The 57,671-nt window shown below is 68.9% G+C and carries 44 protein-coding genes, 2 tRNA genes and 1 pseudogene (1 of these 47 running past the window's edge); 21 read left to right on the top strand and 26 right to left on the bottom strand.

The window, feature by feature from the left end:
* Window positions 1-602, top strand: the 3' portion of a protein-coding gene (locus ABGB18_RS35915) for a hypothetical protein (protein ID WP_347700116.1). 250 nt of this gene lie to the left of the window's left edge; the window shows 602 of its 852 coding nt (coding positions 251-852); its start codon lies off the left edge, out of view; the stop codon is at window positions 600-602.
* On the opposite strand, the gene ABGB18_RS35910 is transcribed toward ABGB18_RS35915, so the two are convergent.
* The 7 genes and pseudogenes from ABGB18_RS35910 to ABGB18_RS35880 all read right to left on the bottom strand — a co-directional run bounded on the left by ABGB18_RS35910 (window position 561) and on the right by ABGB18_RS35880 (window position 9,562).
* Window positions 561-1,997, bottom strand: coding sequence for a peptidase S10 (locus tag ABGB18_RS35910; protein ID WP_347700115.1), 1,437 nt, complete (start codon window positions 1,995-1,997; stop codon window positions 561-563). The genes ABGB18_RS35915 and ABGB18_RS35910 overlap by 42 nt on opposite strands.
* A 64-nt stretch (window positions 1,998-2,061) precedes the next feature.
* On the bottom strand, window positions 2,062-2,592 hold the full coding sequence (locus ABGB18_RS35905; protein ID WP_347700114.1) for a DUF305 domain-containing protein: 531 nt from the start codon (window positions 2,590-2,592) through the stop codon (window positions 2,062-2,064).
* Between the two features lie 268 nt (window positions 2,593-2,860).
* A pseudogene (locus ABGB18_RS35900) lies at window positions 2,861-3,088 on the bottom strand (MerR family transcriptional regulator); the annotation flags it as partial.
* Window positions 3,089-3,121: 33 nt separating this feature from the next.
* A complete protein-coding gene (locus tag ABGB18_RS35895) occupies window positions 3,122-3,676 on the bottom strand; it encodes a class I SAM-dependent methyltransferase (RefSeq protein ID WP_347700113.1) in 555 nt (184 codons plus the stop codon).
* Between the two features lie 205 nt (window positions 3,677-3,881).
* Entirely contained in the window at window positions 3,882-5,075 is a 1,194-nt protein-coding gene (locus tag ABGB18_RS35890) for a cytochrome P450 (RefSeq protein ID WP_347700112.1), read from the bottom strand.
* A 181-nt stretch (window positions 5,076-5,256) separates the two neighbouring features.
* Window positions 5,257-8,409 carry a BTAD domain-containing putative transcriptional regulator gene (locus tag ABGB18_RS35885; protein WP_347700111.1) on the bottom strand — a complete coding sequence of 1,051 codons (3,153 nt, stop codon included), beginning with the start codon at window positions 8,407-8,409 and terminating at the stop codon, window positions 5,257-5,259.
* 646 nt (window positions 8,410-9,055) lie between these two features.
* Window positions 9,056-9,562 (bottom strand): DUF4188 domain-containing protein, encoded by a 507-nt coding sequence (locus ABGB18_RS35880; RefSeq protein WP_347700110.1) that lies wholly within the window; start codon window positions 9,560-9,562, stop codon window positions 9,056-9,058.
* Window positions 9,563-10,182: 620 nt separating this feature from the next.
* On the opposite strand from ABGB18_RS35880, the gene ABGB18_RS35875 reads away from it, so the two are divergent.
* The 3 genes from ABGB18_RS35875 (at window position 10,183) to ABGB18_RS35865 (ending at window position 12,664) form a co-directional block, all read left to right on the top strand.
* Window positions 10,183-10,974 carry an alpha/beta hydrolase gene (locus ABGB18_RS35875; RefSeq protein ID WP_347700109.1) on the top strand — a complete coding sequence of 264 codons (792 nt, stop codon included), beginning with the start codon at window positions 10,183-10,185 and terminating at the stop codon, window positions 10,972-10,974.
* A gap of 153 nt (window positions 10,975-11,127) precedes the next feature.
* Entirely contained in the window at window positions 11,128-12,429 is a 1,302-nt protein-coding gene (locus ABGB18_RS35870; RefSeq protein ID WP_347700108.1) for an MFS transporter, read from the top strand.
* Window positions 12,407-12,664 carry a hypothetical protein gene (locus ABGB18_RS35865; RefSeq protein WP_347700107.1) on the top strand — a complete coding sequence of 86 codons (258 nt, stop codon included), beginning with the start codon at window positions 12,407-12,409 and terminating at the stop codon, window positions 12,662-12,664. The genes ABGB18_RS35870 and ABGB18_RS35865 overlap by 23 nt, the downstream gene beginning before the upstream one ends.
* Window positions 12,665-12,764: 100 nt before the next feature.
* Here ABGB18_RS35865 and ABGB18_RS35860 read toward each other — a convergent pair whose 3' ends face one another.
* From ABGB18_RS35860 to ABGB18_RS35850, 3 genes are all read right to left on the bottom strand, one after another.
* Entirely contained in the window at window positions 12,765-15,926 is a 3,162-nt protein-coding gene (locus tag ABGB18_RS35860; protein ID WP_347700106.1) for a BTAD domain-containing putative transcriptional regulator, read from the bottom strand.
* Window positions 15,927-15,944: 18 nt separating this feature from the next.
* Window positions 15,945-16,604 (bottom strand): ATP-binding protein, encoded by a 660-nt coding sequence (locus ABGB18_RS35855; protein ID WP_347700105.1) that lies wholly within the window; start codon window positions 16,602-16,604, stop codon window positions 15,945-15,947.
* Window positions 16,605-16,747: 143 nt separating this feature from the next.
* Window positions 16,748-19,516, bottom strand: coding sequence for an AAA family ATPase (locus tag ABGB18_RS35850; RefSeq protein ID WP_347700104.1), 2,769 nt, complete (start codon window positions 19,514-19,516; stop codon window positions 16,748-16,750).
* A 495-nt stretch (window positions 19,517-20,011) separates the two neighbouring features.
* Here ABGB18_RS35850 and ABGB18_RS35845 point away from each other — a divergent pair, with 495 nt between their 5' ends.
* Window positions 20,012-20,227 (top strand): hypothetical protein, encoded by a 216-nt coding sequence (locus ABGB18_RS35845; RefSeq protein WP_347700103.1) that lies wholly within the window; start codon window positions 20,012-20,014, stop codon window positions 20,225-20,227.
* Window positions 20,228-20,335: 108 nt separating this feature from the next.
* On the opposite strand, the gene ABGB18_RS35840 is transcribed toward ABGB18_RS35845, so the two are convergent.
* The 4 genes from ABGB18_RS35840 to ABGB18_RS35825 form a co-directional block, all read right to left on the bottom strand.
* A tRNA-Thr gene (locus tag ABGB18_RS35840) sits at window positions 20,336-20,409 on the bottom strand.
* Window positions 20,410-20,516: 107 nt separating this feature from the next.
* Window positions 20,517-21,377, bottom strand: coding sequence for a regulatory iron-sulfur-containing complex subunit RicT (gene ricT / locus ABGB18_RS35835; protein ID WP_347700203.1), 861 nt, complete (start codon window positions 21,375-21,377; stop codon window positions 20,517-20,519).
* A 108-nt stretch (window positions 21,378-21,485) separates the two neighbouring features.
* Complete coding sequence (locus ABGB18_RS35830) at window positions 21,486-22,403, bottom strand: permease-like cell division protein FtsX (RefSeq protein ID WP_347700102.1); 918 nt, start codon at window positions 22,401-22,403, stop codon at window positions 21,486-21,488.
* A gap of 122 nt (window positions 22,404-22,525) precedes the next feature.
* Window positions 22,526-23,053: a SigE family RNA polymerase sigma factor gene (locus tag ABGB18_RS35825; protein WP_347700101.1), complete on the bottom strand. Its 528-nt coding sequence runs from the start codon at window positions 23,051-23,053 to the stop codon at window positions 22,526-22,528.
* A 1,332-nt stretch (window positions 23,054-24,385) separates the two neighbouring features.
* On the opposite strand from ABGB18_RS35825, the gene ABGB18_RS35820 reads away from it, so the two are divergent.
* Together ABGB18_RS35820 and ABGB18_RS35815 are read left to right on the top strand one after the other, a co-directional pair.
* Window positions 24,386-25,039, top strand: coding sequence for a YeeE/YedE thiosulfate transporter family protein (locus ABGB18_RS35820; RefSeq protein ID WP_347700100.1), 654 nt, complete (start codon window positions 24,386-24,388; stop codon window positions 25,037-25,039).
* A 23-nt stretch (window positions 25,040-25,062) separates the two neighbouring features.
* Window positions 25,063-25,455 (top strand): YeeE/YedE thiosulfate transporter family protein, encoded by a 393-nt coding sequence (locus ABGB18_RS35815; protein WP_347700099.1) that lies wholly within the window; start codon window positions 25,063-25,065, stop codon window positions 25,453-25,455.
* A gap of 528 nt (window positions 25,456-25,983) precedes the next feature.
* On the opposite strand, the gene ABGB18_RS35810 is transcribed toward ABGB18_RS35815, so the two are convergent.
* The 5 genes from ABGB18_RS35810 to topA all read right to left on the bottom strand — a co-directional run bounded on the left by ABGB18_RS35810 (window position 25,984) and on the right by topA (window position 34,207).
* Window positions 25,984-27,156: a DNA polymerase III subunit delta' gene (locus ABGB18_RS35810; protein WP_347700098.1), complete on the bottom strand. Its 1,173-nt coding sequence runs from the start codon at window positions 27,154-27,156 to the stop codon at window positions 25,984-25,986.
* A 234-nt stretch (window positions 27,157-27,390) separates the two neighbouring features.
* On the bottom strand, window positions 27,391-29,436 hold the full coding sequence (tmk, locus tag ABGB18_RS35805) for a dTMP kinase (RefSeq protein WP_347700097.1): 2,046 nt from the start codon (window positions 29,434-29,436) through the stop codon (window positions 27,391-27,393).
* Between the two features lie 141 nt (window positions 29,437-29,577).
* Entirely contained in the window at window positions 29,578-30,135 is a 558-nt protein-coding gene (locus ABGB18_RS35800) for a helix-turn-helix transcriptional regulator (protein WP_347700096.1), read from the bottom strand.
* A gap of 73 nt (window positions 30,136-30,208) precedes the next feature.
* On the bottom strand, window positions 30,209-31,459 hold the full coding sequence (locus ABGB18_RS35795; protein WP_347700095.1) for a metallophosphoesterase: 1,251 nt from the start codon (window positions 31,457-31,459) through the stop codon (window positions 30,209-30,211).
* Window positions 31,460-31,522: 63 nt separating this feature from the next.
* Window positions 31,523-34,207, bottom strand: a complete 2,685-nt coding sequence (gene topA / locus ABGB18_RS35790) for a type I DNA topoisomerase (RefSeq protein WP_347700094.1) — start codon at window positions 34,205-34,207, stop codon at window positions 31,523-31,525.
* Window positions 34,208-34,396: 189 nt separating this feature from the next.
* Between topA and ABGB18_RS35785 the strand changes: the two genes are divergently transcribed.
* Window positions 34,397-34,582, top strand: coding sequence for a DUF5703 family protein (locus ABGB18_RS35785; protein ID WP_080044299.1), 186 nt, complete (start codon window positions 34,397-34,399; stop codon window positions 34,580-34,582).
* 145 nt (window positions 34,583-34,727) lie between these two features.
* Here the strand turns inward: ABGB18_RS35785 and ABGB18_RS35780 are convergent, their stop codons facing one another.
* Both ABGB18_RS35780 and ABGB18_RS35775 read right to left on the bottom strand, forming a co-directional pair.
* The gene (locus tag ABGB18_RS35780; RefSeq protein ID WP_347700093.1) at window positions 34,728-36,899 is read right to left on the bottom strand and encodes a chaplin family protein; all 2,172 of its coding nucleotides are present in this window, start codon (window positions 36,897-36,899) and stop codon (window positions 34,728-34,730) included.
* A 225-nt stretch (window positions 36,900-37,124) separates the two neighbouring features.
* Complete coding sequence (locus ABGB18_RS35775; RefSeq protein ID WP_347700092.1) at window positions 37,125-37,760, bottom strand: hypothetical protein; 636 nt, start codon at window positions 37,758-37,760, stop codon at window positions 37,125-37,127.
* Window positions 37,761-38,063: 303 nt separating this feature from the next.
* Between ABGB18_RS35775 and ABGB18_RS35770 the strand changes: the two genes are divergently transcribed.
* Window positions 38,064-38,149, top strand: a tRNA-Leu gene (locus tag ABGB18_RS35770).
* A 264-nt stretch (window positions 38,150-38,413) separates the two neighbouring features.
* The gene (locus tag ABGB18_RS35765) at window positions 38,414-39,634 is read left to right on the top strand and encodes a hypothetical protein (protein ID WP_347700091.1); all 1,221 of its coding nucleotides are present in this window, start codon (window positions 38,414-38,416) and stop codon (window positions 39,632-39,634) included.
* Between the two features lie 378 nt (window positions 39,635-40,012).
* On the opposite strand, the gene ABGB18_RS35760 is transcribed toward ABGB18_RS35765, so the two are convergent.
* Window positions 40,013-41,023 carry a site-specific DNA-methyltransferase gene (locus ABGB18_RS35760; protein ID WP_347700090.1) on the bottom strand — a complete coding sequence of 337 codons (1,011 nt, stop codon included), beginning with the start codon at window positions 41,021-41,023 and terminating at the stop codon, window positions 40,013-40,015.
* On the bottom strand, window positions 41,020-41,505 hold the full coding sequence (locus tag ABGB18_RS35755) for an XF1762 family protein (protein WP_347700089.1): 486 nt from the start codon (window positions 41,503-41,505) through the stop codon (window positions 41,020-41,022). Before ABGB18_RS35755 ends, ABGB18_RS35760 begins: the two co-directional genes overlap by 4 nt.
* 276 nt (window positions 41,506-41,781) lie before the next feature.
* On the opposite strand from ABGB18_RS35755, the gene ABGB18_RS35750 reads away from it, so the two are divergent.
* The 7 genes from ABGB18_RS35750 (at window position 41,782) to ABGB18_RS35720 (ending at window position 51,216) form a co-directional block, all read left to right on the top strand.
* On the top strand, window positions 41,782-43,011 hold the full coding sequence (locus tag ABGB18_RS35750) for a pilin (protein ID WP_347700088.1): 1,230 nt from the start codon (window positions 41,782-41,784) through the stop codon (window positions 43,009-43,011).
* Between the two features lie 203 nt (window positions 43,012-43,214).
* A complete protein-coding gene (locus ABGB18_RS35745; RefSeq protein ID WP_347700087.1) occupies window positions 43,215-44,723 on the top strand; it encodes a conjugal transfer protein TrbL family protein in 1,509 nt (502 codons plus the stop codon).
* Window positions 44,720-45,646, top strand: a complete 927-nt coding sequence (locus ABGB18_RS35740) for a PrgI family protein (protein ID WP_347700086.1) — start codon at window positions 44,720-44,722, stop codon at window positions 45,644-45,646. The genes ABGB18_RS35745 and ABGB18_RS35740 overlap by 4 nt, the downstream gene beginning before the upstream one ends.
* Window positions 45,643-47,379, top strand: coding sequence for an ATP-binding protein (locus ABGB18_RS35735; RefSeq protein ID WP_347700085.1), 1,737 nt, complete (start codon window positions 45,643-45,645; stop codon window positions 47,377-47,379). The genes ABGB18_RS35740 and ABGB18_RS35735 overlap by 4 nt, the downstream gene beginning before the upstream one ends.
* Window positions 47,376-49,730, top strand: a complete 2,355-nt coding sequence (locus ABGB18_RS35730) for a TraM recognition domain-containing protein (protein ID WP_347700084.1) — start codon at window positions 47,376-47,378, stop codon at window positions 49,728-49,730. Before ABGB18_RS35735 ends, ABGB18_RS35730 begins: the two co-directional genes overlap by 4 nt.
* Window positions 49,727-50,560 (top strand): replication-relaxation family protein, encoded by an 834-nt coding sequence (locus tag ABGB18_RS35725; RefSeq protein ID WP_347700083.1) that lies wholly within the window; start codon window positions 49,727-49,729, stop codon window positions 50,558-50,560. The genes ABGB18_RS35730 and ABGB18_RS35725 overlap by 4 nt, the downstream gene beginning before the upstream one ends.
* 47 nt (window positions 50,561-50,607) lie before the next feature.
* Window positions 50,608-51,216 (top strand): NlpC/P60 family protein, encoded by a 609-nt coding sequence (locus tag ABGB18_RS35720; protein ID WP_347700082.1) that lies wholly within the window; start codon window positions 50,608-50,610, stop codon window positions 51,214-51,216.
* 263 nt (window positions 51,217-51,479) lie between these two features.
* On the opposite strand, the gene ABGB18_RS35715 is transcribed toward ABGB18_RS35720, so the two are convergent.
* Window positions 51,480-51,965, bottom strand: coding sequence for a hypothetical protein (locus ABGB18_RS35715; RefSeq protein ID WP_347700081.1), 486 nt, complete (start codon window positions 51,963-51,965; stop codon window positions 51,480-51,482).
* A gap of 304 nt (window positions 51,966-52,269) precedes the next feature.
* Here ABGB18_RS35715 and ABGB18_RS35710 point away from each other — a divergent pair, with 304 nt between their 5' ends.
* From ABGB18_RS35710 to ABGB18_RS35695, 4 genes are all read left to right on the top strand, one after another.
* Window positions 52,270-52,692, top strand: coding sequence for a hypothetical protein (locus ABGB18_RS35710; RefSeq protein WP_347700080.1), 423 nt, complete (start codon window positions 52,270-52,272; stop codon window positions 52,690-52,692).
* A 114-nt stretch (window positions 52,693-52,806) separates the two neighbouring features.
* Entirely contained in the window at window positions 52,807-53,331 is a 525-nt protein-coding gene (locus ABGB18_RS35705) for a PadR family transcriptional regulator (RefSeq protein WP_347700079.1), read from the top strand.
* Window positions 53,324-53,989, top strand: coding sequence for an ABC transporter ATP-binding protein (locus tag ABGB18_RS35700; RefSeq protein WP_347700078.1), 666 nt, complete (start codon window positions 53,324-53,326; stop codon window positions 53,987-53,989). The genes ABGB18_RS35705 and ABGB18_RS35700 overlap by 8 nt, the downstream gene beginning before the upstream one ends.
* The gene (locus ABGB18_RS35695; protein ID WP_347700077.1) at window positions 53,986-55,308 is read left to right on the top strand and encodes a hypothetical protein; all 1,323 of its coding nucleotides are present in this window, start codon (window positions 53,986-53,988) and stop codon (window positions 55,306-55,308) included. The genes ABGB18_RS35700 and ABGB18_RS35695 overlap by 4 nt, the downstream gene beginning before the upstream one ends.
* 374 nt (window positions 55,309-55,682) lie before the next feature.
* On the opposite strand, the gene ABGB18_RS35690 is transcribed toward ABGB18_RS35695, so the two are convergent.
* Both ABGB18_RS35690 and ABGB18_RS35685 read right to left on the bottom strand, forming a co-directional pair.
* Window positions 55,683-56,024: a hypothetical protein gene (locus tag ABGB18_RS35690; protein WP_347700076.1), complete on the bottom strand. Its 342-nt coding sequence runs from the start codon at window positions 56,022-56,024 to the stop codon at window positions 55,683-55,685.
* A 307-nt stretch (window positions 56,025-56,331) separates the two neighbouring features.
* Complete coding sequence (locus ABGB18_RS35685; protein ID WP_347700075.1) at window positions 56,332-57,354, bottom strand: DUF932 domain-containing protein; 1,023 nt, start codon at window positions 57,352-57,354, stop codon at window positions 56,332-56,334.
* Between the last annotated feature and the right edge of the window lie 317 nt (window positions 57,355-57,671).

Here is a 57,671-nt window from a genome sequence, read left to right as displayed (position 1 = left end):
ATCCCGGCAACTCGCGCCGTTACGGTGTCGTCGACATCGAGGCCGCCAGGCGCCACGGCTACCACCTGGCCCGCCCGCCCGCGCCCGACACCACCGGGGCGTGGACCGGCGAGCTGTCCAAGACCACCCGCCACCGCCTGTACGGGACCGCCGCCGACCGCGGCTGCCTCGACCGGGCGACGCAGGCCCTGGACAAGGGAGCGCGCGGGGCGGACTGGTCGTGGCTTTCCCTGCAGGACTCGCTCACGCTGGAGCAGGCCGCCAAGGACCCGTCGGTGACGGGGGCCGTCAAGCGCTGGCAGGCGTGCATGAGCCAGGCGGGACACCCCTACCCGGCGCCCGAGGCGGCCATCGCCGACGGCCGCTGGGATCTGGAGAAGCCCGCCGTGAGCGAGGACGAGAAGCAGACCGCGACCGCCGACACGTCGTGCAAGTGGTCGTCGGGCCTGGTGGCCGCCTGGTTCGCGGCGGACGCGGCGTTGCAGCGGGCCGTCATCCGCGACAACGCCGATCGTTTCACCGCGTTCCAGGAGAACCTGCGCTACCGCCTGGCTCGCGCCTCAGCCCTGCTGTCCGAGGACAAAGGCCGTCAGGTCGGCTGACTGCCGCAACCTGCTGGGCTCGTGCACGTACATCATGTGGCCGGCCTCGTAATACTTGAACTCCACGTTGGCCGCCAGCTCGGGGGGCACCGGCAGGTGGGCGAAGGCGTGCTCGGCGGCGTAGTACGGCGTCGCGCCGTCGTGGTATCCGCAGGCCACGTGCACCCGAAGGTGCCGGTTGGCCCGCATGGCGGCGGCCAGCCGGCCGGTCACGGAGACGTGCGCGCCCTCGAACTCCTTGTACGACCACGGCCGCACGCGCGAGGTGAGCACCTCGTACGGCAGGTCGTTGGCATAGCCCAGTTCCGTGCGCAGGTAGTGGTTGAGCGCGGCGCTGTAGGGCCCCATGATCGCGTCCATGCTGGGGTCGGAGGTGAAGTGCTCGCGCCCCGAGTCCGGGTCCCACCCGGTGAAGCGGCCGTCGAGGCGCCCGACGGTCTGCTTGCGCGAGCGCAGCACCTCGGTGAAGAACCGGACGTGCTCGATCCGCAGGTCCACGCGGTCGACGTAGTCCTCGCTCAGCCCGGTCAGCGCGGCGATCCTGGCGACGGCGGCGGCCCGCTCCTCGGGGGTGAGGCGGCTGCCGCGGGCCAGCGCCCACGGGTAGTCGCGCTCGGCGTACTCCTCGGCCTCGCGCAGCACGTCGCTCAGCGGCCGGTCGCCGTGCAACCCGTGATAGTGCGCGATCGCTGCATATGTCGGTAGATAGAGGGCGTAGGCCAGGTCGTTGCCCTCGTTGAAGTCCCCGGTGATGAAGTCGAGCACCGAGGAGATCAGCATCACGCCGTTGAGGTACAGGCCGTAACGCGACTGCAGGTGCTCGCTCAGCGCGGCCGCCCTGAGCGTGCCGTACGACTCCCCGGCCAGGAACTTCGGCGACATCCACCGCCCGTTCCTGGTGGTCCACAACCGGATGATCTCGCCGACGGACTCGATGTCGCCGGTGAAACCGTGGTACGGCTCGGCCTTCTCCCCCTCGGCCGCCCGGGAGAAACCCGTCGAGACCGGGTCGATGAACACCAGGTCGCTCACGGCCAGCAGGCTCTCCTCGTTGTCGGCGAGCCCGTACGGGGGCGGCAGCAGCGAGCCGGCGTCCCCCATCACCACCCGGCGCGGCCCCAGCACGCCCAGGTGCAGCCACACGCTCGACGAGCCGGGGCCGCCGTTGAAGGCGAACGTGACCGGCCTGGTCAGCGGCTCGGCGTCGTCGAGGGTGTAGGCGGTGAGGAACATCTCGGCCTTGGGGCGCAGTCCGTCGAACTTCCCGTCGGTGAAGACCTCCTCGCGCAGCACCATGGTGCCGGTGGTGGCGGTGTACCTCTGTCCGGACGGCAGGGTGTGCGACGTGGTGACGAGATTGTCGGCGGGGGGCGCAGGCTGTGTTGCTTCAGACATATCGCCCAATTATGGATGTACATGCGCTGGGATCGATGGGCGCCGGGACGGTTTCCCCTGTGGGTCACCGGTCGAGCAGGTCGGTCATGATGCCGATCTGGGCCTTGCGCGAGGCCTCGACCTGGGCCGCCCACTCCTGGACCACCGGATTGGCCCCGCCCGTGACCTCGTCGGCGGCCATCCGGACCGCGCCGTCCTGGTGCTTGATGAGCAGATTGATCAGGTCGTACTCGAAGTGCTTCGACTTCCTGAGCGCCTGGACGCGCCTGACGTCGGTCTCCGGCATGCCGCCGTGGTGGTCGTGCGCGCCCGTGGCGGCGGTGAGCGGCTGGTCCCAGGAGTGCAGCCAGCGCAGCATCATCTCGCCCTCGTCCTGCTGCGTGCTCTCGATGGCCGCGGTCAGCGTCTTGAGCTCCGGGGTGGTGGCGCGGGCGGTGCCGACCTTGGCGATCTCGATGCCCTGCCGGTGATGTCGCACCATCATCTGCACGAACATCACGTCCTCGGCGTTGACCGGCTCCGGCCGGGGCTCGGCCGGGCCGCACGCGGCGATCAGCAGGAGGACGAGGACCGCGGACAATCTCCTACCGAACACCGCCCACTCCCTAAATGATTAGGAAACCTTCCTAAGAGTTGACGATTTCCCGCTGGAGCGCAAGTACGTGCCGGAGTCCTCTTCCGGGGTCGGTCACCTCAGGTGGGACGCGCTCCAGCGACGAGAACGGCCCCGCCCGGAGGACGGAGCCGTTCACCTGCTCGATCGCCGCGGTGCCGTACCCCGCCGCGGGCAGGGCCTCGATGAACCAGTCCAGCGCCGGGCCGACCTGCTCGCGGACCACAGCGGCGGCGTCGCGGCGCGGGACCTCCCGGTCGACGACCCTCCGGATCGTGGGCAGGTCCAGTCCGAGGTCGCGCAGCGTCCGTACGAGGTCCAGGCGGGCGACGGCGTCGATGCCGTAGAGGCGGTAGCCGGCCGGGCTGCGGTCAGCCGGCGGCACGATCCCGCGATCGGAGTAGAACCGGATGGCCGTGACCGGCAGCCCGGTCCGCCGGGCCAGGTCACCGATCGAGTAGAGCGCGTCGCCGTCCATGTCCCCACCCTCGTGTCTCGACCTACTGGAGACTCAAGCCGTTTCCGCCGCGATGGAACGCCGCAACGTCAGCGACCGGAACCGGTTGTCGTCAGATCCCACGACATGGAAGTCCACGATCTCGAAGAACTCGAGTGCGTATTCCTGGAGTTGTTCGTCGCTCCGGAAGGAGAAGAACCGCGGAGGACGGTGGTCGTCCGCTTCGAAGGCACCTTCCCCGGTGAGGTCGCCGCCGCCGTACACGCCGAGAAAGAACAGCCCCCCGGACCGCATCAGCGTGCGGATCGTGTCCAGCACCGCCGGAAGGTCGTTGTTGGGCACGTGCAGCAGGCAATTGAGCGCGTAGACGGCGTCGAACGAGCCGGGCGGGAAATCGAGCCCCAGGAAATCCATGACGTGAGCTTCGATGCCCTTCTCCTTGCAGAGGGCCACCATCGCAGGCGACAGATCGACGGCCACCACGTCCAGGCTGTTGTCCCGGAAGTACGCGCTGTCCTTGCCCGTCCCGGCGCCGATCTCCAGCAGCCGCCCGCCACCTTCATATGCCGCCCGGAGGGAGCCGATCACGTCGTCGTAACGCACGCTCATCGCACCATGATGCCGGAGGGCGGATCACAATGAACGAACTCGTACCCGGCAGCGATTGCCGAAGGCCACATATGTGATCCCTCCGCCACGAACGCAGGAAAGCGGCGGCCCGCTGGGGAAGGGAGCCTCCGTCTTCCGGCCCCCCTGGAACCCCGCGGCTGACGCTCTGAAAGAGCGGTGAAGCGCCCGATTGCGCCCTCCTGAGTCACCAGGTGACCGGCAGGCTCTTCACCCCGTAGATGTCGGCGGCCTCAGGCCGCAGGCTGACCTCTTCGGCCGGTACGGCCAGGCGCAGCGCGGGGAAGCGGTTGAGCAGCGCGGGGAAGGCGACCCGCATCTCGACGCGGGCCAGTTGCTGGCCCAGGCATTGGTGGATGCCGTGACCGAAGGCCAGGTGACCGCCGTCCTGCCGGCCCAGGTCGAGCGCGTGGGGATCGGCGAAGCGCTCGGGGTCGCGGTTGGCGGTGTTGTAGGACAGGATGATCGCCTGCCCGGCCTTGATGCTGTGGCCGCCCAGCTCGACGTCCTCCAGCGCCGTCCGCTGGAACTGCTTGGCGACGCTCAGATACCGCATCAGCTCCTCGACGGCCTTGTCGGTGAGCGAGGGGTCGGCGCGCAGCGCGGCCAGTTGAGCCGGGTTCTGCAACAGTGCGAAAGTGCCCAGCGCCAGCATGTTCGCGGTCGTGTCGAGCCCGGCCGTCAGCAGGATCAGGCTTATCCCCTTCAGCTCCTCGTCGGTGAAGTCGCTGTCGAGCAGGTCGCTGAGCACGTCGTCGGTGGGGTTCGCGCGCTTGGCGGCCACCAGCTCCGCGAGGTAGGTCTGGGTGGCGGTGTAGGCCGCCATCAGCTCCTCGTCGCTGACCTCCCCGCCGAGGAACTTGTCGACGTTCTCCTGGAAGCGGCCCCGGTCCTCGTACGGCACGCCCAGCAGCTCACAGATGACGATGGCCGGGATGGGCTTGGCGAAGGCGGTCACCAGGTCCGCCGACGGCCCGGCCTGCTCCATCGCGTCCAGGCAGTCGGCGGTGATCTGCTCGACGCGCTCGGTGAGCAGCCGCATCCGCCGGACGGTGAACTTGCCCACCAGCGGCTTCCGGTAGCGGCTGTGCTGGGGCTCGTCCATCAGCAGGAACTCGCCGGGCGGCGCCGGAGGGACCTCCACGCCGGTGAAGTCGACGGTCGGGTGGTGGGCCATGAGCTCCCTGCGCGAGCTGAACCGCGAGTCGGCCAGGACCGACCGGACCAGGTCGAATCCGGTGATCAGCCAGCCCTGGTGCCCGTCGGCGAAGGTGAAGCGGCTGATCGGGCTGTGCTCACGGGCCTCGATCAGCTCCTTGGGCGGGTCGAAGGGGCAACCGGACTGACGCGCCGTCGGATACGTGGTGAGGGTGTGTTCCATGGTCATTCCTCTCATCGACCGGGAAGCAGGTTGGGGGCCGAGCAAAGCGTCTGGCAACCCCGTGGCCGCACCGTTCATGGCATCCACCATCACCGACCGCCCTGATACCGGGCCGTCACCGCACTGACACGGCCGCTGACACGCCCTCGGCCCTGGAGCTACCTGTTGGCGCACGCGACGTTCACCAGGCGAGCGTGACCTCTGCCAGCTCGCGCCAATCCCGTTCCCGGCCGGCCCGGGTCGCCTCGGCGAACACGGTTTCACCGAGGCGGCCGCGCGTGGCCGCGGCGATCCTGGAAGCGTCCGGCTGCGAACGATCCGGCGTACCGCGTACGACGTCGCTCGCCGCGAGCAGTCGCACGGCCTGCTCGTGCTGTCCCTGGCGCAGCGCGAGATCCGCGATCCCGATCAACACCTCGGCGGTCATCGCCGGAAACTTGTGCTCTATGGCCGCGCGCAATGCCTCGGTCCAGTGCTCGCGGGCCTTCTCCAGGTCGTCGGTGAGATAGCCGTACAGGTCCATGATCCTGACACGGATGAATTCGCCTCGTTCCGCGCTGCTCAGCAGCGCCCGTACCGTGGCCAGATGCTCGTGCGCCCTGTCCGGCTCGCCGCGCCAGCGCGCCAGTTGCGCCTTCGAAAGCGCCAGCTCGGCAAGCGCGTCCGGCCAGGCGACCTCGCCCGCGCACCGCTGCGCCTCGGCCATCGCGAACGTGCTGGATCGCTCGTCGCCGAGCAGCCAGTAGAGCTGGGCCTGCCGCGCCCGCAGGCCGACCACGTCCTCGATGGAACCGATCTCGGTCAGCGCCGTGACCGCCTCTTCTTGGTGCTCACACGCGCGCGCGAACTCGCCACGCTTGGCGAGCCGATCGGCCAGGTAGGTCAGCGCCAACGAGACCCCCCACCGGTCACCCTGCCTGCGGAACTCGAAAAGGGCGATTTCGATGTCGTCGTCCACGTCGGTCTCGTCGCCGCCGAGCGTGAGCCGCAGTTGGCCACGGCTGAGCCTGGCCTGTGCGCGTACCCATGGATCGTTGTCGGCGATGAGCGGCTCGAACGCGGGCAGGAACTCCGTCGGCCCCTGCAATATCCGCTCCAGCGGCACGACGAACCCGAGCAGCGGGTGGCGACGCCCGCTGCGCTGGGTGACCCGGTGCGCCTCCAGGATCCAATTCCGCGCCTGATACTGGTCGCCGCCGGGCCCGGAGGACACGAACACCGCCACGATGAGGTACGCCAACGCCCGCACGTCATCGGACACCTCACCGTCCAGCGAGGCCGCCGCGATGCCCAACTCGATGCCCTCGGCCCGGTGCCTGCTGAGGAACCAGTACCAGCCCGCGGCCCCGACCAGCCGCATCGCCTCCTCGGCCCATCCATCGGCGATCGCCCCGCGCAGGGCCGCACTGATGTTGTCGTGCTCGGCCTCGAGCATGGACAGCCACTCCAGTTGCTCGGCCCGGCGCAGGTGCGGATCGGCCGTCTCGGCCAGCTCGGTGAAGTAGGCGAGGTGCGCCCGGCGGGCCGGCTCGGTCTCCCCGGCTTCGGCGAGCCGGTGCGCCGCGTACTCCCTGATGGTGTCGAGCATCCGGTAGCGCGGTGTGCCCTCGCCGTCGGCGAGCAGCAGCGACTTCTCGATCAACGCGGTGAGCACGTCGAACACCTGCTCACCGGCGAATGCCTCGTCCCCGCACACCCGTTCGGCCGCCTCCAGGCTCGCCCCGCCGGTGAACACCGAGAGCCGCCGCAGCACGCCGCGCTCGGTCTCGGTCAACAGGTCCCAGCTCCAGTCCACGACCGCGCGCAGCGTCTTGTGCCGGGGAAGCACCGTCCGGCTGCCGCTGGTCAGCAGCCGGAACCGGTCATCGAGCCGGCGTGCGAGCTGGTCGACGGACATCGTACGCAACCGGGCCGCGGCCAGTTCGATCGCCAGCGGCACCCCGTCGAGCGCCCGGCAGATCCGCTCCATCGCCGCCAGCGTCTGAGCGTCGGAGCCGATGTCCTTGCGCACCAGATCCGCGCGGTCGCGCAGCAACCGCACCGCGGGCGATGACCCGACCACGGAGAGGTCCGTTCCCTTCGCGGGCAGCGCGAGTGGCTCGACCTGCCACAGCACCTCCCCGGTGATGCCGAGCGGCTCCCTGCTCGTGGCCACGATCCGCAGCCTCCGGCACTCCCCCAGCAGCCGGTCCGCGAAAGCCGCGGCCGCCTCGATCACGTGCTCGCAGTTGTCCAGGATCAGCAAGATCGCGCGCTCCCGGACCGCGGCGATGAGCCGATCCATCGGTTCCCCGCCCCGCGCACCACCGAGCAATCCCTGGTCACGCAGGCCCATGGCGGTAAGGGCGGCCTGCGCCAGGTCACCGCCCGCCCGCACCGAGGCCAGCTCGACCAGCCACGCCCCGTCCGGCAGCTCGGCGAGCATCGTCCGCGCGGTCTCCGCGGCCAGCCTCGTCTTGCCGGAGCCACCTGCCCCCGTCAGGGTGACCAGCCGATGCCTGACGGCCAGGCCGGCGACCGCGGCGAGGTCTTCGTCCTTGCCGACGAAACTCGTCAGCTCGGCGCGCAGGTTCGTCCTGTGGTTCTCCGCCCGCTCGCCCAGCTCGCCCCGCAGCAACGCGGTGTGCAGCGCGGAGAGCTCGGCCGACGGATCGGCGCCCAGCTCCTCGGCGAGCCGCTCGCGCGTCCGCTGGTAAACGGTCAACGCCTCATTCCCACGCCCCGCCTCGGCGAGCGCCCGCATCAGCGCCGCCACGAACCCCTCCCGCAGCGGGTACGTGGCCACCAGCTCGGTCAGCTCGGAGACCAGCTCGGAGCCCCGGCCGAGGCGAATGTCCGCATCCACCCGATCCCCGAGCGCGGCCACGTAGAGCTCGTCCAGCCGCGTGACCACGGCATCGACCGCATCGCTGCCCTGCTGTGCGATGTCCGCCATGACCGCACCGCGCCACAACGCCAGCGCCGAGCGCAGCAGCTCCGCCCGCGCCGCGGGCTCGGCGGCACGAGACTGCCCGACCAGTTGCTCGAACCGGTGCACGTCCACGGCATCGGGAGCCACGACCAACCGGTATCCGCCGGAATCCGCCTCGATCACGCCGTCCGGCAACACCCTGCGCAGCCTGGACACCAACGCCTGCAAGGCATTCACTTCGTCCGCGGGCGGCCGTTCCCCCCAGATCCAGTCCACCAGCCTCGCACGCGTGACGATCCGGCCAGGCTCAAGGGCGAGTGCAGCCAGCAATGCGCGCAGCCGAATCCCAGGAACCTCCACCACGGCCCCATCACCGTTCCGGACCTCGAACGGCCCGAGCAATTCGACTCTCACATCAGTCATTGTGCCGAACCATGACGGACCGACAAATCGCCACAGCACCCGATCCACAACCCCGCGGACGTCAGCTCGTTCGGGGGTCCGCTCGGGCGCGAGGACGAAGGCGTGGCCGCGGATGTCGGCTGCCGCCGAGTACAGCGAGACGTGCATGCGGTGGCCACTGGAGTTGGACACCTCGACGCGCCGCCTGATGGTGGAGCCGGGGGCCAGGTGATCGACTACGCTCTTCAGCGCGCGGGGGTCGGCGCGCCGGGCCACGGGCGCGTCAACCAGCCGGATGCCCAGCCCCTCTCCCGGGTCCCCCGCGCCCGCGGACGCCGTCGGCGAAGCGGCGACCGCAACAGGGCCCGGGGGGACCGCGGCTGCTGTAGAGCACGAGGACAGGCGCGCGCCGGTGCTCCAATTGCACGTTCCCTACTCCCACTGGCCCTAGCCAGCTGCCTTCCCCCGCATCTCGGCTTCGTCGGCGAACGCAGTGAGGTTGCCGCCGCTCAGGCTAAGGGCGCGACCCGCCTGCCTCGGACAGGTGCCATGCCAGGTCGTCCGGACGGATCGTGGCACGAGCCGCGTGGAGGATTCCGCGTCTTGCGGCGTTCCGCGGGGATGGTGCCGCCCCACATGCAGTCCGCTTCGCCTGCGCGCCAAGGGGTCAGGACTCGTAAAGGTCCGTCTCGCTGAGGACCGGGCTGCCGTGCTCGGAACGTCCCAGCCGGGCCGCGGAGCCGAACATGGGACCACGAGCGCGCTGGATCCCGGCGAACCGTCCGAAGCCGAGCGGCTGGGGCACATCATCATAGACGGCCTCCATACCACCCTTGATCGAGTACGTCTCGTGCCAGAAACCGGTGCCGCCGGAGTCTCGCAGGAAGTCGAGCCACCATTGTCGATGGGGCTCCGACCGGGCGAATGCGAGCAGCGACGGCAGGTCGCGCCAGTACTGGCGCATCCCCATGTTCATCGGGAAGATCGAGTAGTAGACGGGCTCGTGCAGAAGCAGTCCGTCCGGCTTGCCGGCGACCGACTCACTGATCTTCCGTCCGAAGCTGAAGAAGGTCCGGACACCGTACAGCTGGTTCACTCGCATGCCGAGGTACAGGACCAGGAGATCTGGATAGGCGGAGAGGTCGACGGTCTGCCGGCTGACTCGGGTCGGCATCTAGGGCTCCTCCGGGGTCGGATTACATGTGGGCTGGTGTGGGAGGAAGGCCGGGCAACGGCCCGGCCGGGTCGTCAACACAATGGGGGTTGCGCGCGGATCGAGTCGGCGCACTGCCGACACGTCACGCTGCTGGTTCCCGGTGAACGCCGCCCGCGGAAGGCCGCTGACCGCGACATCGGACTGACTGGCCCGCGCTGCGCCGGCATCGCGGCGAGGCCGGCGCGTCCGCGTTCACGATGTCGACGGCGCGCACGAACTCAGAGAGACGACACGCCGCTCACTGACCGGTTTTCGATTTGGGCGGAGAGTAGACACCCCAGAAATGGAAGGCCAGTCCGACGCCCCAGAGGACTATCGACCACATAGGCCAGAATAAGTGTTCCGAGTCGTAGATCTGCCACACCACGACCTGAGCCAGATTGGCTATTACGTAGCAGAGCAGGTGAATACGCAGGCCCCATTGTTGGGCGCTTTCACTTTTTGCCCTTCTCATGCCCGGCAAGCTACATCGGCGCACTTGACGACGACTGAGTCGCCCGTTCAGTGTTCATCAATTACCCGAGTTCAACATTGATCTGCAATCGAGGTGCGAACACCACACCTGAAAGGTCCACATCATGCCGACGACTCGTAGAGCGATGCTGGCCGGATCGGCCGCAGTCGCAACCGACGCCCTGCTGGGAACCTCCACGGCGCAGGCGCATCCCCGGCCAGGAGCCAAGCCCACGGTGGTCCTTGTGCACGGCGCGTTCGCCGACGCCTCCGGCTGGAACGACGTGGCGACCCGGCTCATCCGCGACGACTATCCGGTCATCGCCCCGGCGAACCCGCTGCGCGGTGTCGCCTCCGACTCCGCTTACCTGGCGAGCATTCTCGCCACGCTCGCCGGTCCGATCGTCCTGGCCGCGCATTCCTACGGCGGAATCGTCGTCACGAACGCCGCGGCCGGCAACCCGAACGTGAAAGCGCTGGTCTACGTGGCTGCGTTCGCCCCCGACGAGGGAGAGTCGCTGCTGGAACTGCAGACCAAATTTCCGGGAAGCAAGCTCGACGAAGCCGCGCTGGACTTCCGCCCGTACGGCGAGGGGACCGTCGACGGATACATCAAGAAAGAATTCTTCCGTGACGTTTTCGCCGGCGACGTGCCGAAGCCGGCCGCCGACCTGATGCACGCGGGCCAGCGGCCCGCTGACGCCCGCGCACTTGGGGAGCCCTCCGGCGCCCCGGCCTGGAAGACCATTCCCTCCTACTACCTCGCCGCTCGGAACGACCAGGTGCTTCCCGTCGCGGCACAGCGGTTCATGGCCCGGCGGGCCGGCTCAAAGATCCACGAGGTCGGCGCCTCGCACGTCGCGATGATCGCGCAGCCCACCGTGACGGCCGACCTCATCAAACGCGCCGCTCGCTGACGGCTCAGGACAGCGACGTTTGAACGGTTGAGACGGCCCGCGACGTCGACGGCCTGACCGGCACCGAGGTCACGGCTCCGCCCGGCGACGTCGACCGGCGCACGACGTACTGCGGGGCGACTTTGGTCTCCGTTGAGAATCTGGAGGACAACGATGCATCAGCGTGCGTACGAAGGCCAGTGCACTGCTGAAGGGAACCGACACACCTCCGCTGAGTCGCCTCTCAGCAATCCGAGGCCGACACTGTTCGCGCTGGCGCTCGGTACCTTCGCGATCGGCACCGGCGAGTTCGGCAGCAACGGCATCATCCAGCTCTTCGCCGCTGATCTGGGCGTGTCGATCCCGGTCGCCACGCACGCGATCACGGCATACGCCATAGGGGTGGTGATCGGCTCCCCTGCGATCACCCTTCTCGCCGCCCGGGTCAACCGGCGCACTCTGCTGCTCGGCCTGATCGTGCTGTTCCTGGTGGGCAACATGCTGTCCGCCCTGGCGACGAACATCGAACTGCTCGTCGTGTTCCGCTTCGTCGCGGGCAGCGTGCAAGGGGCGTTCTTCGGCGCCGGGGCTGTCGTCGCCGCGTACATGTACGGCCCGGGCAAGGGCGGCAAGGCGTTCGCCACCGTGATGGGAGGACTTACCGTCGCCACCATCATCGGGTCGCCACTCGGCACCTTCATCGGGCAGAACGCCGGCTGGCGAAGCATGTACTGGACCGTGGTCGCCATCGGTCTGCTCGCCGGCGCTGCCCTGGTGACCTGGCTGCCACGCACCGACGACCTGCGTGGCGGCTCCGTCGCAAACGAGTTGAGCGCCCTCCGCCGGCTCGACGTCTGGCTGATGAGCGCCGTCGCGGCGTTCGGCATCTCCAGCATCTTCGCCGTCTACACGTTCATAGCCCCCTTCGTCACCGACGCGGCGTTGCAGGACGCCTCGCTCATCCCGATCGCACTCGCCGTCTTCGGCCTCGGCATGGCGGTCGGCAACCACCTCGGCGGACGCGTCGCCGACGGATACGAGCACCGCGGTCTGATCTGGGGCTACGGCGGTGTGCTGGCGCTCCTGGTGGTGATCGGCGTGGCCGGCAGCAACCTGTCGATCCTGCTGCCCTGCCTGTTCGGTGTCGGCGCGACCATGATGTTCGCGATCCCCACCATCCAGGTCAGGCTTACCGGCTTCGCGCCGGACGCCCCAACCCTGATGGGTGCGCTCAACCTGGCCGCGCTCAATCTGGCCAACTCGCTGGGCGCGATCGGCGGCGCGATCACCCTCAACGCAGGCTGGGGGGCCCTGTCCACCGTCTGGGCCGGCTTCGTTCTCACCTCAGCCGGGCTGCTCCTCTACCTCGTGGCCGTCGCCCGGGCAAAGCCTGTAGCCGGTCCCGGTTTCCGCCCGGCTACAGGCCCTCGCCGAGCAGGACGGCAGCGCCGAAGTGCTGCTCGCGGCGTTCCGTGAACGGCGCGATGTCATCCGCTCGGCCGCCGGCGGTGCCCTGGAGATCGCCGGTCAGCCCGACACCGCGGAGACGCTGGAACTGCGTTCCTACGTGGAGCAGACGCTCCTGCCCCACACCTGGCGCAGCGCCACCACGCCCGCAGGACGTGCGCTGATGGCATCCGCTGAGCTGTCGGCGGACGACCTTCCGGCCTCGGTGCGCCACGGCTCGGTGGTGCGGCGGGAGCACGCATGACTGTGCCGGCCGCGGTGGTCGCCCTGGCCGGCGGGGCGGAACGAGGCCGCCACCCGTACGCGGCCCGCGCCGATCTCGATGCGTTACGCACGGCGTCAGGTCACGGAACAGGTCCGCCAAGCTCTCGCACCAGTTGCTCAGCCCGGCGGGTGAAGAGGTGAGCTCCCCGCTCGGCGGACAGCGCACGTGCCCGCTCGGCGGCTGCCCGGGCCACCTCGACGCGGGCGCCTCCGGCCACCAGCAACCGGGCCCGCGCCAGGAACAGCAACCCCTCGGCGTAGCGCTCGCCGTAGGTTTCGACGACCCGGTCGGCCTGGTCGAGGGCAACGGCGGCGGCGTCCGGCCTACCGGCGGCGAGCCACATCTCGCTGATAAGGCCGTACCAGGTGGCGCGGCCGGTGAGCGGCGGGCCGAGCAGCATCTCCGTCAGCAACGTTTCGGCCTCGGCCGCGGCCCCGGCCGGGTCGAGGCCCGTCACGGCGCGCGCCCAGCATCGAATGATGCGAAGGTGCGCGCCGAAGAAGGCGAAGGAGAATCCGGGGTCCTCAGCGATGCCTCGTTCGGTGGTGCGCAGTGCCCAGGCGGGGTCGTCGGCGAGCGCCGCGATCACCGAGGCGAACGTCGCCCACACTGTGATCGCGTACGGGTCGGAACCGGCAGCCTCCAACGTGTCGAGCACCGGCCTGGCCGCGTCGAGGTCTCCGTGCAGCGCGGAGATCTCCGCGTGCATCCCGGCCGCGATCAGGTGGAGATCGCGCCGCAGCGGAAACTCGCTGTAGCCGGCGATGTCTTCGAGCAGCGTGCGGTCCGACCGCCTCTGGTATTCGAACGCGCTGCCGATCTCGCCGATGGCCCACTGGTAGATGGCCCACGCGTGCAGGCCGTAGGCGCGTAGGACGGGATCGGCCGACGCCTCGGTCTGTTCGAGGAACTGCCGCGCCAGCCGTCTGGCGCGGTCGAGCTGCATTCCCTGGCAGTAGGCCGCCTGGCGGGACAGCAAGAAGTTGACGGCCTCCTCCTCGCGGCCGAGTTCGCGGGCCAGGTGCTCGGCGCGTTCGAGGAGGTCGGTCGCAGAGCCGACGTATCCGGACCCCATACCGATGACAGCGGTGAGCTGTGACAGAGCGGACAGTTCGAGCTCGGCGAGACCCGCCGAGCGGGCCACCTGCGTCGCCGACCGGAGGTGCTGCTCGGCCGCTTCGAGAGCGGATTTGGCGACTGCCCGGCGACCGGCACCGATGAGCGCGCTCGCGGTGCGGGACGGGTCCGCGAGGGGGCCGGCGGCCCAGAGATGGTGGGCGACGCGCTCGGCGACGGACTCGACGCTGCTTTCGGTGGCTTCCAGCGCGTCCGCCACGCGGAGATGCAGCCGGATCATCCGGTGCGGTGACGTGGCCGTAGCGACCGACTCGCGGACCAGGTCGTGTGCGAAACGCAGCGAGAACGGGTTCCCGGGAGTCGGTCCGAGCAGGCCGAGGTGGTCGACAGGCTCCAGCCGGTCGAGACAGGTCTGGGTGTCGAGCCCGGCAACGCGGGCGAGCAGACCGAGGTCGACGTCGCGGCCGATGAGGGCCGCGGCTTGGAGCAGGTCGTGCGCCTCGCCGTCGAGGTGCGAGACACGGTCGCGCACGACGTCCCGCACGGTCGACGGCACGGCCGCGTCCCCGCTGATGTCGCCCCCCGCCGCGAGCAGCCGGGACAGCTCTCGGACGAAGAACGGGTTGCCGGCCGTGCGCGCGTGGATGCTGCGCACGACGCCGCCCCCGAGGTCGCGGCCTGCCTCGCGGCGGACGAGTTCGGCGACCCCGGCCGGTCCCAGCGGGCCGAGGCGTATGCGGCGATGACCGGACACCCGGCTGGTCACCGCGAGCAGCCGGGACAACTCCGTCCCCAGCGTGGGGGCGCGGTCGCGGAGCATGCCGATGATCGCGACGCCGCTCGGCAGCCGGACGGCCAAGTGACCGAACAGCCGCAGGGAAGCGACGTCAGCCCACTGGAGATCGTCGATGACAAGCACGACCGGCCGCGTGGCGGAGACTTCGCGGAGCAGCGCGACGACAAGTTCGAACAGGCGGAATTGGCCTCCGGCGTCGGCTTGCTCCGGCTCGGCCGGTGCCCGGTCGTCCGACTCGACGAGGTAACCGAGCTCGCTGGTCAGCCACTTCTCGCGCGACGCCGGCGCCAGGGCGTCCAGGACCGTGCCGATGGCCCGCACCCACGGCCACATCGACGGTGCGCCGGCGTCCTCCAGGCAGTTGCCCCACACGACGTGTGCGCCTCGCCCGTGGGCCGCATCGGTCACTTCTTCGACCAGCCGCGTCTTGCCGACTCCCGGCTCGCCCTCCACCAGGACGAGCCCGGTGCGGCCGGCCAGAGCGGACTCCACGGCCTGCCACACCACAACGAGCTCCTCGACCCGGCCGACAAGCCCGGCGGCCGCCAGCGGTGGCTGCCCGGCGTCAATCGGGTCGGCGGCGGCCTGTGGCGGCGGGACGCTGGAACCCAGCACCCGCCGGTGGGCGGCCCGTAGCGCCTCACCGGGGTCGATGCCGAGTTCCTCAACCAGCCGCGCGCGGACCCGCAGGTAGGCGGACAACGCCTCGGCTTGGTGTCCGGCAGCCGCCAGGACCGAGACGAGGGCGGCCTGGACCGGCTCGTGCAGGGGGGCCAACGACGCGGCGAGGCGCAGGGGCTGGAGTATGCGCTCCGGCTGGCCCAGCGAGATCGCGAGCTCGGCCGCCGCGGTGCAGGCGTCGAAGAACTCGTGGTCGAGCGCGACGAACGTCGACATGGCGGCAGCCCCGTGATTCCAACCCTCGGCCGTGGACCCGCGCCACAGCCCGAGGGCGTCGACGTAGCAGGCGAGCGCAGCCGTCTGCCGCCGCTCGGCCACGGCGGCCCCGGCCGCCCTCACCCGGCGGCGGAACAGGACGAGATCGAGGGTCTCGGACTCGGCCACGAACAGGTAGCTGTTCCCCCGGCGCTGCAGATAGGACCCGCTCTCCCGGGCCGGCAGCGACGGTTCGAGGAGCCGGCGGAGCGCACTCACGTATTTCTGGACGATGTTGAGCGCGCTGGCCGGCACGTCGGCTTCCCAGATGAGGTCGATCAACTGGTTCGTGCTGACGGGCTGGCCGGCGTGGGCCAGCAGCAGCGCGAACAGGAAGGCCTGTTGCCGCGGGGCGGTATCCAGCTCGACGCCGTCCCGCCAGATCCGCAACGGACCGAGGACCTCGATTCGGAGCGCGCGCTCGTGAGCCACGGTCGGGATTGCCACGCCTTACGACGCCCCGAACGCATTGGCGATCTTGAGGTCACCGGCACTGAGCTGCTCAAGCCGGCGTTCCTCGTTCGCCAGCCGGGCGACGAGCTCGGCGGCGCTCCAGGCGGGACGGCTGACCAGCCGGTTCCCTATGATCCGCAGCGCGAGAGGCAAGCCGCCGCACTGCGCGAGCCGCGTCAGCGCCCGCTCGCCGTCGGATGCGGAGCGGTCGCCCAGAATCCCGGTCAGCGGTTCGGTGGCCTCCGCCAGGGGCAGGGGTCCCAGGCTGAGCCGGCGCACCCCCTCCAGGCCGGCCAACAGCCGGCGGCTGGTGATCAGGACCCGGCCGTGGCTGCCGTTCGGCAGCAATGGCCGGATCTGCTCCTCGGAGGCGGCGTTGTCGAGCACGACCAGAACGTGCTTCCCCGCAGGCAGCGACCGGTATAAGGAGGCGCGATAGGGAACGCCATGGGGTATTGCGTGATCCGCGACGCCGAGCGCACGAAGCAGCGGCGCCAAAGCCTCCCTGGCAGCGACGGGGTGCGGGGACATGCCGAACAGATCGAGAAAGAACGCCCCGTCCGGGAAACCGGTCCGCAGGGCATGGGCGGCGCGAACGGCGAATGTGGTCTTCCCCGGACCGGCAGGGCCGGTGATCAGCCCGACGCCCCTGCTCATGCGCCTACCCCCTTGCGAGTCCGAGCGGGCACCCGGAGGCCGCTCAGGCGGTGATCTCCTCAATCAAGGGAAGCACCCGGTGCCCGACCAGGACACTAGGGACGGTCCCTAGTCGTCGATCCCAGGGTTGGGCCGGGCGAGGCTCACGGAGAGCGAAGGGCCTCGGCGAGCTGGCGACGGGAGGAGATACCGAGCTTGGCATAGATATGGGACAGGTGGTATTCGACCGTCTTCTGGCTGACGTAGAGCTCCGCCGCGGCTTCCTGGTTCGTCCGTCCGCTCGCGATGACATGGGCCACCGACAGTTCCCGTTCCGTCAGCGCCAACAGTCGGCTGGGATCCCGCTCGAAGGCCGTGAGCCCGCTCGCGGACAGATCGGCCTCGCACCGCAGGGCGTACGGCACGGCGCGCAGCGCGTTGAAACGGCCGTGAGCCTTGTGAAGCCACACTGCCGCATCCCGTCGCGACGTGGAACCGGTGGCCAGGAGTAGCCTTCCGTAGGCCTGTTCCACGATGGCCCGGTAAAGGGGCGCGGTGTCGGTGTCCGCGTCGGCGGCGACGGCCTCCTCATAGATCGCGAGGGCGTCGTGCGGACGGCCCTGGGCTTCGGCGAGCTGACCTCCGAGTCTGGCGATGACGACCCCGAGATAGCCGTTGCCGTCGTAGGCCGCCCCCAGTTCACGCAGGGCCACCGCTGCGGCGCCCACCCGTCCGGTGCCGGTCAGCGCCTCGATGAGCAGCGACTGCTGCCACAGCCAGAAGGGCTTGTGCAGCAGGCGGAACCGGCCGTCTTCAGCCGTCCCGTCGAGCAGCGGCCGGAGCGAGCGCAGCATGGCCGTGTAGTCGGCCCTGGCCTGTGCCACGGTCGCAGCCGCCAGGGACGAGTAGACGATCTCGGCTGCCGAGTCGAGGGACTGCGCGATCCGCGCCAGGTCGTCGAGGTGCCGCTGTGCGATGTCCCACTCGCCCCGGCCGGCCTTGACGCAGACGGCCGCGAAACCGGCCGGGGCCTCGCCCGCCAGCTGGTCCTGGGACGACGCGACGGCCAGAGCCCGCTCCGCGGTGGACTCGCTCTCGTCCCAGTCGCCGGCGACGTAGTGGACGACGGACAGAAGGGAGAGCGTCAGGGGGCCGAACTTGGATCCGGCCCCCTGCTGGTCGCGTTGCGCCACGACCTGGAGATCAGCGCGCGCCGCGGAGAGCTCGCCCAGGAACAGACGCAGGACGCCACGAGTGGCCAGCGTGTCGAGATTGTGGTTGCCCACCGTGGTGCCCTGGACCGGCAGATGCGCGAGGTCCTGCAATGCCGCGCGCGGACCTTCGTGCCAGAGCCGGCCGGTCGCCAGGGCCGCGCGGGTGAAATCGGTCGTGGCCGGGTCGAGATCGCCTACCGTCAGGGTGCGGCGGGCGATCTCCACCGTCTCGGCGCCCCGCCCGCGCCAGAGCGTGATGTTGGTCAGGAAGGTGCCGGCCAGTACGGCGACCCAGCCGGGCTTCGGGAGCGACAGAGCCTCCTGCCATGCCTGGGTGAGGTGCGCTTCGGCGGTGGCGAACCGGCCCGCCATCATGTCCAGGGTCCCCAGGACGCAGCTGCGCAGCGGCCCCGGCGAGCAGTCTTCCACCTGCTGCCGCAGGTTCGCGGCCCAGCCGGGCTGCATGGTGAGCAGCGACTGGGCACAGGCGGTGAGGAGCCGTCGTTCGCGATCCGCGCGGTCGACCGACAGAGAGGAGGCCCACAGGAGGCGCGTAGCGGCCACGGCGTTGCGTCCGCTCGCCGCCTCTTCCATTCCGGACTGGTCGAGCTCGTCGGAGAGCCGGGCGTCGGTGGTCGCGGCAGCCGCGACCCGATGGGCCCAGCCGGCGGCCGTGCCCACAAGCGCAGCCGCACCAGCGTGCAGGAAGCGACGCCGTTCAGGGGTGAGCGAGTCATAGATCGTGTCGCGCTGGAGCGCGTGTACCACGGCGACGGGGCTCTGAGGTTCCTTGGGGCACCACAGCGCGAGCCCGGCAGCCAGAACAGGCCCGAGTGCGCGCGCCGGGTCCGGGAGGTCGGCGAGCCGACCGACCGTCGACAGCGGAACCTGTGCGTCCAGCACCGCCATCGCCTCCAGGAGTTCGCGGGACTCCTGTGGGAGACGGTCCAGTTGCGCCCTGATCCCGACCTGAAGCGATCGCGGGACGGGCCAGCGCTCCAACACACCGTCTCGCAGCACGTCGGCTGGAATCTCCGACAGCACAGTCCGGACGTACAGCGGGTGCCCCCGGGTGTAGGCGTACAGCCGGTCGGCCAGGCCCGGCGCCAACCGGCCTTCGACCAGGGCCTGCGCCAGCTGCGCGATCTCGCCGCCGCCGAGCCCGCCCAGATCGACCTTCACCGTCCGCTCCGACGAGCGCAGCAGTCTCTCCAGCGTTTCGCCAGACGCGTCCGCTTCCGGCCGGGTCACCAGAATCGTCAGGACCCGGTCCGCCCAGAGACGGCGCAGAACGAAGCCCAGCACCTGGACCGACAACCGGTCCGCCCACTGGACGTCGTCCACAATCACAGCGACGGGGGTCCCGGGCTCCTGCAACCCACCCAGCAGAAGCAGCAACTGCCCCCCGACCACGTGCGGATTCGTCCCCGCGGGCGGACTCTCGGCCAGCAAGGGAAACTGTTTCAGCACCGCTCGGTCCACATGCCGGGTCAGCTGTCCGATCACGCCGTAGGGCAGGTCGGCCTCCGATGGGTCGCCGATCGCCCGGAGGACCGTGAAGTCGTCCAGTGACGCGGCGAACCTGCGCACGAGGGCGCTCTTGCCGATCCCGGCCTCACCCTCGATGACGGCCAGCCAGGAGTCACCTTCCCTGACCTTGCCCGCACAGTACCGAAGCCGGTCGCACTCACGCGCACGGCCGACGAACAATTCGCCCACCGCATCAGGGCCCACGTGCCCGAACCCCCCACTTAGTGCCAGTCGTGACGGAGCGCTGCTTGTCACCTCCGACATGATCATTCCGTCGGAAAACGAGCGGAAGGTCTCATGCGCTCCGAAGTTAGGAAACCACACCGCCTGTGGCGGGCGCGGGGGGACTGCGGTCTTTCCCTGATACGAAGCCTCCGGTGCCGATGTTCTCCTGCTGTGACAGACAAGTACACATTTGGAGGCACCATGACGACACCGATCCCCGTCATCTTCATTCACGGCCTATGGCTGCACGCCACGTCGTGGACCCCTGGATCGAGATGTTCGGCGGATGATTTCGTTCGTGAGAAGTGACCGCATTCATCGGCTCAGGGCCACAGGCATCAACGAGAAGCAGGACATCGGCCAAGGTCAGGAGAGCACCTGATCCCTGATTTGGGCAAGAAGCGCCTCGACAAGCTGACTGTCCGCGACGTGCAGGCGTAGCTCAGCACCCTGCCCACCATGCGCACCTGCTGCGCGCGGGAGAAGAAGCGTAAGCAGCCCTGCTGCGCCATCGGCAAGTGCTGTAAGGATCACCCTTCACGCGGCACGATCGAGAGCGTCCGCCGCGTGTTCCGCTCCGCGATCAGCCACGCCATCCGTTGGGTTATGTGGCAGCTGTCCGACGGCCGGACCCTGGACAGGCTTCGGGACGAGTTGGAGAACGGCGACGAGTAGGCCGGGCTCGACGGAACGCGACGCGGACTGAGGGCGTAGCTGTACTTCGCTGCTGTACGCCCACGCAAAAGGCCCCCTCGGACGAACCGGGAGGGCCTTTGACCTGGGAGCCGCCTTGGGGATTCGAACCCCAGACCCCTTCATTACGAGTGAAGTGCTCTGGCCGACTGAGCTAAGGCGGCGTGCTGTGCAGCTTGCAAGAGTCTACAGGAGCTCAAGGGGTTCTCGCTCCCGCCGATCACCCGATTGCCCGGACGGATCCTCCCGCCTGGTTGCGCCGCCCCAGCCGTCAAGACTCGCCGTCGGGACGGTGATCCGCTGGTTCCTCCTCGCCCGGGCCGTACATCTTCTCGTGCTGGATGCGAGGCGAGCACACCGACGCCGAGGGGCACGCGCAGCGCCTTCCGCCGTCGTCCAGGCGCACCGTCACCGTGTCCGAGGGCACGTTGTGCCCGACCACGGTTCCGTCGCCCTGAGGGGTGCTCACGCGGCTTCCGGCTCGGGGCATTCTGCCGCGGGTCTCGACGTACAGCGGGTGTTCGTACTTCAGGCAGCACATGAGCCGCCCGCACGCGCCCGCGATCCGCAGCGGGTTGACCGGAAGATCCTGGTCCTTGGCCATGCGTACGGAAACCGGCTCGAAATCCTTCAGGAACGTGGCGCAGCACAGGTCGCGCCCGCAGGGCCCGATGCCGCCCTGGAGCCGCGCCTCGTCCCTGGGCCCGATCTGCCGCAGCTCGACTCTGGCCCGCAGGTTGCGGGCCAGGTCGCGCACCAGCGCCCGGAAGTCCACCCGGTGCGGCGCCGAGAAGTAGACGGTGTAGACGTTGTCCTGGTCGAGGTAGTCGATGCCGACGACCTTCATGGGCAGCGTGTGCCGCTTGATCAGCCGCTTGGACACACTGCGGGCCTCGGCCCTGCGGCGTTTGTTGGTCTCGTCGCGGTTGAGGTGCTCCTCACCCGCCGGCCCCGCGCACACCGGCAGCCCGTCGATGTCCTCGCTCGAATACTGTGGCGCCCACACGCACTCCGCCACCTCGGGACCCGAATCGGTCGGAACGAGTACTTTGTCGCCCACCTTGGGGTTGTACTCCCCGGGATCGAGGTAGTAGAGCCTCCCATAACGGGTGAAGCTCACAGCCATGATCATTCCCATGGGCTGACGCTCGCCTCCTGACGGCCTCGGGGGTTCTTAGGGCCTCCGTTGCCACATTACGTGCGTACGCCCGCCGAGAGTGAGGGTCGCCGGCGCGGATCTTCACCGGATCTTGTCCTCGCACCCCGTGCTCTCCGGCAGGGACAACCCGTAGCCGTATCTCATAGTGATCTCGTCGGCAAGGCAGGGGTTGTAGAAGACCCGGGCCACCCCCGGCTGCCGCTTCATCATGTTGAAGATCTTGACCCAGTCAGCCCCCTGTTTCATCGTCAGCCTGAACGACTGGGGCATGTCCTTCACTTGGGTCGCCTGCAGAAGGACCTGATTCTTGCTGTTGGTGCGCCGGAAGTCCTCGTATGCCATCTCCTGGCTCTCGAAAACGTACGACTCGACCTCCGGCGCTTTGGCGATCTTCTCGATGGCATCCTTCTGGGCCTTCGTCACTCCCTTGCCGACCAAGACGGTCCTGACGACGCCGTCCTCCTCCCGCGTGACCTCGGTCTTGCACGAAGGCAGCTCCGTACCCTTTCCGCAAAGGAAGACATTCATCGTCCGATCCCGATTCACCCGTATCGTCTCGTCGGGCGACGGCAGAACCAGCACGCTCCGCACACCGGCAATCCCCCCGATGTCCCGCACCGCCCCCTCTGCGGCTCCCTCCTTGATCTTCACCCGGAACGACGGGGGCATGTCCGTGACCTTGACCTCGTCCAGCAGCGCCTTGTCGTGCGCGTACTCGCGCCGGAAACTCTCGTAGGAGGAGACCTGGTCCACGAAGAAGATCGACTCAACCCCCGGCAACCTGGTCAGGTCGCCCTTGATCGCCTCCAGCTCGTCAAGCGTGGCGTCGCGCCCGTGGCACGAGGTTTCCTTCGGCGCCGACTCCGTACACACGTAGACGGCCATTTCCCGGGTCGGCTGCGGATTCGTCGCCACCGCCCGATCCTCGCCGCCGAGACCGCCGCTCAACCCCACGGCCGACGCCGCACCCGCGAGCGCCACGACCGCGGAAACGGTCACCAGCCGGTAGTCCCCCCGGAACCGCCGTCGCTCCGGCGCCCGCAGCGGCTGCAGCGCACTGGCGTCGATCGTCTCCCCCGCCTCGGCCAGGGCGTCGCGCAGCCTGTCTTCCATCGGACTGTTCATGCGTCCTCTCCAAGCGCTCGGCCGAGGGCGGCCAGCCCTCGCGCGATCGTGGACCTCACCGTGCTGGCGCCGGTCCCCATCGTTTCGGCGATCTCCTGGTCGGTGAGATCGAGGTAATAGCGCAGGGTCAACGCCTCCCGTTGCCTGCGCGGCAACTTCCGCAGCGCGAGCAGCACCTCCCGCCGTTCCTCACCCATCAGGGCGGCGCTCTCCGCCGACCAGACAGGCGGTTCGTACGGCACCGCGCGCCGGAACGCCATCGCCCGCCGGCGCAACACCGACCGGCACCCGTTGAGCACCGCGGAACGCACGTAGGCCAGCGCCTTGTCGGCATCCCGCAGCCTGGACTGGCCGGCATGGGTGCGCGCGAACGCCTCCTGGACGATGTCCTCCGCACTCGTCTGATCGCCGACCATGATCAGTGCCAGCCGTACGAGGCCGACATGGTGCTCGGCGAAGATCGACGCCACATCGACCCGCTGCCGCGCCAGCGCCTCTTGTTGGGTGAGTAGTTCGACTTCCACATCACAGAGACGCCCGCGCGCCCCTTCTGCTGCTTCAGTCACACCGCTATCTTTCGCCGATCGTCAGCGGGAAGCGGCCGCAAGGTCGGCGTCGAGGCTGGCGTCGAGGCTGGCGTTGGGGTTGGCATTGGGGTTGGCTTTGGGGACAAGCACATCCGCCGAACCTTGCCTTAACGGCAACCCAGCAGGGTCGCCTGCTCTGCAGCCGGGGCCTCCCCCACCCATGGCCAACGCTTCGGAGTTCGATGCCTGCCTCCTGTAACCCGGCGTCTCCACTCGCGACGGTGCCATTGCCCGTGAGCCGGCGGCGCTGTCGCGGCTTTACGGGCGTGCTCGGTTTGGGCCGGTTTCGTGGTAACTGGCCGCTTTACAACTTACGGCCGTCAGAGGCAACGGGCGGCTTTGCGGAGACGACCGTTTTCGAGGTCACCACAGGACCGTGTTACTCGCTGTGGCGATTCTTCGAGGCCACCGAGCTGATGGTGGCCGTGCGTAACGGCAGCACCTCAGGAGTATCAGAGTGCGTTCCGCGAGCTGATGCCCCTTTCGTCGTTGGATTTGGGATAGATCGACTGGTCGGAGGCTCGCCGGCAGGGCATGAGCGCGGCTGGGTGAACAATCCCGGCTCGATCTCGACGAGGATGCCGCTGCTCCGGACCTGCTGCGCCACCACCCGACGCGGCCGCGGGTGCCTCAACCCAGCTTTACTTCGAAAAGCTGACATAAGCCACAATTTACTCAAATCAAATGCCCTCTGGGGACGGCTAAGGGGGCCATCGCGGTTCATTGGGGGGCCAAGCGGTCAAGATCTCCCAAATGCCGCCAGGCTCATGAATTACGAGGTAAGATCACAAGCCGAATTCGTCTACGACAACAGGGCGCCAGGCCACCTATCTCGGTCGGGTGGCATACGTCCGATCGGAGCGGCGTGGGCTGTTCACACACCACGGAATGTCCCCTCTTTCCACTGCTGAATACAAGCCTGCGTGGCTGGCGGAACGACTACTGCGACAGCGAACACGGTTGGCGTAGCTGTGCTCGGTACCAGTTGGCGCTCGAGGGCAGGCCTGTGCCGATGTCGCTCCTGCCTAACGGGAAGCAGCCGCAACACCTCGAACGGTTCGGCTCGTACGAACTCAGGCAGGAACCGCCATCACGGCCGGCACCAGCTCGGCCGTTCGAGCCGTCACAGGCACCGACCCGGCCACCTGAACCCTCACCACCCGATTCATGGACTTCGCAACCCCGGGAGAACTCGCCCACAGGGTTGCGACGCGGCGAACCTGCGCGCCGTTGGTGGACACGACTTGCTAATTGGATGAAAGGTCCCGCATGAGCAGCTACTGGCCTTGGTGGGCGGGGGCCATCGGACTCGCCCTCCTCACAGTCAACTACACCCTCACCACTGACAAGTCCTTCGGGGTGTCCTCGGCTTGGGATCGCGTCTTGCACTGGCGCGCCGAACGCCGCATCGAACGGCAGGAGGCCGAGTTCACCGACGAACGTGCCCTCATTGACGCGCTGGCTGCCGCAACCGCCGACCACTACGGGAACCCTCCCGAAGCGCCCACCCCGCACGCCGCCTACGCGGTCGCGTCGGCGCGCGGCCGCGACGTTGAGCCGCTGGCGGAAGAAAGCGCCTCGATCACAAGCCGGCGGACGATACCGGTGGTCGCTCAGGCCGCCTTGCTGATATCAATCTTCGTCGGCGGTTGGGTGGCGGCCCTCACCTCCGGCCGGTTCGAGCTCCGCTGGGATATGGGTGATGCCTTCCGCCAGATCGTGACCGCCGACCAGGCCACCATGTTCGGTGTGTTGTTCCTCGGCGGTGTACTCGTCGGCTTCGGTACCCGCCTCGCCGGAGGGTGCAGCTCCGGCCACGGTCTCAGCGGCTGCGGCCGGCTGCACCCGGTCAGCATTGTCGCGACCGCTGTGTTCTTCGGCACGGCGGTTCTGGTGTCGTTTCTGCTGTGGAAGGTGATTTGATGCATACCCGTGGCGGAATCCTCATGGCCAACGTCATCGCTGGGCTGGTCCTCGGCTTCGTTGTCGCCAACATCGGCTTCGGCGACTACGCCGAACTCAACCGCATGTTCACCTTTCAAGATCTGCGCATGTTCTTCGCCTTCGCCGGCGCTATAGCGATCATCGTGGTGGTCTTCGCCGTCATCGGGGTCCGCCGCACGCCCGGACGGATCCACGCAGGCGTCGTACCGGGCGCAGTGCTGTTCGGTACCGGCTGGGCGATCTCGGGTGGATGCCCGGCGATCCCGATCGTGCAGGTCGCCGCCGGCTATCTCCCCGCCCTCGTCACGATCGCCGGTGTCGCAGTCGGCATTTGGCTCTGCCGGTGGGCCAATGCGAAATTCTTCCGCCTCGACCGCGGCTCCTGCGGGCTGTAACGCACCGCAAACGGTCGCCCTGAAAGGGCTGCTGGACGGCCGCCTCTGGAAAAGGGGGCGTCCACATCAACACCCCGCTTCGTTGACTTGTGGTGAAAGCCCTCGGCCGCAGGGACAGGGCGTGGTGTCTGGGGAAGGTGCGGGTCTCGTCTGCCGGCGTGCGGGTGTTGAGAGTCGTCCAAGAAGTAGGACGAACCGCGGGAGCCCGGTCGTGCCACGGGCTCAATGAGGTGATCTCACCGAATTCGAGTCGGACAACAGGTCATTTTGTGGCACAGACGGTGCCGTCCGGGGAGACACGCGGACGGATGGCAGGGCTCGGAAATGGGACGTGGAGCCCCGGTAGAAGAAGGAAACACCACAAGACCGTCTTCACCGGAAGGCTCCACGTGACCCCCCATCGTGCCATGATCGACGTCTCTGGGGATGGTGCGCGCGGCCCTGCGCTCCGCACGCGGACCAGGAGCACTTCCTACATGCCCCGCTGATTCAAGCCGCGAAAGGCCACTTGACCGGCCCCAACCAAGGTCAGCCCCGCAGCGCCAGCATCATCGCCTCCACAGCCATCTGCGGATTCACGTTCAACCCGAGCCGCTCCCGGCACAACATGACCGCGTCGATCCGCCGCAAAATCTCTTCCGGAGTGGACGCCTTCGCCAACTGATCCAGGTCGAACCGAATGTCATCATTGGCCAGCTCCACACCCGCCCCGAACTGCATGGCCAGCACGTCCCGATAGAACGACGCCAACTCCAGCAGCGCCGCGTCCAACGAGTCCCGCTTGATCCGCGTCGCCCGCGACTTCTGCCGGTCCTCCAGCTCCTTCAACGCCCCGGCCCCACCTCGCACGAGCCCGCGGTTGAGCCCCTTGCCGGTGGACCCCTCCCCGTACAGCTTGCGCAGCTCGGAGGTCTCGCTCTCGTTGAGCACGGCCGTGGCGGCAGCCGCCTCCTCCTCGGCCGTCTTCACCAGCCGCTCGGCCGCCGAGACACACTCCCCGACCCCGGTCAGCGAGCGCGGGATGCCCAGCACGGCCTCGCGCCGCCGCCTGACCCCCTCGTCCAGAGCCAGCGCCCGCGCGCGGCTGATGTGCCCCTGAGCGGCCCGGGCGGCGAACATCGCCATCTCCCATGGCACGCTGTCCCGCGTGGCCAGAACGTGCGCTACGGCCTCCGTGGCGGGGGTGGTCAGATTGACCACGCGGCACCGCGACCGGATGGTGATCATCAGATCGTCGGGAGCGGGCGCGCACAGCAGCCAGACCGTCCGCGGCGGCGGCTCCTCGATGGCCTTGAGCAGGGCGTTGGCGGCCGATTCCGTGGCCCGGTCGGCGTCCTCGAAGAGGATCACCCGCCACCGCCCCTGCGTGGGCGCCCCGGCGGCCCGCAGGATCAGCTCACGGGTCTGCTTGACGCTGTAGGACAACCCCTCGGGACGCACGGACTCCAGATCGGGATGCGAACCGATCAGCACCTGGTGACACTGGTCACAGTGCCCGCAACCACCATCCGGGCACAACAGCGCCGCGGCGAAGGCACGGGCGGCGTCCTCGCGACCGGAGCCCGGCGGCCCGGTGAACAACCAGGCGTGTGTCATGCCCGCGCCCCGTCCACCCGCGACGACCTCCCCGGCCGCCCCAGCGGCCCGCGACAGCACCGCTGTCGCCTGGTCCTGCCCCACGAGGTCATCGAAAACCGCCACGAGCCAAGGCTATCCGCCAACACCGACAACCACCCCCACAACCAAGCGGTCGTTCCGCGCGGCCGAGTCATGGTCGGCGCGCCTGGGTTGAGGGCGATCGTTGCGCGCGCGACGGGCTCACGGGCGGTCGTAATCGGCGCGCGGGGTCAGGACATAAGGGGCGGTAGTTGCTGAAAACGACCGGGGTCGCGAGGGTCGCGGAGGGCGCAAACACCGGCCCCCGCCGCGCCGGAACTAGTCGCGAATAGCGGGCATGGTCCCGGTGGAGTCCTCTGACTCCCGGGGCACCGGGTCGGGCAAAATCTCGCGGATCCGGTCCTGGATCTGCCGGGTGATCACCTCGGTCGCCAGTGTGCCGTCGACCACCAGATACCGCTCGGGCGCCGCCGCCGCCAACGCCCGGAACTCCTTGCGCACCCGCTCGTGGAACTCCAGCGGCTCCGACTCGATCCGGTCGGCCGCCCCGCCCAACCGGCGCAACCCCACCTCCGGAGGCGTGTCGATGAGCACGGTGAGATGAGGCACCAGCCCGCCCGTCGCCCAAGCGTTGATCTTGGACACGTCCTCGGGGGCCAGCGCCCGCCCGGCGCCCTGGTAGGCGAGCGACGAGTCGACGTAACGATCGGTGATCACCAGCGATCCCCGGTAAAGGGCGGGCCGGATGACCTTCTCCACGTGCTCGGCCCGGTCGGCGGCGTAGAGCAGTGCCTCGGCGCGCGCCGACAGCCCGCGCTCGGCCGCGTCGAGCAGGATGGCCCGCAGCCGCATGCCCACCTTGGTGGAGCCCGGCTCCCGCGTCTGCACGACGTCGAAGCCCTGGTCACGCAGCCAGATGGCGATCAGCCGGGACTGGGTGGTCTTCCCGGAGCCCTCGCCGCCCTCGAACGCCACGAACAGCCCTGGCACGTGCTCGGGCGACTCGGACGGGAACCGCTCGCCCCGCACCGCGGCGATCAGGTCCGCCGACAGCGAGACACCCTTCCTGTCGTCCATGTGCCGCAGCGCCAGGATGCCGACCACGATCGCGAGCGCCCCGCCGATCACCAGCACCAGGTTGGACCCGTCGAACCGGTAGTCGAACTCGCCCAGCTCCAGCTCCCGCACGCCGAAGATCGCGGCCAGCGGGTTGGCCACGGCGACCACGAGCAGCAGGGTCACCCGGGCGGTGGACTGCAGGAACGAGAACGTACGGCCGCGCAGCCCGTCTTCGACCTCCAGCCCGATCAGCGTGTAGCCGATGATCCAGGCGATCCCCGCGCACGCCCCCAGCACCACGGTCAGCATGACCACGATCGCCAGGTTGTGCACGAAGGCGATGGCCACGAGCACCAGCCCCGCGATCGTGATCGCCAGCCCGAACAGCCGCCGCCGCGACAACTCCCGCAGCAGCCTGGGCCCGAAGAACATGCCCAGCGCCATGCCGACGAAGACGGCCCCGAAGACCACTCCGTAGGCCGCGTCGCCGCCGCCGAGCGCCCGCACGTAGATCTTCGCCACGCCCACCACGGCCCCGCCGGCGGCGAACGCCCCCAGCATCCCGATCACCAGGCCGCGCACCAGCCGGTTGCCGCCGACGAACCGCCAGCCCTCGATGACCTGCTTGAGCACCGAGGGCGTCGAGATCGCGCCGTTGCGCCTGGGGATGTCACGCAGAGTGAAGATCAGGAACGCCGACACGAGATAGGCGCAGGCGTTCACGGCGAGTGCGAGGCCGGTGCCGTCCCTGCCGGACATGAACGGCACCACGCTCGTGGCCACGTCGCCCACCACGGACAGCACCGCGAACAGCATGGCCGCGACCGGTGCGGTGCCGTACGTCACCAGCAGGTTGAGCTGGTTGGCCGACTCGAGCTGCTGCTTGGGCACCAGATTGGGCACCGTGGCGTCCTTGGCCGGGACCCAGAACAGGTTGACGCACTCGACCAGGAGGGTCGCGATGATGATCCACTGGTAGCTCTGCACGAACGGGATCGACAGCACCACGGCGAACCTGGCCAGGTCGGCCGTGACCATGGTCAGCCGCCGGTCGAACCGGTCGGCGAACACGCCCGCGAGCGGCCCGAGCAGGATCGCCGGCAGCATCTTGGCGATGAACACGCCACCGATGGCGAGCGACTGGACCCGGTAGTCGTCGTGCTGGGTGAGGTTTCCCGCGAGCGCGGTCAGCGCCAGGAGGTTGAGCCAGTCACCCAGACTGCACACCGACATTGCCGTCCACAGCCGTCGGAACGGCGCATTGGCCAGCACATGGGTGGGGCGGCTTCGGCCAGGGGCAGTCATGATTTCAGCGTATCCAGGTGTTCGCAAGAAGCGGGCGGACGAACAGATGAGCCGGATTTCCCGGATGCTCGTGGCTGAGGGTATTACGATCGCGGGCCGGTGCGCAGGTTACACACCTCGAATAGGCCCCCAAAAGCGTCATCAATTCATATCTCCGGCCTCATGCCGCGCCTCTTCCACCAATGGCCACCACTCGGCACGGACCTCCTGCGGCAGGATCAGCTCGTCCCAGAGGTCGAGGAGGAGCACGCCGTCCACGTGGTCGAGCAGCTCCTGGGGCCCGCCCTCGCACAGCAGCGCGACGTAGGCCGCCCGGCGCTCGTCACGGTCGGCCAGGTCGTAGACCCGCTCGCGCAGCCGCACCCGGCCGAGCGCCGCGGCGAGCGGCAGCCGGGGCAGGCGGCTCGGCACGTGGAACGTCCGCCCGTCACCGGCCACCCGGGTGGTGAACTCGACCTTCGCCTCCAGCACCAGCCGGAACCCGGCCGCGTCGAGGATCCGCCCCGCGGTCTCCAGCGTCGGCGACTTCCTGCCGTGCTCGTAGGCCGACAGGGTGGTCCTGGACGTGCCGCTGACGCTGGCCAGGGCCTTCTGGTTGAGGCTGGCGGCATGCCTGGCCTGCCTGAACAGCAGCCCGCCGCGCTTGGCCCAGAACGCGACGTCCTGCCGGAACGCCCGCTCCACAGGCGAAGAGACCATGCCCCACCTCCGAAAAGTATCCGCTCGGATACTAGGGCATGATGGCAGTGCGTGACTAGGGGATTGCGGAAAGTCAGCCACTCAATTCAAGCATCGTGATCTCGGGCGGGGCACCGACGCGTACGGGCGGCCCCCAGAATCCGGCCCCCCTGGTCACGTAGACCCGCACACCGTCGATCGTGGCCAGCCCCGACACCACCGGCTGCTGCAACCCCACCACCAGGTTGAACGGCGCGATCTGCCCACCGTGCGTGTGCCCGGAGAGCTGCAGGTCGACGCCGTGACGCGCGGCCTGGTCGACCATGACCGGCTGGTGCGCGAGCAGCACCGTGGACCGGCCGGCGTCACGGTTGCCGAGCGCCTTGCCGAAGTCGGGGCCGTCGTTGGAGGAGGCGCCGTTGAGGTCGTTCACCCCGGCGAGGTCGAGCACGGCGCCCTGGTGCCCGATCTCCACCCGCTCGTTTCGCAACGAGCGGACGCCGAGTTGCCCGAGCTCCTCGATCCACTCGGCGGGGCCGCCGGCCGAGAAGTATTCGTGGTTACCGGTCACGAAAAAGGCCCCGTAGCGGGACTCGAGGCTTTTCAGCGGCTGGGCCAGCGGCCCCAGCTCGGCGACCGACCCGTCCACCAGGTCTCCCACGATCGCCACGACGTCGGCCTCGAGCCCGTTGATCATGCGGACGATCCGCTCGGTGTGGGACCTGCCCGTGAGCGGCCCCAGGTGAATGTCGCTCACCACGGCGAACCGCAGGCCGCCCAGCCGCGGATCCAGCTTCGGCAGCGCGACCTCGACCCGCTCGATCACCGGGTCGCCGAGGGCGCTCGACAGGCCGTACCCGACCGTCCCCAGCGCGCCCGCGCCGGCGATGACGGCGGTGGTCCGCCCGAGGAAGAGGCGCCTGCTCACAGGCGCGCCCGCGGGCTCCACGGGCTCCACGGCCACCCCGACCGAGATCGCGCTTCCCCCGGGCGCCACGAGCGTGGGCGCCGTTTCGGCCGCCACGACGGCGACGGGCTCGGCCGCGGGCGCCCGCTCCGCCCTCCGCAGGAACGCCCAGGCGACGGCCCGCGGGATCTCCAGCACCACCAGGAACACCACGAGGTAGAACAGCAGCGCCAGCCAGATGAACCCCGGCCACGCCAGCCAGTGCGCCACGCCCAGCCTGCCGCCCGCGAACGTCGCCACGAGGATCACGAGCAGCCCCGCCAGGCCCCAGGTCAGCGCCTTGCGCGCCCGCCCGGGGGCCGTGCTCGAACGCACCATCCGGTGCCACACGTACCAGTGCCCGAGCAGGACCAGGCCCAGAAAGATCAGGACGATCACACCACGATGCTACTTCCGGCGGCCGCCCCCGCGACCGCGCCCGGTGAGGGCGCGGTCGCGGTCCTACGGTTTCGCGGCGGGCTTCTTCGCGGCGGGCTTCTTGGCGGGAGCCTTCCGCGTGGTCTTCTTCGGCGCGGGCGCCCGCTCGCGCCGCTCGGCCAGCAGCTCGGCAGCCCGCTCGATCGTGATGTCCTCGACGGCGTCGCCCTTGCGCAGCGAGGCGTTCGTCTCACCGTCGGTCACGTAGGGCCCGAACCGCCCCTCCTTCACCACCACGGGCTTCTTGGAGTTCGGGTCGTCGCCCAGCTCGCGCAGCGGCGCCGCCGCCGCGGCCCGCCGCCCGCGCTGCTTCGGCTGCGCGAACAGCTCCTTGGCCTGCTCGATCGTGACCGTCAGCAGGTCCTGCTCGGACGCCAGCGAGCGCGAGTCGGTCCCCTTCTTGATGTAGGGCCCGAACTGCCCGTTACGCGCCACGACCTCCTCGCCGTCCAGCTCGCCCACGACCCGCGGGATCGTCAGCAGCCGCAGCGCGTCCTCCAGCGTGACCGTGTCCAGCGACATCGTCTTGAACAGCGAGCTCGTACGCGGCTTCGGCGCATCCGCCTTCTTCGTACGCCGCTTGGGAGCATCCTCGTCCACGGCCGGCTCAGGCAGCACCTCCGTCACATAAGGCCCGTACCGCCCATCCTTGGCCACGATCATGTTCCCGCTGACCGGGTCGTGCCCCAGTTGCCGATCGCCCGTCGGCCGCGAGAACAGCTCCTCCGCCTTCTCCGCGGTCAGCTCGTCGGGCGTCATGTCCTCGGGCACGTTGACCCGGGCGCCGTCCCGGTCCAGATAGGGGCCGTAGCGCCCGACCCGCAGGACGATGTCCGTGCCCTTCACCGGGAACGAGCTGATCTCCTTGGCGTCGATGTCGCCCAGGTCGGTGACCATCTCCTTCAGGCCCTCGTCACCGTCGGCGCCGTAGTAGAAGCGCTGCAGCTCCGGCACCCGCTCGGCCCGGTCGTTGGCGATGTCGTCGAGCACCTTCTCCATCTCGGCTGTGAAGTCGTAGTCGACCAGGTTGCCGAAATGCTGCTCCAGCAGGTTGACCACGGCGAAAGCCAGGAACGACGGCACCAGCGCCGTGCCCTTCTTGAACACGTAGCCGCGGTCGAGGATCGTCCCGATGATCGAGGCGTACGTCGACGGCCGCCCGATCTCCCGATCCTCCAGCTCCTTGACCAGCGAGGCCTCGGTGTAACGCGCGGGCGGCTTGGTCGAGTGACCGGCCACCTCCATCCGCATCGCGGTCAGCACGTCGCCCTCGGCCAGGGTGGGCAGCCGCTTCTCGGAGTCGTCGCGGTCGGTCGAGGGATCGTCGGCCCCCTCCACGTACGCCTTGAGGAAACCGTAGAAGGTGATCGTCCGGCCCGTGGCGCTGAACTCGACGTCCTCACCGGTCGCCGACCTGCCCGCCACCTTCACGCTGATGGACTCGCCCACGGCGTCCTTCATCTGCGAGGACACCGTGCGCTGCCAGATCAGCTCGTAGAGCCGGAACATGTCACCCGACAGCCCGGTCTCACCCGGCGTGCGGAACTCCTCGCCGGAGGGCCTGATCGCCTCGTGCGCCTCCTGCGCGCTCTTCACCTTGCTGCTGTAGACGCGGGGCTTGTCGGGGACGTACGCGGCGCCGTACAGCTTGATCGCCTGCGAACGCGCGGCCGCCACCGCCGTCTCCGACAGCGTGATGCTGTCGGTACGCATGTAGGTGATGAAGCCGTTCTCATAGAGCCGCTGGGCCACCTGCATCGTGTATTTCGCGGAGAACCCCAGCTTCCGGCTGGCCTCCTGCTGCAATGTGGTCGTCCGGAACGGCGCATAGGGTTTGCGCGTGTACGGCTTGCGCTCGACGGACTTGACCGCGAACGACGAATCCCGCAACCTGGCGGCCAGCTCGCCCGCGGCGGCCTCCGACAGGTGCAGCACGTCGGAGCTCTTCAGCCGCCCGGTGCTGGCGAAGTCACGCCCCTGCGCCACCCGCTTGCCGTCGACACCCGTCAGCGTCGCGGTGAAGTCACGCGGCCGCTCCTCCGGCTTGTTGGTGTCGAACAGCGCTTGCAGGTCCCAGTAGTGGGCAGGGGTGAACGCCATGCGCTCCCGCTCCCGCTCCACCACGAGCCGCGTCGCCACCGACTGCACCCGGCCCGCCGACAGCCGCGGCTTGACCTTCTTCCACAGGACGGGGCTGACCTCGTAGCCATAGAGGCGGTCGAGGATGCGCCGCGTCTCCTGGGCGTCGACCAGCCGCAGGTTGAGGTCGCGCGGGTTGGCGACGGCGTCCTGGATCGCCTGGGGGGTGATCTCGTGGAACACCATGCGATGCACGGGGACCTTGGGCTTGAGCACCTCGCGCAGGTGCCAGGCGATGGCCTCGCCCTCGCGGTCCTCGTCAGTCGCCAGATAGAGCTCGTCAGCGTCCTTCAGCAACTGCCGCAGCTTGTTGACCTGCGACCTCTTGTCGGGGCTGACGACGTACAGCGGCTCGAACTCGTGCTCGACATTGACACCCAGACGCGCCCACGGGAACTCCTTGAACTTCTCGGGGATGTCGTCGGCCTTCTCCGGCAGGTCGCGGATGTGGCCGATGCTCGATTCGACGATGTAGCCGCGCCCGAGGTACCCGGCGATCGTCTTCGCCTTCGCGGGCGACTCGACGATGACCAGGCGTGTTCCGCCGGCGCTGCCGTTCTTGGCTGGCACGCTGCTTCCTACCTCGCTGTTCGCTTGCAAATCCCCCTGCCGGGAGTCGGCACAGACTGAAAGGTAACCCGACTCGCGGAAATTTCCTTCCCCGGGGCTACCCACTAGCTTCCGGCTCCACCCACAAGCACGCAGAATAAGGCCCACCGAGCGGCATGGCGCCCTGACTCACCCTGGAGACTAATCGTTGTGCTCGACTACTCCTACATGGATATCTTCATTCCGCGCGACCTCACTCGCGAAGCAGCACGTCAACTGCTGACCGAACACGCAGAGTACGGCCAGTGGGAGCTCGCCCGCGTACGCGTTCACCCGGACGGAAGCCGTCACGTTCGGCTACGACGTAAGATCATGCGAGTACGCAGCACGCTTTGACCACGGACCTGACTCATACCATGGCCGCGGACATGGCTTTGCCCGCCCCGGGCCGCGCCCCCGGAACGGGCAAAGCGTCTATCGCTGACTACTCACGCGGTTGTGAGCAACAGCCGAACCTTGTACTCGTGCTTGCCGATTTCCCTTACTTTCGGCCGAACCGGAACCGGCGGGCGGTCCCGAACAGCATGGCCGAGACGGCGAACATCGAGCCCAGCACGAGGGCGAGCAGCGAGCCGGAGTTCATCCCGGTGACGCCCGCGGGCTGCTCGGCGCTCATCAGGCCGAGACCGGAGACCGGCAGGCCGTCCGCGGCCGAGGTCACCGCGCCGCCGACCGGAGTGGAGGCGATCAGTCCGGTGGCCGGCTGGAGCGGGGAGATCGAGTTCGACGGGCGCGAACGCCGGGAGTTGTCGGCCGGAGCGGCGTGCCGGGTCTTCGATGGCTTCTGCGCCTCGGCGGGCAGGCCGGGCAGCTCGGGGATTTGCGGCAGGCCGAGCGTCCGGGAGGCGTCCTCGACCATCGGCAGGGACGTGGCGGCCTCACCGAGCACGGGCAGCGCCTTCGAGGCGTCCTGGACCATGGGCAGTGTGCTGGAGGCGCCCCCGACCACGGGCAGAGCGGCCATGCCGCCGCCCTGGGCGGCACCGCTCGCCTCCTGCAGCGGCGGGGTGATGCTGCTCACGTCCTGAAGCCGCGCACCGGCGACGCCGGCATCCTGCGAGGACCCGGTCACGCCCTGGAGTTGCTGGGTGACACCGTTGGCGTCCTGCAGGCCGCTCAGAAGCGGCATGGCGGGCAGTACGGGCAGCAGTCCGCCCTGCGGCGAGGCCGCGGCCTTGCCGGTGGGGTGAGCGAAGCGCTTGATCCGGCCGGCGTCCCGGGAACCGGTCCCGCCGACGTTCGCCCCGCCCAGGCAGCCGGCCGCGGCGTCGCCCAGAACGGCCACGGCGTTGCCGCAGACGTTGATCGGCGCGGTGATCGGGGCGATGACCTGGTTACCCGCCAGCACCCCGGCCCTGCCGGAGGTCAGGTTGCCGCCGCCGCCCACGCCGCGGTGCGGCCACGCGGCGGCGCCGCCCTTGCAGTTGGCCTTCGACACCCCCAGCACGGCTGCCGCGTTGCCGCAGACGTTGATCGGCGCCGTGATCGGCGCGACCGCCTGGTTGCCGGACAGGACACCCGCGGCCCCGGAGGTGCGGTTGCCGCCCGCGCCCCGGCCGCCGTTCTTGACGTGCGCGCCGCCCTTGCAGCCAGCGAACGCGTGGCCGACCACGGCCACCGCGTTGCCGCAGACGTTGATCGGCGCCGTGATCGGGGCGATCACCTGGTTGCCGCTCAGCACGCCGGCCTGCCCCGAGGTGGTGTTGCCGCCGGCCCCTGAGCCGCGGCCGGTGTTCAGTACGGTGGAGCCGCCAACGCACCCGGCGGACGCGTTGCCCACGGCGTTGCCGCAGACCTCGACGGGCAGGGTGATCGGCGCGACGACCTGGTTGCCGCTGCCCACCCCGAAGCGCCCGTCGGTGTCGTTGCCGGTGGATCCCGCGGCGGCGTGCTTCCGCTTGTAGCCGTGCCGGGGTGGACCGTCGTTGGTGACGGTGGAGCCGCCCCGGCAGCCCGCGAACGCCCGCCCGGCCACGGCCACCGCGTTCCCGCAGACGTTGATCGGAGCGTTGATCGGCGCGATGACCTGGTTGCCGCCGAGCACGCCGGCGTCGCCCGAGGTACGGTTGCCGCCCGCGCCCCCTCCGCCGGTGTTGTGGACGCTGGAGCCGCCCTTGCAGCCCGCCGTCGCGTCCCCGAAGATCGCGACCGCGTTGCCGCAGAGGTTAACCGGGGCGTTGATCGGCGCGGTGATCTGGTTGCCGCCGAGCACGCTCGCGTTCCCCGAGGTACGGTTGCCGCCCGTGCCTCCCTTGCCCTGATTGCGGACGGTGGCCCCGCCCTTGCAGCCCGCGTCGGAGTTGCCGACCAGGGAGACGGCGTTGCCACAGGCGTTGATCGGAGCGCTGATGGGGGCGTTGACCTGGTTGCCGCCGAGCACGCTCGCGTTGCCCGAGGTCCGGTTGGAGTTGCCCCGGCCGCCGTCGTTGATGACCTCGGCGCCGCCCTGCGAGCTGGCGTTGGCCGTGCCGATCGCGGCGACGGAGTTGCCGCTGATGTCGATGGGGAGCGAGATCGGCAGGTCGACCTGGTTGCCGCCGCCGACCGACGCGTTACCCGAGGTGTCGGCCAGCGCGGTGCCGGCGCCACCGAACGACATGACGGCGACGGCCAGCAGGGCCGCGGGGGTCGATGCCTTTGCCCACGTACGCATGATGAATGCTCCTAGTGGTTCTTGGGGGGATACCTGAAACGATTCGCGGGCAGCCCAGGGCCATGCGTGGTCTCACGCACAGCGGAGACCCCGAACTCAGATCACGAACCGGTGTACTGACGTGTGAACCCGCCGGCGGAGGGGATGCTCGCCACGCTCCGCCACGTTTCTTCGAGCAGGGGCCGGTGGCCGATGAGTGCCTTGGCCGGCGCCTGGGGGCGGGGATCAGTCAGGTGAGAAGGATGGATCGTCCGCCGCTGTGCGGACGACGGGGGACGGCACGGACGCCAGGATGGCGTGCCGGACCTCCAGTCGCGGGTCGAACAGGGACCTCGCGACATCCCCCGCAGCAGCCCCGAACGGGCCGCTGCCGTTGGGCACCAGTCCATCGGTGCCCAGGATCTTTCCGGCGGTGGACGGTGCCGGCAGGCCAGGATCCGACTGGCTGTTGAGCCCATCGACCGTGCGTCCGGCCATCGCCTCGGCGTTGTCCGACGCCGAGGCGTGTCGTTGACCGGCGAAGCCGTGGGTCTGAGGTGCGCCGACGCCTGTCGCCGCAGTCGTGGCCGTCGTGGCGGTCACCATGGTGCCGTCCGCGGCCGCCGGAGCGGCGGTGAGCATGCCGAACACAACGGCAAGCAACCATCCGGCGGCAACCAGGGCGCCCATGGCGAACGCCCGCACGACAAGCCGACGGGCACCGGCCGCGAACCGCGCCATCCGGTCGACCCGATCGGTGGCCGCGTCGTGCGCCGGGACGGTCGTGGGCAGGCAGTGCGCAGCGAGGGCGATCGCCCTCCGCCACTCCACCGCCGCGCGTGCCACGTGACCCCCCAGCTCCAGAACCAACCTCACAGTCATGAGGCCGGTCCGTGGACTCACCCCTCAACGGTCCGTAACCGTAGCAGTACCCAAGGTAGCCGCAAGCGCTTTTCACCAGAGCCCCAGAAAATCACCAAGCGCCCCGCCCCCAACCCGGCACCAACCCCCCGAACCCGCCCACCACCCGCCACGAAACCCCCATCAGGAGCCCCCACCCACCCCATCCTCCGACCCACCGCCACCTTCGACAGCGAGCCGCGGATTCTTGGTATGACGCACCCCGCAGAGTTTGCTAACCTTACTGAGCCGACGCGGGATGACGGTCCCGCGTGCAGGCACCAAGTCCGGGTGGCGGAATAGGCAGACGCGCTAGCTTGAGGTGCTAGTGCCCAGTGATGGGCATGGGGGTTCAAGTCCCCCCTCGGACACGCACTCTGGTACACGTTGGGCCTCGCTTCGACTGTGACAACCCTCTGCGAGGGGTCATAGACGAGGTGGAGGCCCATCTGCTTGTAGAGGTCACTTCTATCGGCTGGCTCGGCCCTCTTTAGGACCTTGGGGAACTCGGCCATCGCCGGGATCATCTGTTTGATCTCCTTCTCTGTGATCTCACGTTTCCTGTTGATCGCCCGCAGGCGCCCTTCTGCCTGCATACGCTCGGCTCGGGTTTCGGCCATCCACTTGCCCACCTCTTGCGGATCGCCGCCCGCGTCCAAGGTCGCCCTGTAACGGGCCATCCGCTGATCGCAGTCGTCGATCGTCTTGCGGGCGGCCTCGACGGCGACGAGGTCGAGCTCGTTGTTCTGGGCGGCCAAGAGAGCCTGGACGGTCTGTTCGAGGGCGGCCGGGTCGAAGATCTGGCCGAGCCAGGGATCCAGCTCGGCGAGGATGTGGTCCTCGCGGACGTAGACGGTGCGAGGGTGCTCGATCTTGTTGGCCAAGGCGTACTCGACGGGGAACTTGCACCGGTAGTGGGCGCGGCCGTTGTTCCACGTTCCTTCCATTCGCCGCTGGCACACACCGCAGTGCAGCAGGTGCCGGAGAACGTACGGACGCGGGGTGCTGCGCGGCTTACGACGCGTTGCCGGGCGACCGTTGGCCGACAGCAGCGCCTGCGCCTTTTCGAACGTCTCGGTGTCGATGAGCGGCTCGTGAACGACCACCTCCGACCAGACCCACTGCTCCTCGGAATTCCACTTGAGCTTGGTCACATGCCCCTGGGTGACGTCGTTGACGTCGAGCAGTTCCTCTTGCTTGTGCTGTTTGTTCCAGACCTGGCGGCCCGTGTAGCGCGGGTTGAGGAGGATCGCCCGAACGGCCGACTTGGACCACGCGATCCCCGAGCGGTGCCGATTGCGAGCCCTGTCATAGGCGGACGGGCACGGAACGTCCTCCTTGGTCAGCCCCTCGGCGATCAGATAAAGACCCTGCCCCTGAACGAAATCCCCGAAGATCCGCGTCACATGGGGAGCCGTCAGCGGGTCGGGCTCCAGACGGTGAAGCCGCTTGCCGTCTGCCGCCTTGCTCGGGTTGGGGTGAGGTCCCGCATCCGCGAGCCGGTAACCATACGGCGGGCGCCCGCCCAGGAAGCGGCCTTCGATCTTCGCCTGAGCTTCCATGGTGGTGCGGACGCGCATCTTGATGCGGTTGCGCTCGCCCTTACTGATCCCGCCGAACATCAGCATGATCAGCTCGTGGGCCTCGTTGGTGGGGTCAATCGCTCCGCCGACCTCGGGCACCCACAGGGGCACCCCGTAGTGATTGAAGAGCTCGAAGGTATTGCCGAACTGGTTGCCGTAGAAGGCCCGCTGTGGCTCGCCCACTACGACGGCGTCGAATCCCCGGTTGGGGTTGCGCAGCTCGCCGAGCAGGGCAGCGGCCTGCGGTCTCCGTTGCGGCGGGATAGATCGTGACTTGTCGATGTCGAAGAACTCGGCGACGATCACGCCGCCACGAGGCTCGATCAGGGCTCGTGACCGTGACAGTTGCCAGTTCCTGGATGAGGTGGGGTCCTGATTGTCCTCGGTGGACACTCTTCCCCAGAAGGCGAACGGGATCATTCAGCCGTCCTCTCTTTCTGCTGACGTTCTGTCAGCGTTTCGTTACCTGTCAGGAGAATTCGCAAGAGCGCTCGAGCTGCTCCGGTGGTCAGTGATGGGCTCGTCTCAGGAACCTCCACTCGTACTGCACGGCGGTGCCCTTCTGATGGGTGGAATCCAGATCGTGCGGGCCCTGCAGGGTACGCCTCTGAATCCTTTGCCGGATCCCCTGAGCAGGCCCTTTGTAGCTGGTCAGACACCCTGGCCCCCAGCGTCGGTGAGGCGGGCGCGGGCCAGGTCGCAGTAGGAGGCGTTCAACTCGATGCCGGCGAAGGTGCAGCCGAGTTGCCGGGCGGCGATGCCGGTCGTGCCGCTGCCCATGAACGGGTCCAGGACCTTGCCGCCGGGGCGGCAGCCAGCGGCAATGGCCTTGAGCGGGATGTCGATCGGGAAGGCCGCGAAGTGTGCCGCCCGGAGCGGACGGGTGGAGATCGACCAGACATCCCCCGGGTTCCTGCCGTTCGGGTGGGCGGCGGCATGCCGTCTGCCGGTAGGGCACATGGCCGCGCCGTGGCGGGGGCCTGCCGCCTCCTTGCCGGTCATGCCGTACTTGCCGGGTGGCGGCCAGGCGGTGGTGATGCTGTTCGGCTTGTTGCCGCCTGAGCGGGCCCTTCTGGAGATCGGGCGGTCTCCGGTGTACGGCTCGCGGATCGGGTCCAGGTCGAACCGGTAGTGCCGCTGTTTGACCAGTAGGAAGATCAGCTCGTAGCGGTTGGAGAGTCGGTCTCGGATGGACTGCGGCATCGCGTTCGGTTTGTGCCAGACGATGGCGTTGCGCAGGATCCAGCCGTCGGCTTGGAGGGCGAAGGCGACCCGCCAGGGCATGCCGAGCAGGTTCTTCGGCGGTGCCGACCGGCGGGCCTTGGGCCGTACGAGGGGCTGGCGTGGGTTGAAGGCGGCTCCGCGGGCGCAACCGTCGGAGTTGGCGGTGTAGACGTCACCGAGGTTGAGCCAGCAGGTGCCCTCGTCTGCCAGGACCCTGCGGGCCTCGGCGAAGGTGGAGCGCAGGGTCTCCACGTACGCCTCGATCGTGGGCTCTTGGCCGTACTGGCCGTCGCAGTGGTGCCGCAGTCCCCAGTAGGGCGGGCTGGTGACGATGCAGTCCACCGAGCCCGTGGGCATCTCGACCAGCACCTGGCGGGCGTCACCGTGGTAGATGGCCGCCTGCCCGTCGCTCCAGTACGGCTCGCGCAGGGCGGTCATCGGCCGCTCCCCGCCGTGCCGGCCTCCCACACCCTGTGGACAGCGCTCCGCGAGCCGTGGGGCTGGCCGACGGGGCGGAAGCCGGCAGCACGCAGGCTGGCGGTCCGCTCGTCGGGGCGAGTGCGGGCGATCAGCCGCCGGTAGCCCGCTGCCCGTGCTGCCCGCCGGGCGGCGCCCAGCAGGGCTGAGCAGGCGTTGGGCGTGCCGTCGGTGGACAGGCAGACGATCTCGGCCGTGCCCTCGTCGTCGGAGTTCCAGCCGCTGACGAACACGACGCCCACCAGGGTCCCGTTGCCGGTATGAACGCCGAGGACGATCTCGGCTTCCGCCGGCGGGGTGAGGTGGCGGTGTGTCCAGGCGGTGAATGCCCGCGCCGTTTGGATGGTGACTGGAGAAGTCGTCAGGTGCTGGTTCCGCCGCCAGGCCGGAATGGTCAGGCTGTCGTTTTGCGCGTGAGCGCGAATCTCATCGCAGTTCTCCATTGTTGTTGTCGGGACACGTTTTCCGGATGCGTGCCACCCGTGTCCACAGGACGGGCCCGAGTGGCTGGTGACCAGGCAAGCAGCACGCTCAGAGTCCGCTCAGAAGCCAGGTTGAGGGCCCCAGAAGGCCGCCCGGCCGGAGTCAGAACTCGCTCAGGGGTGTGAGGTTCTGGCGAATTTCTGAGCGGATTCCTAACTCGTTTCTCAGTCGCTTCTGAGCAGGTGCGTACACCGGTTTCGAGACCACAGAGATTCACGCTCGACCGGGAGTACGACATGAGCGCTCATCGCCTTGATGAATCGCCCTTGGACACCGCAGAGACCTCGTTCCGGCTGCTGACCACCGGCCCGGGGAGCCTGTCCCTGGACTGCACCGCGCTCGCGCCCGGCCTGCCCCGAGGGCCAATCGTGTTGCTGCAGCTACGCGAACTGCTCACCAGCCATGGGGTTACTGATGACGCGCGGGATGCCGTCTGGCGAGAGCTCGTCGTACGGGCTCGCCGATCCGGACCGTCCTGGACGGTCGCGGCCGTCGGGATGGCGATGCCCGCACTTCGCCGGGTCGCGCTCTCACTGACCCGGGACCTGCCCTGCGGGGACCCGGTCGATATCGACATCGCAGTCCTGGCGGGCTTCCTGCGCGGGCTGCATCGCGTGGACACGCAACTGGCGGATATCCGTCCCCGCCTGTGTGAAGCAGCCCGCTGGTCTGGCGAGAGCACCCGCCGCTACATCATCGGCAGGGCTCCGGCGGGTGAGCCGCCGCCTGCCGCCCCACGCCCCTGGCATCACCCCGAGCTGGTGCTGATCGACGCGATCGCCGACGGCGTGCTCAGCGAGCACGAGGCCGAGCTGATCAGCCTGACCCAGCTGGAGCGCACACCCCTGCGCCCAACCCACAAGCCGTCCACGGACCAGGTCCTGCCGCGGTGGCGACAGGCCGGTGCGACTTCCCTTCATCCCCCGACCGCTTCCTCTGATCTGGAGGAAGCGCCCACGGATCCCGCGCGGAGTCAGGCAACTCCGGATGCAGACACAGCAACCGACAGCAAAGGAGGCGGGGACACCATCCCTGGCTCCGCGCGAATCTCCCCCAATCATCCATCCGTTGTCGGCCGGGCCAGGCGGCGGCATGCCGCGCGGCAGCGCCGGGTCAGGAAGCGCTACGTGCGTGCCCTTGCCGCGTCGCTGGTTGCCGCTGCGGCAATCGCCGTCCTGCTGGTTGCCGTGGTGGCAACCAAGGCGCTGGCCGCTTACCCGGTGGCAGCCGCTCCCGCGGACCTGAACACGGTGTTCAACAACCTGCGGAACTGGCTGATCGGCATGCTGGCCACGCTGGCAACACTCATGCTCACCATCGGCGGGCTCCGCTACCTGATCGCGGGCGGCGACCCCGGCGAGGTTCAGAAGGCCAAAGGAGCGCTGAAGGCGGCGGCGTTCGGCTACGCCCTGGCCGTGCTGGCACCGCTCTTCCTGAGCGTGCTCAAGCGAATCGTGGGCGGTTGATCCCGATGCCACACCCTGCCCGCACCCCGCCTGCTCCACCGCGCTTGCCGCTTCCGGTTGCCACCGCTTCCGGACGGCCGAGTGAGTCGTCATCGATCGGCAGCGTTTCCGCTCAGGGGGACGCGCCGCTCTCGGTCAGCGTCGCCATGGACCGACCTCGCCTGCCGCGCCCAAGGACTGGCGTTTCCGTTCAGTGGCGCGTGGTGCGGCTGGCTGTTGCCGCTGCCGTCATTGCCGGTGGCGTTGCCACGATGACTGCCGCTGCTGCCGCCGCCACACCGTCTCCTTCCCCAGTGCCGTCGCCATCGCCGGGGGATGTCTCCATCGAGACTCCTGGATTCGGGTTCGGCATCAGTGACTGGATCGGGGGCTTCGTCAACTCGTGGTTCGCCAACCTGGTGACGCTGGCCATCGAACCCATACTCAAGGTCCTCGCGGTCACGCTGCTCTCCACCCCGGACGTGTCCGGCAACGCCCGCGTGTTCGACCTGTGGCAGGCAAGCGCTGTGATCGCCAACAGCGGGTTCGTCCTGCTGGCCACCGTTGGCGCGATCGCGGCGATGGGGCATGAGACGGTCCAGACCCGGTACGCGGTCAAAGAGGTGCTGCCCCGCCTGCTGGTCGCCGTCCTGGCCACCAACATCAGCTTCACCATCTGCGGCAAGATCATCGAGCTGGCCAACGCGCTGTCACAGGCTCTGCTCGGGCAGGACTTCGATGGTCGGCGCGCGTTCACGACGCTGCAAACCAACATCTTGCCTGCGACGCAGGGCGAGAGCTTCTACATCCTGCTCGCGCTGGTCGCGGTCATCCTGATGATCCTGCTGCTGATCGCCTTCGTGATGCGGGCCGCGCTGGTGCTCCTGCTGGTGGTGGCCGCGCCTCTGGCACTGGCCTGCCTGGCACTCCCCTACACCGACGGAATAGCCCGGTTCTGGTGGCGCGCCTTCACCGGCCTGCTGATCGCTCAGGTCGCTCAGTCACTGACGCTGGTGACGGCAGTACGGATCTTCTTCAACCAGGACGGGGGCCTACTCCACGGGCTCGCACCATCCGGCCAGCTCATCAACCTGATCCTGGCCCTCTGCCTGTTGATCATCCTGGTGCGTATTCCGCGCTGGATCTCGCGCCGGATCTTCGCTCAGACGGCGGGGGGCGGCTCGACGATCACACGAATCTTCAAGTACGCCCTGGCCTACAAGCTCACCTCGCCTGTACTCAACGCTTTGCACTTGGGCCGAGGCGCTCGCGGCCGTGTCCCGAAGGGTTCTCGGGCGGCGCAGGGGATCCAGGGCAGAGTACTGCCCCCACGCCGTCCGCCCGGCCCTTCCAGCTCGGGTCCTGCCGGTGCGGGCGGCCCTCGTCAGCCCACCGGACCGGGCCCGCGCAGCGGACCGCGTCAAGCCAGACACCCTCAGGCCGGTAATCGGCATCCGGGCCAACCGCGGAACCCGACGTTGATCACACACTCATCGCCCACACCGCCGATTCACATCACGAACAGGGGGGCTGGCCTCCAATCAAGGTGGCAACAGCCTCGTCCCGTGAACGGCCCTACTGGCTCGGGTCAGGGGTCTCGCAATGCCCAGCATCCATCCCCGCTTGGCCGCCCTCCGGTTCCGCCTGCCGTGTTCCTGCCGCCTGTCTATCCGAGCAGCACCACGAGCCCCAGGCGGCCTACTCCGCCTGCTGCGGGAGGTGAACGCAAGTGAGTTGGCCGGTACGGATCCCCGCTGACGTCGAGCAGGACGATCGGATCGTCGGAGGCTGCACCGCGCGTCAGGTGGCAATCCTCGGTGGCACGGGGGCGTTGCTGTACGTCGCCTACCTGACCGCCGGTCAGCACATCGACTTGCTGGTGTTCGCTGCCGGAGCTCTACCGGTCGCGGTGGTGGGACTGCTGTTGGCGATCGGGCGGCGCGATGGCGTCCCGCTGGACCGGTACCTGCTGGCCGCGCTGCGCCACCTGGTCTCGCCCAAGGCCCTGGCGTCTTCACCCGAGCAGACTCCTGCCGCTCCGGCGTGGGTGGCCTCTCGCTCCACTGCCCGACCTGCGCCGCTGCGGCTACCTGCTCGCGGCATCGTCGGTGACGGACTGATCGATCTCGGCCCGGACGGCGTCGCCGCGGTGGCGGAAGTGTCCACGGTCAGCTTCGCGCTGCGCACACCGGAGGAGCAGGACGCGCTCGTGGCGACGTTCGGACGCTGGCTCAGCTCGCTGTCCGGGCCGGCGCAGATCCTGCTGCGCGCCCAGCGGGTGGACCTCGCACCGACCATCAACCAGCTGGTGGAGGGCGCCGAAGCTCTCGCCCATCCAGCGTTGACGGCAGCCGCGCATGAGCATGCCGCGTTCCTGGCCGAGCTGTCCGCCCAGCATGACCTGCTGCGCCGCCAGGTCCTGTTGATCGTCCGCGAACCATCCAACGGCGGGCAGGACGCGGCAGCGGCGCGAACGCTGCGACGGGTGGAGGAGGCCACGCGGCTGCTGTCGGCGTGCGGGGTCACGGTCCGGCTCCTCAACGCCGAGGCCACCAACGCCCTGCTGGCGTCCTGCTTCGACCCGGCCGCGCCACCCCCGCCCGCCGCTCAGCTCGCCAAATCTGACGAGGTCATCACAAAGGGAGAACAACAGTGAAGCTTCGACGTACGAGACCAGTCCGCGGCAGGCTTGGACCGGACGCGGTCCTGGTCAGCCCGTCTCACCTGCGAGTCAGCGGCGGGCTGTGCGCCACACTGACAATCAGCGGATATCCGCGGGAGGTCGCTTCCGGGTGGCTGGAGCCACTGCTGACCTATCCCGGGCGTCTGGACGTGTCGCTCCACGTGGATCCGGTGCCATCCCTGGTGGCCGCCGATCGGCTGCGCCGGCAACTGGCCCGGTTGGAGTCCGGGCTACGCAGCGACCAGCAGCACGGGCGTCTCCTCGATCCGAGCGCCGAGGTGGCCGCCGAGGACGCCCAGGAACTCGCGTCCCGGATCGCGCGGGGGCAGGCCCGCTTGTTCCGCGTCTCGATCTATCTGACCGTTCACGCGGCCACTCAGAACGAGCTGGACGAGGGCTGCGCCCAGGTTCGCGCCCTGGCGGCTTCCCTGCTCCTGGACGCTCGCCAGGTCGCCTTCCGCCAACTCCAGGGGTGGGTGTCCTCGCTACCGGTGGCCTTCGACAACCTCAACGTCAGCCGGACATTCGATACCCCTGCCCTGGCCGCCGCGTTCCCCTTCACCAGCCCGGACCTGACCACCACAATGGGGCCGACCGCCGTCCTGTACGGGGCGAACGCAGCCAGCGCCTCCCTGGTGACCTGGGACCGGTTCGCCCAGCCCAACCACAACTCCGCGATCATCGCCAGCAGCGGGGCCGGCAAGTCGTACCTGGCCAAGCTCGAGGGACTGCGCTCGCTCTACACCGGAGTCGAGGTCGCGGTCATCGACCCCGAGGACGAGTACGCCCGGCTGTGCGAAGCCGTGGGCGGCGCCTATCTCCACCTTGGCGCGCCCGACGTCCAGCTCAACCCCTTCGACCTACCCACCGACGGACGGGACTCGCTGACCCGCAGGGTGCTGTTCCTGCACACGCTGGTCGCTGTCATGCTCGGCGAACCCTTGGACAAGGCGGGCAAAGCAGCACTGGATCGGGCCATCCTCGCCGCGTACAAACAGGCTGGGATCACCTTCGACCCGGCCACCTGGGATCGGCCCCCGCCCTTGATGCGCGATCTGGTAGCTGCGCTTGCCCAAGACGAGGACCCCAGGGCTTCCGAGGTGTCCGCCGGGCTCGCCCCATACGTGGCAGGTAGCCATCGCCGACTCTTCGACGGGCCGACCACCACTCAGGCCGACTCCCACCTGATCGTGTTCTCGCTGCGGGATCTGCCCGAAGAGTTGAAGGCCGTCGGCACCCTGCTCACCCTGGATGCCGTCTGGCGGCGGGTGTCGAACCCGGACATGCGGCGTCCGCGGCTGGTCGTGGTCGACGAGGCGTGGCTGCTCATGAAAGATCCGGAGGGGGCGAAGTTCCTGCTCCGGATGGCCAAGGCGGCCCGGAAGCACTGGGCCGGGCTGTCGGTGGTCACCCAGGACGCCGCCGACCTGCTCGGCTCCCCAGTTGGCCAGGCGATCATCGCCAACTCGGCCACGCAAATCCTGCTGCGACAGGCGCCCCAAGCCATCGACGCGGTCACTGCCGCCTTCAACCTGTCAGAAGGCGAACGTCATCTCCTGCTGTCCGCCGAACGCGGCACCGGTCTGCTGGCTGCGGACTCCGGCGCTTCCCGGGTCGCGTTCCACGTCCTGGCCAGCGCCAGCGAGCACCGCCTCGTGACCTCCTCCCCACAAGAACTCGCCCAGTACGAAGAGGAGGACCTGTGACGCTCCACGATCTTCTTAATAACCCGGACGTCCTGCTGAACTTCGTACTGGAGTGGTTCGGCAGGCATAGCTGGCAGGTGGCGGTCCTTGCTCTGTCCAGCGTGCTGGTGTCGAGCCTGGGCCGGTTCCTGCTCCTACGGCTGCGCCACCACGCCGAGGCTCAAGGGGCACGCTGTCTGGAGATTTCGGCGCCGCCGGTAGCGGACCTGCAAGGTGCCGAGGCGTTGTGGGGCAACCTGCTCGGGCTGCTGCGACCAGCGTGGAAGCGGATCCTGTTCGGCCAGCCGCACCTGACCTTCGAGTACCACTTCGGTGCCGGTGGGGTCCGGATCCTCATGTGGGTCCCCGGCACCGTACCCCAGCACCTGGTGGATCACGCGGTCGAGGCCGCCTGGCCCTCCGCACGTACGACCGTGGTGGACGCGGCGCCGCCAGTGCCGCTGAGCGGACCTGCCACCGGCAGCCAGTTCGTGATCGCCCGCGAGGAGCGGCTGCCGATCCGGCACGATCACGACCACGATCCCCTCAGAGCCCTTCTCGGCGCCGGAGTGGGCATGCCCACCTGGCAACACGCCGGAGTGCAGATCCTGGCCCGCCCCGTCACCGGCCGCCGCCTCTCCCGCCCGGGGCCCCCTGTCGCACTGCTGCGTACCGCCCTCGATCTCGTCCTCCCCAACCATTCCCGTCCGCACCGGGAACTGGATCACGCTCAACGGCTGGAGCAGTATGCCGAAGCTCGTGCCATCCGGGACAAAGCCCTCAAACCCCGCTATGAAGTGGTCATCCGCTACGCCGTCCAAGCAGACGACGGCGGTATGGCTAGGCTCCGCCGCCAGACCATCCGCGGACGGGCGCACGCGATCGCCGCCGCGTTCGCCCTGTACTCCGGGCACAACCGACTGGAACGACGCCGCTTGCTCCGACCGGCGCAACGACTCGCGTCCCGCCGTCTTGGACACGGCTTCCTGCTGTCGATTCCCGAGCTCGCCGCGCTCGCTCACGTACCGACCGATCCCGCAGTCCCAGGCCTGCAACGAGCCGGAGCAAACACCGTCGCCCCCACGCCACAGATCGCCCAGCAGGGCAAGGTGCTCGGTACAGCGGACGCCGGCCACCAACGGCCGGTCGCGCTCCGCGTACCCGATTCCTGCCATCACGTGCACATCCTCGGCCCGAACGGCACCGGCAAGAGCACCCTGCTCGCCCAGATGATCCGCTCCGACATCCAGGCCGGACGCGGCGTCGCCGTCATCGACGCCAAAGGCGACCTGGTCGCCGACCTGCTCGGCCTCCTCCCCGAAACCACCGGAAAGCGCCTCGCACTCATCGACCCCGACGACCCGCACTCACGGCCCGCACTCAACGTACTGAACGGTCCGAACCAGGACACCCTGGTGGACAACCTGGTCGGCATCTTCCACAAGATCTACGCCGACTCGTGGGGACCACGCAGCGACGACATCCTCCGGGGCTGCGCCCTCACCCTGTCCCACACCGGCGGGACTCTCGCCGACATCCCCTCTCTACTCACCGATGTCGCCTACCGCCATCAGCTCACCGGGAACCTGAACGACCCGTTCCTGGCAGGGTTCTGGACCTGGTACGAACGCCTGTCAGAGCAGGCCCAATCCCACGTCACCGCGCCCATCATGAACAAACTCCGGGCGTTCCTGCTCCGCCCGTTCGTCCGCGACATCCTCGGCTCCGCCCAATCCACCCTCAACATCGGCGACGTCCTCGACGGCAAGATCCTGTTGGCCCGCCTGCCCAAAGGCGTACTCGGCGACGACACCGTCCGCCTGCTCGGCTCACTGCTGCTCGCTCAGGTCTGGCAGGCCGCCTCCCACCGCGCCCGCCTCGGCCGCAGCCGCGCCCCCTCGGCCCTGTACGTGGACGAAACCCAGAACTTCCTCAACCTACCCCGCGCACTGTCCGAAATGCTCGCCGAAGCCCGCGCCTACGGCCTCTCAATCGTGCTCGCCCACCAGCACCTGGCCCAACTCCCCCGCGACCTCACCCAAGCCATCAGCTCAGACGCCCGCAACAAGATCTACTTCTCCCTCTCCCCCGAAGACGCCCGCGACACCGAACACCACTTCGGCCCATACCTCACCCGCCACGACCTGGCCAACCTCGGCGCCTACCAAGCCGCCGCCCGCCTCATCGTCCGCTCCGCCGAAACCCCGCCCTTCACCCTGCGCACCAGTCCCCTCCCCACCCCAGACCCCGAGCTCGCCCAACGCATCCGGGCCGCCGCCGCCCAAGCCCACGGCCGTGCCCCCGCCCGCCCTGTACCCCTGCCGCAGAACGACCCGCGCCAGCAATCCAACACGAGAGAGGAAGGTCAATGAACCAGCACTACACTTCCGGCGTCCTTGCGTCACTCGCGAGCCAGCTCACCAGCCGCGACCGGCACCTGATCCGGCTGGTCTGGACCCATAAAGTCCTGACCAGCCACCAGATCACCCGCATCGCCTTCAATGATCCGACGACCGCACGCCACCGCTTGGTCAAGCTGCATCACATCAGCGTCCTGGATCGCTTCCGCCCTCAACCACCGACCGGTTCGGCACCCTGGCACTATGTGCTCGGCCAGTCCGGTGCCGCCGTCCTGGCAACCGAAGACGGTACCGATCTGGCCGAGTTCGGCTACCGCCCTGACCGCGTCCTGTCCGTCTCTCACAGCCAGCGTCTGGCTCACACCGTCGGCACCAACGATGTCTTCGCCCATCTCTACGGCACAGCTCGCCACACCAGCGGATGCCACCTGCATACCTGGTGGCCGGAGAGGCTCTGCGCCATCCAGTGGGGGACGCACGTCCGCCCCGACGCCTACGGTCGCTGGACTGAGAACGGCCAAACGGTGGACTTCTTCCTCGAATACGACACCGGCACGGAAACCATCGGCCGCGTTGTGGCCAAACTGGACGGCTACGCCGCCCTCACCACGGCCACCGAGATCACCACACCTGTCCTGTTCCTCACCTCCTCCCCGCGCCGGGAGAGCAACCTGCAAGAGCGCCTCCAACTCCGTGCCAGCCAGACCTCCGTGCCGTGCGCCACAGCTGTCACCAGCCCCTGCCCTCATGAGGCGATCTGGCTCCCGCACGATCGCCGAGGCACACGGCTGCGCCTAGCCGAACTCGCCGACCACTGGCATCTACCGGGGGCACGCAGTTGATCGCGGAAACCGGGCTGGCGCCGATCATTGGCGCAGCCGCCGCTCTGATGGGTGGCGTCGTCCTCCTCGCCGGACTAGCGGCAGGCACTCACGTCACCGTCACCACCGCCGACGCGATGTGTGACGACGCCAGCCCATCACTACCTCAGGCCGGGCGACCCGAACCCGTCTCGGCGGGGCTGTGCGAGCACTTCCCCGACATGGCGGTGCCACCTGACATGCTGGCCGGAGCGGAACGCGGGCTGATCGCTATACAGGCCGCACTGCGCATGCGCGGTACCCCATACTCCTGGGGCGGCGGCAACGCCAGCGGGCCCACATTCGGCATCGAACACGGCGTCCACATCCACGGGTTCGACTGCTCCGGCCTGGCCGAATACGCCTGGGCCAATGCCGGAGCCCGAATCGGCGGGCACACCTCCACACAGTGGAACGCAGGAACTCGCATCCCGCGAGACCAGATCCGCCCCGGGGATCTGATCTTTTTCGCCCGCGACCCGGCCAACCCGGCAACGATCCACCACGTCGGCATCGCCATCGACACCAAACGCATGGTGCACGCCCCTTCCACCGGCAGCACCGTACGCATCGACACCTGGGCAGGCGACCCCTACCGCGAACGAGAGTTCATCGGCGCCGTACGGCCCACCGGATGAACAGTGACAACCAGCACGACATCCGTGATGGCGTGGCATTGGCTCGGCACCCGCCGTACTGTCCTTGGGTGCCCCAGACGTGGACACCCAAGGGCGCACCGCGTGGCTGATGTGCTCAACTAGGCCACAACGACCTACGCGCCTGGGTGCTGTGTAAATGGGGCGGCGCCCAGTAGCAGGCGATAGGCTCACAGCGACCGTTTCAGTCTGCCTTCGAACAACAGATTCGAGCCGGTCGAGGGCCGGTTCCTTGGAGCCGGCCCTCACTCTTCGGCCAGGCCTCGCTGCAGCAGAACGAAGCCCGGCATGGTCTCCTCCGGCCGGACACCAACTTCGAAGATCTCCGGGTCTTCGAAGACGGGCTCCCCGCTCGGGCGGCGTACGTACACCACTCGCCCGTAGTCCACGCCGTCCTCTTGGTCGAAGCTCATCCAGGTGATGGCCTCCTGCTCCCCCTCACGGAGCGGATGGTTGGAGACGGCCCGAACGGCGATCGTGCTCGGCGGCTTGAACAACCACACCTGCGGAACGGCCAGTACCCACCGACTTGCGTCGATCTCCAGGGCCTTCTCTGCCGCCCTGACCTCGAACGCCTCCGCCGTTCCGATGTCACGCAGGTAGTCGTAATCACTCAGAACAAGCTTGGTCGCGCCCTGCATAGCGACGATCGCCGGGCACTCCCGCGCGATGATGTTCTTCTCCATGCGCTCCACTACGTCGAACAGCAGATGCGCAGTCGCCTCGTTCATGTCGCCTCCGACCTTGCTCGCTCATGGCATCCTCATCCTCCACTGCACCAGCGTTCAGAAGGGCCGAGGCCCACTAAGAGCTGCTCTGCCGCCTGGCCAGGCGGGCCGGGTTCGTCCTGCGCGGTCGCCTCACCCGTTCGCTCCTTCTCGCGGCCTCGCCTTCGCCCACGACCTGGCCGCACCCTTCTGAGGGTCATCCCGGTGCCCATTGCTCAAGCGCCGTCGAGCTCTTCTATTCATTCGATGTATAGATTCAATGTATAGTCACAGCCACGTCAACAGACCCGTCTCCCAGGAGAAGATCTTGAACAAGAGAATGACGGCCGCGATCATCGGAACGAGCCTGGCAGCCGGCCTGCTGTGCCTGAACACCAGCAGTGCCCAGGCCGGCACGAGCACCATGACCGGCACGGCCGCCGCGGAGAAGGCGGCGCCCCGGCCCCCGAAGGGCGCGCGGGCGGTCGTACGGGTCAGCCCCAACCCCACCACGAGGCGCGGGCAAAAGGTGACGATCACCGGCGACTGCGGCGGAGGCGAGAAGCTCAAGACCGTGATGGCGGGGGTCAACGGCAACACGGTCCTGGAGAACATCCGCATCCTCAGCAGCGACCCGAAGGGGTTCAAGGCCACGGCCACCCTCTCCTCCAAGATCGGCAACGGCGTCGGCCCCGTCTTCGTCGACTGCGGCGACGAGGCGGGCGTGACCCTCCTGGTCACCCACGTCTGACCCGAAACCACACGGCCGCGCCCCATCGGCCGGGCCAGGCCCGGACGGTCTCTCCGCGACTTCGTCCGGGCTACTATACATTCAATGTATAATTCGACTGTATAGTTGGAGCCCATGTCGACTGGACATGTGATGCTTGGGCTGCTCGTCGAGCGGCCCAAGCACGGATACGAGCTCAAGCGCGAGCACGATCACCGGCTTCCCGGTGCCCGGCCGCTCGCCTACGGCCAGGTGTACGCGACGTTGCAGCGCCTGCAGCGAGACGGGTTCGCCGAGGTCGCAGAGACCGTGCAGGAGGGCGGGCCGGAACGCACGGTCTACGCCATCACCGACGAGGGACGTACCGAGCTCACCCGCTGGCTGGACAGCGTGGAACCACCCGCTCCGCACGTGGCGAGCGAGCTCGTGTCCCGCGTGGTGGTGGCGTCCGCGATCGGCGACGCCGCCGACGGTTACCTCCTCCGGCAACGGGCCGCGCACCTGGCGCGGATGCGGGAGCTGACCGCCGAGCGGGCGGGCGGATCCCCCGCCGAAGCGCTGGCCGCCGACTACGCGATCCAGCATCTCGACGCCGATCTGCGCTGGATAGAGACCGCCCTGCGACGGCTGGCCGACCTGAAGGAGAGCACCCATGCTTGAGGCGCGCGCGCTGCGCAAGACGTTCGCCCGCACCGTCGCCCTGGACGGCGTGTCCCTGCGGATCGACGCCGGCGAGATCGTCGCGATCACCGGACCGAGCGGCTCGGGAAAGTCCACCCTGCTGCACTGCCTGGCCGGCATCATCCGTCCCGAGGCGGGCGAGGTCCGCCTCGACGGCGACCGGATCGACACGCTCGGCGAGACCGAGCGCACCGACCTGCGCAGGCGCAGCTTCGGCGTCGTCTTCCAATTCGGGCAGCTCGTCCCTGAGCTGACAGCGGCCGAGAACGTGGCGCTGCCGCTGCTGTTCGACCGGCACGGCCGCCAGGAGTCGCTGCGATCGGCCCGCTCCCTGCTCGACCGGCTGGGCGTCGCCGACTGCGCGGACCAGCGCCCGGCCGAGCTCTCCGGCGGCCAGACGCAGCGGATCGCCGTCGCCCGCGCGCTGGTCACCGGCCCGCGGGTGCTCTTTGCCGACGAGCCGACCGGCGCGCTCGACTCGCTGGCGGGCGAGCGGGTGATGGACGCGCTCGTACGCGCCGCCCGCGCCGACGGCACCACCGTGATGATCGTCACCCACGACAACCGGGTGGCCGCGTTCGCCGACCGCGAGATCGCACTGCGCGACGGCACGGTCACGGCGGGGGTGACCGCGTGATCACCGTGATGCGCATGCTCGTAAGGGGCGGGTCGCGGCGCGAACGGGTACGGGGGCGCCTCATGATCTCGGGGGCGGCGCTCGCGACCTTCCTGCTCTGCGCGGCGGTGACCGTGCTCCAGGTGGACGACCGCGTCCTCGGTGACTTCTTCACCGGTGACGCCCAGGCGGTGACCGCCCTGGGCATGGCGATCCTGGTCGTCCCGGTGATGGCCTTCGTCCACCAGGTGAGCCGGCTGGCGAGCGCCACCAGGGAGCGGCGACTGGCGGCCCTGCGGCTGGCCGGGGCCACACCGCGGCACGTGCGGCGGCTCGGCGCGTACGAGGGTGGCTGGCGGGCGCTGCTGGGCGGGCTGAGCGGCATCGCCGGCTACCTGGTGGTCGCCCTGGTGCTGTCATGGTCGCTGGGTGGGGGGCTGCCGCTGATCTCGTACGTGCAGGGTGTGACGGTCCTCATCGCGGTGACGCTCGCCGGCGCGCTCTCCGGGACGAAAGCGGGAGGCCACGTGGTCTCCTCGCCGCTGGGCGTCGTCCGGCGGGCCGAGCCGGCCGGGCCAAGGGCGCGCGACCTGGTGCTGGTCGTCGTGGGGATCGGCGCGTACGCCCTCGGCATCGCCGACAAGGGGCGGTTCATGATCGGCGGCGTGTACGGCGTGGCGCTGCTCGTCGTCGCGGGCGCGGTGCTCCTGCTGTTCGGCCTGGTGCTCGCCACCGCCTGGCTGGTCAGGGCGGCGGCGCGGCAGGCCGGGCGGCGCGCGGCGACGGCGGAGTCCCTGCTCGCGGCGCGGCTGATGGAGGCCGACCCGCGCGGCTGGGCCCGCGCGCTGTCGGTGGTGGGACTGACCGTGTTCTTCAGCTCCGCCGTGGGCGCCCAGCAGGCTCCCATCATCCTGGAACACGGCTACGACACCGATCACATGACGGCTTACCTGCTCATAGACCTCGCGCTGCTGGTCGCGCTGGCCACCTCGGCCGCCGCCCTCATCGTCCACCAGGCGGAGGAACTGCTGGACCACCGGCAGTCGTTCGCGGTCCTGGCCGCCTCGGGCGCGCCCGTGGCGGCACTGGGCCGGGTCCTCGTCCGCCAGGCGGTCACCGCGGCGGTGCCGGTGTGCCTGGTCACCGCCCTCGCCGGCCCGGCCGTGGTGATACTCAGCGTCCCGGACATCTACCGCGACCACCTCGACGCGCTCGGCTGGGTGGCGGCCCGGGCGGTCGCCACGGCGGCGATCGGCGTGCTGACGGCAGTCCTCGTGGCCAGGGCCGCCCGTCCACTCCTGCGCCGCGCGCTCGATCCTGACGAGTTGCGTACCGAATGACCGGCCGGTCACGCGGCCCTCACGGGCCGCGTGATCAGGACGGCGATCCGCTTCGTCCGGCGGGCTCCCGGCCACCTCGGGCAACTCACCCAGCCGATCCCGTGCTGACACGGCTGTTCGACCTGCTGCGCGGGCCCGGCTGCGGGAGGCGGGTGCCCGGGATGCACTCAGAACTCTCAGAAGCTTCCCGGTATGGCGTCTATCAGACAGGCGGTTGGCATGCCGAGCGAGGCCGTCGGCAAACGTCCCCATCCCAAGTCGGAACCACGCTCAACCCCTACCCAGCGGACGGCACTTCTGGGCGGTCGCCCTCTCCAGTGAAGACTCCCAGCAGGGGACCTATCCCCTTTCCGATCCACAGCGAGCAAGGCTCTTCACCGCTGCAGGTGGTGAGGGCGGATGGTGGCGCTGGTGGCGTGCAGTTCTATGTCACGGACGTGAAGAAGATCCACATAGCACCGGGCGCAGCGGATCAGTCGCACCCTATGCCCGGAGGAGCGGTTGCTGTGGGTGGCATCCGTCCACAGATGGGTGTTCCACAGACAACCCATGCACGTGATCACGTCAGCCCCGGTCGGCATCGGATCCAGCGCGCGCGTCACTCCGTACTCGCGTTCCCCATCCGGGTCGGCCGCCGAGACCAGGGTCGCCGTGTCGTCCCGGACTTCTCCGATCGCCACGATCCGCATCACCCGCCCGCCACCGACAACGGTCAACTCTCCAACCATCATGCTCGTCTTCCTCCTTGCCGATCCGGGTTGGGGAGGGCTTGTCCCGAGGCATGGTGACGCTGGTCACCAGCCTGGATCCTGCCACCGCACCGGAAGCTGGTCCGCCGGGTGCGAAGCGCGCGTTGTTCTGTGCTTCTGAGTCGTTTCTCACGGGAGCCCCGCCGGGACCGCCGCGCAGGACGTCCAACGGGCGTCCAGGAGCGCCCCTCGCGGGGGCAGGTCCACCGCACGGTCTCTCCTTCCGGTCGGCTCCCGGCACGGGCAGGGAGCCGAACCACGACATTGATGGGATTCAGACCGCGATGGCGAGCGAGCGGTCCAGCACCGTGGACAGGGTGCGCAGGGTGTCGCGGTCGAGGTCGTCGACCCCGCCGGTCACCGCGCGCAGCATGTTGCGCTCGGCCCGGTCGGCACCACGTACGTGCTGCTCGTGGTGGGTGTAGGTGTTGATTGCCTGGACCACTCCCCAGGCCGTCCCCTGCCAGGGCGACACCCGCAGGTCATGGTTCCAGAGCCTGGCCAGGGCGTCGCGCTTGTTCTCAGCCATGGTCCGGCTGCGGCCCCGCTGGCCGGGCATCGGGACGTGGGCGTCCAGGAAGGCGTTCCACTGCCAGCGACTGACCGGGATCTGGCACAGGTCCCCGACGGCCTTCGAGAATTCGTCGGCCAGGGTGTAGACGATGCTGAGCGCCTCGCGGGCCTCGGTGAGCCGGAACTTCGAGTGCCGCGAGTGCTTGATCTTGACCTGCTGGCCGCGTTCGGCGAGCCCGGCGGCCATCGTGTTGTCACACACGATATTCGTGATCGCTCGCTTGAAGGTGGTGGCCAGAGAGCCATCGAAGGAGGTCGCCCCGAACAGGTGCGGGCGGAACTCCACCCCCTCGGGGGTGTGGATGTTGTCGGGAACCTCGACGGACACCCAGGCGACCGCGCCGCCCTTCAGCAGTCCGGCCGATCCGATCGACAGGTCGGCGTCCAGCAGGCGGGAGATGTTGCCGACCAGCCATTCCACGTACGGGTGTGGTTCGTAGCCATCAGAGAAGAGGCCCATGACGTGGCCGTTGTCGCTGCGCAGGATCGCCTGTCGCCCGGGGACCTGGGCGAGCCCTCCGCGCGGATCCTCCACGTACACCGGGCTCAGTAGCGCCTGCCAACCGAACAAGCGTCGTTTGACGTCATCGACCGGGATCGGACCCGGGTAGTGGTTGGGTTCCTCCCCCTGCAGGCTTGCCCGGTGGTGCCAGGCGGTGCCGCGCTTGTCGGTGTGGCCGATCAGCGTGTTCGTGTTCAGCCACTCCAGGGACTCACGGGACATGATGCTCTTCCTCTCTGACCGGTAGAAATGAAAAGGCACCGGCCGGAACCAGTGCCCTCGATACCTCTGGTGTCCTGGGCGCTCAGGTGGAGCGCTGGTTGATCGCGTACGCGACTCGTTCGGCGAGTTCGCGGTCCGCGTTGCGGATCTCGATGTTGGTGGCGTGGTCACGGACCTCGAAAACCCCGAACCTTCCGCGTCAGAGTCAATGAACCAGTCCCGGTCCGAAACACCCATCAACCGCGGGTAGTTTGATCACTCCGTGGAAGAGGTTGGAGCAGGTGGCAGGACCACAGCAGGACCCCAAGCAGTCCCCG

The organism is Nonomuraea sp. B12E4, assembly GCF_039871825.1.
GTDB lineage: Bacteria > Actinomycetota > Actinomycetes > Streptosporangiales > Streptosporangiaceae > Nonomuraea.
This window is presented reverse-complemented; position numbering and strand designations above follow the sequence as displayed.

What these genes read in the sequence shown, in the direction of transcription:
- ABGB18_RS35910 (WP_347700115.1), bottom strand. Translation starts at nt 1,997, where the DNA reads ATGTCTGAAGCAACACAGCCTGCGCCCCCCGCCGACAATCTCGTCACC.
- ABGB18_RS35895 (WP_347700113.1), bottom strand. Translation starts at nt 3,676, where the DNA reads ATGAGCGTGCGTTACGACGACGTGATCGGCTCCCTCCGGGCGGCATAT.
- ABGB18_RS35890 (WP_347700112.1), bottom strand. Translation starts at nt 5,075, where the DNA reads ATGGAACACACCCTCACCACGTATCCGACGGCGCGTCAGTCCGGTTGC.
- ABGB18_RS35885 (WP_347700111.1), bottom strand. Translation starts at nt 8,409, where the DNA reads ATGACTGATGTGAGAGTCGAATTGCTCGGGCCGTTCGAGGTCCGGAAC.
- ABGB18_RS35880 (WP_347700110.1), bottom strand. Translation starts at nt 9,562, where the DNA reads ATGCCGACCCGAGTCAGCCGGCAGACCGTCGACCTCTCCGCCTATCCA.
- ABGB18_RS35875 (WP_347700109.1), top strand. Translation starts at nt 10,183, where the DNA reads ATGCCGACGACTCGTAGAGCGATGCTGGCCGGATCGGCCGCAGTCGCA.
- ABGB18_RS35870 (WP_347700108.1), top strand. Translation starts at nt 11,128, where the DNA reads ATGCATCAGCGTGCGTACGAAGGCCAGTGCACTGCTGAAGGGAACCGA.
- ABGB18_RS35855 (WP_347700105.1), bottom strand. Translation starts at nt 16,604, where the DNA reads ATGAGCAGGGGCGTCGGGCTGATCACCGGCCCTGCCGGTCCGGGGAAG.
- ABGB18_RS35845 (WP_347700103.1), top strand. Translation starts at nt 20,012, where the DNA reads ATGCGCACCTGCTGCGCGCGGGAGAAGAAGCGTAAGCAGCCCTGCTGC.
- ricT (WP_347700203.1), bottom strand. Translation starts at nt 21,377, where the DNA reads ATGATCATGGCTGTGAGCTTCACCCGTTATGGGAGGCTCTACTACCTC.
- ABGB18_RS35820 (WP_347700100.1), top strand. Translation starts at nt 24,386, where the DNA reads ATGAGCAGCTACTGGCCTTGGTGGGCGGGGGCCATCGGACTCGCCCTC.
- ABGB18_RS35815 (WP_347700099.1), top strand. Translation starts at nt 25,063, where the DNA reads ATGGCCAACGTCATCGCTGGGCTGGTCCTCGGCTTCGTTGTCGCCAAC.
- tmk (WP_347700097.1), bottom strand. Translation starts at nt 29,436, where the DNA reads ATGACTGCCCCTGGCCGAAGCCGCCCCACCCATGTGCTGGCCAATGCG.
- ABGB18_RS35800 (WP_347700096.1), bottom strand. Translation starts at nt 30,135, where the DNA reads ATGGTCTCTTCGCCTGTGGAGCGGGCGTTCCGGCAGGACGTCGCGTTC.
- ABGB18_RS35780 (WP_347700093.1), bottom strand. Translation starts at nt 36,899, where the DNA reads ATGCGTACGTGGGCAAAGGCATCGACCCCCGCGGCCCTGCTGGCCGTC.
- ABGB18_RS35775 (WP_347700092.1), bottom strand. Translation starts at nt 37,760, where the DNA reads ATGACTGTGAGGTTGGTTCTGGAGCTGGGGGGTCACGTGGCACGCGCG.
- ABGB18_RS35760 (WP_347700090.1), bottom strand. Translation starts at nt 41,023, where the DNA reads ATGACCGCCCTGCGCGAGCCGTACTGGAGCGACGGGCAGGCGGCCATC.
- ABGB18_RS35755 (WP_347700089.1), bottom strand. Translation starts at nt 41,505, where the DNA reads ATGGAGAACTGCGATGAGATTCGCGCTCACGCGCAAAACGACAGCCTG.
- ABGB18_RS35750 (WP_347700088.1), top strand. Translation starts at nt 41,782, where the DNA reads ATGAGCGCTCATCGCCTTGATGAATCGCCCTTGGACACCGCAGAGACC.
- ABGB18_RS35725 (WP_347700083.1), top strand. Translation starts at nt 49,727, where the DNA reads ATGAACCAGCACTACACTTCCGGCGTCCTTGCGTCACTCGCGAGCCAG.
- ABGB18_RS35720 (WP_347700082.1), top strand. Translation starts at nt 50,608, where the DNA reads ATGGGTGGCGTCGTCCTCCTCGCCGGACTAGCGGCAGGCACTCACGTC.
- ABGB18_RS35715 (WP_347700081.1), bottom strand. Translation starts at nt 51,965, where the DNA reads ATGAACGAGGCGACTGCGCATCTGCTGTTCGACGTAGTGGAGCGCATG.
- ABGB18_RS35705 (WP_347700079.1), top strand. Translation starts at nt 52,807, where the DNA reads ATGTCGACTGGACATGTGATGCTTGGGCTGCTCGTCGAGCGGCCCAAG.
- ABGB18_RS35700 (WP_347700078.1), top strand. Translation starts at nt 53,324, where the DNA reads ATGCTTGAGGCGCGCGCGCTGCGCAAGACGTTCGCCCGCACCGTCGCC.
- ABGB18_RS35685 (WP_347700075.1), bottom strand. Translation starts at nt 57,354, where the DNA reads ATGTCCCGTGAGTCCCTGGAGTGGCTGAACACGAACACGCTGATCGGC.